The sequence below is a fragment of the Streptomyces sp. col6 genome (assembly GCF_008042035.1).
GTDB lineage: Bacteria > Actinomycetota > Actinomycetes > Streptomycetales > Streptomycetaceae > Streptomyces.
On the sequence record NZ_RDBL01000011.1, the window covers coordinates 1 to 57,671 of the forward strand.

Here is a 57,671-nt window from a genome sequence, read left to right on the forward strand (position 1 = left end):
CGTGCGGGGGCTCGTGGGGTCGGCCCTGTGGCCGTACGCCAGGCCTCGGCGAGTGCGCGTACGGAGGGGTGGCGGTTCCGGGGGTCGGATTCCGTGGCTTGTCGGGTCACGGCCAGTTGGCCGGGGGTGCCTCGCCACTGGATCTCCTCGTCGCCGGCGTCCAGGAGCAGGCGCAGTGTCCTGCCGAGGTTGAAGACGGTCGTCCGGATGTCGATGACCGAACCGCGTACGAACTCCTCCGGGGCCATGTAGCGCCTGGAGCCGGGGAGACGGCCGGCGTGGAGCGTGAAGGGACCGGGCCGGTATTCGTCGAGGTCGCACAGCCTCATCCGGCGCTCGTCGAAGTCGTACAGCATGCAGCCGTCGTAGAGATCGACGGCCACGAACCCCGCGGCCTCCACGGCGAGATGGGCGTCCAGGATGCTGTCCAGGGCGGCGTGGATCTCGGGCAGCGGGAGGGTGCGGAACCGGGCCATCGGGCTGCCGGGATCGGCTCGGCCGCCGCGATGGGACGTGGTGGGGTGGTACAGGACTTCGCCCTCCACCCAGGGGTGGACGACGGCCTGCCCGTCATCCGTCGTGATGCTGTGGAGCAGGGGCGTGACGGCTGGGTGGGCGACGTGCTGGTGCAGGCTGACGGCCCGGCGCAGCGAGGCGACCGCCGGGGGTTTCGATGCGCTCTTGACGAACCACCTCTGCCCGGCCGACAGGACGCCGTACGAGACGCATCCGGAATCCTGGCCGGCGAAGGTGCGGAAGACCGTTCCGATGTCCGCGAGGTAGGTGTCCAGCCCGGCCACGTGGGCGACGTCGAGGAGGGGGTGGGGGTGCGGTTCCATGCCTGTGATTTTGCCAAGTGCCATTGCTCGGCGCAGTGCTGTCGCTCGCCATTCTCATGCTGGACGCGTACGGCTATCGAACCGGGGAGTTCTCCACGCTCCTGAATCCGGGGTGCGACCCCGGCCCCGTGCATGTTCATGGGCTCACGCCGGAACGGCTCGCCGGTGCGCCCACCTTCGAGGAGGTCGCGCCGGAGGTGGGGCGCTCCTGAGCGAGCGCGTCATGGTCGCCCGCAACGCGCAGTTCGACTACGATTTCCTGGCCCATGAGTTCGCCCGGGTCCGGTCCTGGATAGCGGTGCGCAGGCGGTTGTGCACCCTGGCCCTCAACCGGCTGGTCGGGCCCGCGACGCCCGACCTCAGGCTGGGCACCCTCGCCGCGCACTACGGGGTACGTCAGGAGCGGGCCCACGACGCGCAGGACGACGTGCGGGTCCTCTCCGGCATTCTGCGCGGTTCGCTGGGAACCGCCGGGCAACTCGGTCTGGCGTTGCCGCTCCTGGACTGCCCGCCGCGCCAGGACTACAAGCCGTACGTGCCCAAGACACCCTGTGCGTACCGGAATCCGGGGCGGATGGCACCCGGCGGGGCGTTGGTCCAGGGCATGAAGACCGCCGTCACCGGGGACACCCGGGTGTCCCGCGAGGAGCTGATCGCCCGTTCGGTGGCGGCCGGGTTGAACATGATGACCTCGGTAAGCCGGCACACGAGCGCCGTCGTCACCAACGACCCCGCCGCCGGGTCGTCCAAACTGCGGCGCGCCGTGGAGGAGGGCGTGCCTCTCCTGGACGAGTCGGCCTACCTCCGGTTGCTGGAGAGCGTGCGGGACGGGGAGGCGAAGGGCGCCGTCCGGCAGGAGCGGGGGGACGGGACGCCCATGGGGGAGGCCGCCGTACCACACCGGACCGAACCGGGCCTTCCGGCGCAACGTACGGTCGCGCCGGACGACCCGCCCGCGGCCCGCAAGGGCCGTCCGCTCGCCGCGCGGCGGGTGCTGGTTCTCGGCGGCGGCCATGAGGAGGCCGCCGAGGCGCGTGCTCGGGCCCTGTACATGGGGGCCTCCGCGGCGGTCAACCTCTCGGGCAGTGTGTCCGACGTGGTCGTGCTTCCCGGCGGGGAGACGGACCGGCGCATGAGCCGCGTGGCTGCTCTCGGCCTCCCCGTTCACAGCCCGGACTGGCTGCTCGCACCCATGCCCGCGGTGATGGCCGAGCTGGTGCGCGGTGCGGCCGGGGGTGCGCCGGACGCCGCGGTACTGGTGCGGGGTGCCGTCCTCGACCTGGCCGACAGCGGTGAGGCGTGGACCGTCTCGGCCATGTGGAGTCAGCTGACCCCGTGCGACGTGGACGTCGTCGCCTTCGCGCTCGACGCCGGCGAACAGGTCCGCGGTGACGAGGACTTCGTCTTCTACGGTGAGCCGGAGCATCCCGACGGGACCGTACGGCTCGCCACGGACGGTCCGAACGAGCAGGTCGTCACCGTGGACCTGGCGCGTCTGCCGCTGGAGGTCCACCGGGTCGTCGTCGCCGCCGCGATCGACGGGGCCGCGAGCTTCTCCGACGTCGGAGCCGTGGAGATCACCGCCACCTGCGGGATCGGCGCTGCCCCGGCCGCCCGCGCCACCCTCGACGCGGCCACCACGGAACGCACCATGATCCTCGCCGAGCTCTACCGCCGGGGCGAGGGCTGGCGGATGCGTGTCGTCGGCCAGGGGTACGACCACGGTCTGGCGGACCTGGCCCGCGGCTACGGCGTGGACATCGACGGCTGACCGCCGCCGGAAGCGCCCGTCAGCCAAGCCCGTCCAGGAACGCCGACAGCGCCCCGTACAGCGCCTCCGGGCGTTCCAGGTGCAGGTCGTGGCCGGTGTCGGGGATGCTCACCGCCTGTGTGGCGGGGCGGCGCCGCAGCATCTCGTCGACCTCCTCGGCCGGGATGAAGCTCTTGCGGCCCAGGACGAGCAGGGTGGGGCAGGTGACCCGGTCCCACTCCTCGTGGAAGGAGCGCCGGGCGTTCTCCGTGATCGAGCCGACCATGACGTCCCGGTCGAAGCGTGGCCGCCAGCCGTCGTCGCATTCGTCGAGTCCGGCCGCCCAGCCCGCACCGGCCGGGCCCCCGCCGAAGAACGCGGCAGCCGCCTCGCGGGACGGGAACGGGACCGGCCACGAGTCGAGCCAGCCACCGATGTGCTCGTCGAGGCCGGGGGACGGGCCGCCGGAGCCGGCCTCGACCAGGACGAGCGCGGCGGGGAGGTCCGGGTGGGCGGCGGCGGTCAGCAGGGCGGTGTGGCCGCCCAGCGACTGGCCGGCCAGGACGGGGCGGTCCAGGCCGAGCCGGTCCACGACGGCGACGACATCGGCCACGTACGCGGCGCGGGAGACGTCGTCCGGCCGGCGCTCACTCGCGCCGTGCCCGCGCTGGTCGACCGCGACGACCCGGTAGTGGGGCGCGAGCCGCTCCGCCAGGCCCTCCCATTCGCCGGAGTGACCGGCCAGGCCGTGCAGCAGCACGAGCGGCCGGCCGGGGCCGCCCCGGTCCCGGCAGACGAGCCGGACGCCGTCCCGTACGACGGTGTGCTCGGTCCACGGCATGTCGTCCCCCCAAAAGTGCGGCTGCTCCCGGTGATCATGCCGTATCCCCGCCGTGTGACCGTCGCCCGTCTCCGCCAGGCACCGGCGCCTCCGGACGGGTCCGAGCGTGCCGCCCCGCACCCGGACCCGTCCGCGTGTTCGCCCAGGATCAGTGCCAGCGCCTGTTGCTGTTGCCCTGGCGGGTGCGCAAGGGCCGCCCCGGCGGCGAGCGTGCGGGGTCCCGCGCCTGCTAGAGCCGACGCAGAAGCGCCGCCAGAGTTTCCGTCTCCCGTGCGGAGAGCTTGTCCGTGAAGTGGCGGCGCACGGCGGCCTCCAGGCCGGGGTGCACGGCGGCGATCGTCCGGTTTCCCGCTTCGGTGAGGGTGACGGTGACGCCGTCGGTCCGCTCGCGGGCGATCAGGTCGCGCCTGCTCATGCGGGTGAGCTGGTGCGAGATGCGCGTGCGGTCCCAGCCGAGTGTCGCGGCCAGCTCGCTCTGGCGCAGGGAGCCGCCCGCCTTGCTGAGGCTGACCAGGATCGTGAGGTCGGGCTCGGACAGGCCCGCCGCGTCGGCGGTGTCGGCGATCACGCGGGCCCTGACCACCTCATGGGCGCGCTTGAAGGCGGACCAGAGGTCCACCGGACCCGGTCCGGGCGGCGTGGCTCCACCAGCCGATGTTGACATATCAACTCACTCGTTCCTAGTGTTGAGATATCAACGCTAGCAGGGGCTGTGCTCGGCCGCCCCCGCCCGGCCCGTCCTCCCACGCAAGGATCTCCATGCGCACTCGCCCCCTCGGAAACGGCGGCCCCCGGGTCGCCCCCATCGCCCTGGGCTGCGCCGGCATGTCCGACCACACCGGACCCGCCGACGAGGCCGACGCCATCGCCACGATCCATGCCGCCCTCGACGCCGGGGTCACCCTCATCGACACCGCCGACTTCTACGGAATGGGCCACAACGAGGACCTCATCGGCCGGGCGCTGCGCGGCGGCCGGCGCGAGGAGGCGCTCCTGAGCGTCAAGTTCGGCGGACTGCGCGGGCCGGACGGTTCCTTCGTCGGCATCGAGGGCCGTCCCGCCCACGTCAAGAACGCGCTCGCCTACTCGCTGCGCCGCCTGGGCACCGACCATGTCGACATCTACCGTCCCTCGCGACTCGACCCGGGCACCCCGGTCGAGGAGACGGTCGGCGCCGTCGCGGAGATGATCGAGGCCGGTTACGTACGCCATGTCGGGCTCTCCGAGGTCGGGGCGGAGACCATCCGCCGCGCCCACGCCGTCCACCCCGTCCACGACGTGCAGATCGAGTACTCCCTGTTCAGCCGGGGCCTGGAGACCAACGGCATTCTCGACACCTGCCGCGAGCTGGGGATCGGGGTCACCGCCTACGGCGTCCTCGCCCACGGTCTGCTCACCGGCGGCTACCGGCAGCCCGCCGAGGGCGACCGCCGCGCCGGCTGGCTGCCCCGCTTCCACCCGGACAACCTCCCCGTGAACCTCGCCCTGGTCGACCGGCTCCGGCCGCTCGCCGAGGCGCACCGCGTCACCGTCGCGCAGCTCGCCACCGCGTGGGTCATCGCCCGCGACGGCATCGTCGCCGTCCTGGGCGCCCGCCGCCCGCACCGGATCGACGAGGCGCTGGCGGCGGCCGAAGTCGCCCTGACCGAAGCCGACCTGGCGGCGTTCGACGCGGCCGTCCCGGCCGGCGCGGTGGCCGGGACACGGTACGCCGCACCCCTGATGGCCCTGCTGGACAGCGATTCCTGAAGGCGGCCGCCGGTGAGACCTTCACCATCGACTTCACCGGTACCGCGGACACTCCCAGGACCGGCGTCGGGGAGAACTTCTACTCCGGCTCCACCGAACTCGGTTCGCTCGACGCGTTCACCAGCATCCAGTCGTGCACCGGCAATACGGCCCCCTGCGTCGAGGTGGAGGGGTACGGCCCGAGGGTCCCGCTCGGGGATCTGGGCGGCGGTCAGCCGTTCAGCGGCTCGATCACCCTCCGTGTCGACCCGGAGACCCCGGCCGGCACGGTCACCTGCGCCTACGGGAGCATCGCCGAGGGCGCCGGCGCCGCCTCCGCGTTCCGCCTTCCCATCGGGCTCCTCGACATCGGCCCGGTCCATGTCACCGCCGCCCGCACCGCGTCGGCCTCCGACGACCCGAACGCGGCCAACGACATCTCGGGCGTCGGCTGCACCGGCCTCTCGATCGCCCTGGCCAACTGCGCCTGAGAGGACGCCCGCACCCTCCGCCGGGATAATCCGTGCGGTGAAGGAACGTATGGAGTTGCCGGGCGGGCTGGTCCTCCGCCCCTGGGAGACGACCGACGCCCCCGCCGTACGGGAGGCGTTCGCCGAGCCGGTCATGGAACGGCAGGCGGACGCCCCCGTCGGTTCGGAGTCCGACGCCGAGCGGTGGGTGCGGCGGCGTCAGGACCAGTGGAGCCGGCGGACCGCGTTCGCCTTCGCCGTCGTGGACGCGTCGGACTTCGCGCTCGGGGGTGTGGCCGTGAGCAGCCTGGACACCCGGCACGCCACCGGGTGGGTCTCCTACTGGACCGGTTCCGGAGCACGCGGCAGGGGAGTGGCGACCCTCGGCTGCCGGGCCCTCGCCGACTGGTGCTTCACCGAACTGGACCTTTTCCGCCTGGAGTTGGGGCACCGTACCGACAACCCCGCCTCCTGCCGGGTGGCGCTCGCCTCCGGCTTCGCGGCCGAGGGGCTGCAACGGCGGAAGCTGTTGTACGACGGCGTCCGCTACGACGTCGAGACCCACGCCAGGCTCGTGACGGATCCGGTCCCGTAGGGGCACTACTGTCGCCGGCATGGCCGAACACGATGCCCTCTCCGTCACCCGTGCCGCGTACGACGAAGCCGCGGACCTGTACGCCCGGCTGTTCAGCGACTCGTTGCGCGACAGTCCGCTGGACCGCGCGATGCTCGACGCCTTCGCGGAGTCCGTCGGTGCGGGCGGGCGGGTGGCCGACCTCGGCTGCGGGCCCGGTCATGTCACCGGCCACCTCGCGGGCCTGGGGCTCGACGCGTTCGGCGTCGACGCCTCCCCCGCGATGGTCGAACTCGCCCGCCGGGCCTGCCCCGGACTGCGTTTCACGGTGGGGGAGATGGGCTCGCTCGACGTCGCCGACGGCGCGCTGGACGGCGTGCTCTCGCGGTGGTCGGTCATCCATACACCGCCCGCCGAACTCCCTGGAATCCTCGCCGAGTTCAGTCGCGTACTCGCACCCGGTGGCCATCTCCTGATCGGCTTCTCCGCGACCGACGGCCCCGACCGCCCCACGCAGTCCTTCGACCACGCCGTCGCGACGGCCTACCGCTGGTCGCCCGACCACCTCGCCGGACTGCTGAGCGCCGAGGGACTGGCCGAGACGGCCCGGATGGTTCGTGAGCCCCGGCCGGACGACCGGCGCCAGTTCCGGGAAGTGCATCTGCTCGCCCGCAAGGAGTAGAGCGGGGCGGTGCCCGTACCCAGGGGCGCCTACGGCCCGAAAAATACCCCCAGGGGTATCTCTGTTACGGTGGAATCCGGATACCCCCCGGGGTAATGAGCCGAGCGTGATGGAGGGAGCCGACCATGTTCTTCGTGGACACCCTGGAGACCGAGGGCCTGGGCAACCGCAGCTACCTGGCCGGCGGGAGGACGACGGCCGTCGTCGTCGATCCGCCGCGCGACGTCGAGCGGGTCCTCGCGGCGGCGGCCGCACGGGGCGTGCGGATCGGGTACGTGGCGGAGACCCATGTGCACAACGACTACGTCACCGGCGGCCCGGAGCTGGCCCGGCTGACCGGCGCCCGGTACCTGGTGCCCGCGGCGGCCCGGGTCTCCTTCGCGCGGGTCCCCGTCGCGGACGGCGACCGGATCGCCGTGGACGCGGGCCTGGAGCTGAGGGCCCTGGCCACCCCCGGGCACACCCCGCACCACACCTCGTACGTGCTCGCCGAGGACGGGCGGGAGATCGCGGCGTTCACCGGCGGCTCACTGCTCATCGGTACGGTCGGGCGCCCCGACCTCGTCGAGCCCCGGCTGACCGAGCGGCTGGCCCGCGCCCAGCACGCCTCCGCCCACCGGCTCGCCGGGGAGCTCCCCGACGACGTCCGGGTCCTGCCCACCCACGGCTTCGGCAGCTTCTGCTCCTCGGCGCAGAGCGAGGGCGACACCACCACCATCGGCGCCGAGCGGCGGGGGAACGACGCCCTGACCCAGGACGTCGACACCTTCGTGGCCGGGATGCTCGCCGGGCTTGAGGACGTGCCCGCGTACTACGCGCACATGGCGCCCCTCAATGCCGGAGGTCCGGCCCCCGTGGACCTGACCCCGCCGGGGACCGCCGACGCGGAGGAGATCGCGCGGCGCCTGGCCGCCGGTGAGTGGGTCGTCGACCTGCGCAGCCGTACCGCCTTCGCCGAGGGGCATGTGGCCGGCACGTACAACTTCGAGGGCGAGGGCAAGCTCGCCACGTATCTGGCCTGGCTGATCCCGTGGGGCAGGCCGGTGACCCTGCTCGCCGCGTCCGCCGGGCAGCTCGCGGACGCCCAGCGGGAGCTGGTCCGGGTCGGCATCGACCGCCCGGCCGCCGCCGCCACGGGCGGCCCCGACGCCTGGCTGCGCGAGGGCGAGGAGCCCCGCTCCTTCCCCCGCGCCGACTTCGCCGCCCTGAAGCGGGCCCGCGAGCTGGGTGAGAAGGCCGTGGTGCTCGATGTGCGCCGCGCCTCGGAGCGCGCCGAGGGGTACGTACGGGACTCGGTGCACATACCCGTCCACGAACTGCGCGAGCGCTCCGGCGAGGTGCCGGACGGGGTGGTGTGGGTGCACTGCGCCGGCGGGATGCGTGCGGCGATCGCCGCGTCGCTCCTGGACGCGGAGGGCCGCGCGGTCGTCGCCGTCGACGACGGGTTCGAGGGAGCCCGGCGGGCGGGGCTGACGGTGGTGCCCGGCGTCGCCGCGCGTCCGGCCGGGGCGCCGGAGAGCGCCCGGCACGCGGACGCCGGCGCGCCCGCGACCTCCCCGGAGAACGGCCGCCGCGGCGGCCCCTCGGCGTGACCGCGCTGATCCTCGCCCTGGCCGCCGGGGCCGTGGCCGGTCTGGCGCTCGGTGCGCTGGGCGGGGGCGGAAGCGTCCTGGCGATCCCCGCCCTCGTCTACCTGCTCGGCTTCAGCCCGGCCGCCGCGACGACCGCGAGCCTGCTCATCGTCACCGCGACCTCCGCGACCGCCTTGTACGCGCACGCCCGCGCCGGACACGTCCGCTGGAAGGCCGGGGCCGCGTTCGCCGCGGCGGGCGTCGTCCCCGCCGCGCTGGCCGGCGTCGCCGCGACCCGGCTCCCGCAGGCCGTCCTCACCGCGGCCTTCGCCGCGCTCGCCTCCCTCGCCGCGCTACGGATGCTGCGCCCCGGGCCCGAGGGGGCGCGGGGAGAGGTGCGGCCGCTGCGTGCCGGGGGAGCCGGGGCCGGCCTCGGCGCGGTGACCGGGCTGCTGGGCGTGGGCGGCGGTTTCCTGGCCGTCCCCGCCCTGGTGACCGTCCTGGCCTTCGAGATGCGGGCCGCCGTCGGGACGAGCCTGCTGGTCATCACCGTGAACTCGCTGGCCTCCCTGGTCACCCGCTCCGGTGGCGCGGCGGGCATCGACTGGGCGGTGACGGCTCCGTTCGCCGGCGCCGCGATCCTGGGCGCGTGGGACGGGAAGCGCCTCGCGGCACGGGTTTCCGGGAGCGTGCTCCAGCGGCTGTTCGCGTGGGTGCTGCTCGCGGTCGCCGCGTTCATGCTGGTCGACGCGGTGACGTGACGGCGGTGCAGCCCCTCAGGCCAGGGACAGGAACAGCTTCTCCAGGCGGGCCCGCATCTGGTTCCGGTCCACGACCGGCTGCTCGCCGTCGGCCATGCACTGCTGCAGGCCCGTCGCGATGATGGCGAAACCGGCCCGGTCCAGGGCGCGGGAGACCGCCGCGAGCTGTGTGATGACGTCCTCGCAGTCCCGGCCCTCCTCGATCAWCCTGACGATCCCGGCGATCTGGCCCTGAGCCCGCTTCAGCCGGTTGAGCACCGACTTCAGCTCGTCGGCCGCCATGTCCAGCTCCACGGTTCCTCCCTCGTCATACCCCTCGGGGTATATCCTACCGTGTTCGGCTCCGCCGGCCGGTTCGTCCCGTGCGGTGCGCCCGGCCTCCCCGTACGGCGTACACCCGCTTGTGGGGCCCCGTACGCCGGGTGAGGGTGGCGGTGCTCGGGCCCGCGCGCGGGCCGGGCCGTCAGGCCGTCGCCGCGAGGGAGACCGACATGCCGCAGGACACCGACGCCAAGCCCGCCGAGCAGACCGTGGCCCGTGCCAACCAGGCGGTGCGGCGCGACTACCCCTTCGACGACACGCAGGACCTGGAGGACGCGCGGCGCGGCTTCATGGGCACGGCACCCGACCCGCTGATCCGTGACGCGGCGGGAGGCGCCGTCTGGGACCTGGAGGCCTACGGCTTCCTCGACGGGGAGTGCCCGGACACGGCCAACCCGAGCCTGTGGCGGCAGAGCCGGCTGTGCTCGGAGCACGGTCTGTTCGAGGTGACCGAGGGCATCTACCAGGTCCGCGGCTTCGACCTGTCCAACATGACGATCGTCGAGGGCGAACGCGGTGTCCTCGTCATCGACCCCCTGGTGTGCGCCCCGACGGCCGCCGCCGGCCTCGCGCTGTACCGCACCCACCGGGGCGAGCGGCCCGTCACGGGCGTGCTCTACACCCACAGCCACGTCGACCACTTCGGCGGCGTGCGCGGTGTGCTGAGCGACGAGGACGTCGCGGGCGGCGTGCCGGTGCTCGCCCCGCACGGCTTCCTGGAGCACGCCGTCAGCGAGAACGTCTACGCGGGTACGGCGATGAGCCGGCGGGCCGCGTACATGTACGGCGCCGCACTCCCCAAGGGCCCCCGGGGCCAGATCGGCGCGGGCCTCGGGCAGACCGTGTCCACGGGGGTGCCGGGGCTGATCCCGCCCACCCTCGACATCACCCGCACCGGGCAGACGGAGACCGTCGACGGCATCCGCATGGTCTTCCAGCTCACGCCCGGCACCGAGGCGCCGGCCGAGCTGAACATCCACTTCCCCGACCTCTCGGCCCTGTGCATGGCGGAGAACGCCACGCACAACCTGCACAATCTGCTGACCCTGCGCGGCGCCCAGGTCCGCGACCCGCGCGTCTGGTCCCGCTACCTCACCGAGTCGGTCAGCCTCTTCGGCGACCTGACGGACGTCGCCTTCGCCTCCCACCACTGGCCCGTCTGGGGCCGCGAGCGCGTGATCGCCTTCCTCTCCGAGCAGCGCGATCTGTACGGCTACCTCCACGATCAGGTCCTGCGCATGCTCAACCAGGGCCTCACCGGGCCGGAGATCGCCGAGCGGATCGAGATGCCGCCCGTGCTCGACAGGGCCTGGCACACCCACGGCTACTACGGCTCCGTCAGCCACAACGCCAAGGCCGTCTACCAGCGTTACCTCGGCTGGTTCGACGGCAACCCGGCCCATCTGTGGCAGCACCCGCCGACCGAGGCGGCCCGGCGGTACGTGGAGTTCATGGGCGGCGCGGCCGAAGTCCTGCGCAGGGCGGGGCAGTCGTTCGACGACGGCGACTACCGCTGGGTTGTGGAGGTCGTCAACCATGTGGTGTTCGCGGACCCGGACAATACGGAGGCGCGCGCCCTGCAGGCCGACGCGCTGGAACAGCTCGGCTACGGCAGCGAGAACGGGACCTGGCGCAACTTCTACCTGATGGGGGCCCTGGAGCTGCGCCACGGCCCGGTGGGCACCCCCACCTCCACCGTCGCGCCCGACGTCCTGGCGGCCCTGACCCTGGAGCAGCTGGCCGACGCGCTCGCGATCCGGGTCGACGGCCCCCGCGCCTGGGACGCGGACATCACCGTCCGCTGGGACATCCACGGCGGCGAACCGCTCACGATGCGGCTGCGCAACGGCGTCCTCACCCATGTCGTGGGCACCGGACCGGCCGTGGGCGAGCCCGACGTCACCATCGCGCTGGCGGAGTCCGATCTGCGGGACGTCCTGGTCGGAGCGGTGCCGCCCGAGGACCTGGCGTCCCGCCCCGGCGTCGAGGTCACCGGGGAGGCCGGCCGGCTGACCGAACTGCTCGGCCATCTCGACGCCCCGGACCCGGACTTCGCCCTCGTCACCCCCTGAGCGGCCGGCCCGCAGCCACGAGACCTGGAGGACCCATGGCCGTACGACACCGTCTGGTCGAAGCCGCGGTGGCGGACGTCTGGAGGGTCCTCGCGGACCCCTCCCGCTACAGCGACTGGGTGGTCGGCACCTCCGACTCACGTCCCCGGAACGGCAGCTGGCCGGAGGTCGGCTCAAGCCTCACCTACGCCCTGGGAATCGGCCGGTGGTCGGTCCAGGGACGGACCGTCGTCCGGCGCTGCGAGGCGCCGCACGTGCTGGAGCTGGAGGCCGACAGCGGGTGGATCGGCACCGCCCGGATCGCCCTGGAGATCCGGCAGTGGGGCGACGACGCCCTGGTCACGCTGGACGAGCACCCCCTGCGCGGACCGGCCGGAAAGCTCCACAACACGGTCGTCGACGCCCTGATCCAACTGCGCCACCGCAGCGTGCTCGCCCGGCTCGCGCAGACCGTCGAGACGTCCCCGAAGGGCACCCGCGAAGAGGTCTGACCCGCCCGCCGCTCGGCTCCCACCCCCTGGAGGCATTGATGCCGGACGCCGTCGTCATCGGCGCGGGACCCAACGGGCTCGTCGCGGGCAACCTCCTCGCCGCCGCGGGGTGGAGCGTCGAGGTGCTGGAGGCACAGCCGGAGCCCGGCGGCGCCGTACGCAGCGACCGCGGGGTGCACCCCGACTACGTGTCCGACCTGTTCAGCGCGTTCTACCCGCTGGCGGCGGCCTCGCCGGTGCTCGGCGGGCTCGATCTCCGTGCGGAGGGGCTGCGCTGGTCGCGGGCCCCCCGCGTCCTGGCGCACCCGCTGCCGGACGGGCGGTGCGCGGTGCTGGAGAACGACGCGCGGGACACCGCGGCGGGCCTGGACGCGTTCGCCGAGGGCGACGGCGCGGCCTGGCTGGAGCTGTGCTCCACCTGGGACCGGGTACGCCGCGATGTGCTGGGCGCGCTGTTCACCCCCTTCCCGCCGGTACGCCCCGCCGTCCGCCTCGCCGCCCGGCTCCGGGCCGCCGACGGCCTCCGGCTCGCCCGGACCCTGCTGCTGCCCGTACGCCGCCTGGGCGAGGAGCGGTTCGGCGGCGAGGCGGCCGGGCTGCTGCTCGCGGGCAGCGCGCTCCACGCGGACCTCGGCCCCGAGGCGGCGGGCAGCGGCGGCTTCGGCTGGCTCATGTCCATGCTCGGGCAGACCTACGGCTTCCCGGTGCCGGTCGGGGGCGCGGGCGCGCTCACGGCGGCCCTGGCCCGCCGTCTGGAGCGGCACGGCGGCGTCCTGCGCTGCGGGGAGCGGGTCACCGAGGTCGTCGTGCGCGGCGGACGCGCCGTCGGCGTACGCACCGCGAAGGGCGAGGCCGTGCCCGCCTCCCGTGCCGTGCTCGCCGATGTGTCCGCGCCGGCGCTCTACGGCGGCCTGGTCGACGCGCACCACCTGCCCGGCCGCCTCCTCGACGACCTGCGCGGCTTCCAGTGGGACTTCGCGACGTTCAAGGTGGACTGGGCGCTGAACGGGCCGGTGCCGTGGACCGCCCGCGCGGCCACCACGGCGGGCACCGTGCACCTGGCGGAGGGCGTCGACGGTCTCACCCGGTTCGCGGCGCAGCTCGCCATGGGGCAGGTGCCGGACCGCCCGTTCCTCCTCTTCGGCCAGATGAGCACCGCCGACGCCACCCGCTCACCGGCCGGCACCGAGGCCGCGTGGGCGTACACCCACGTCCCGCACCGCATCAAGGGCGACGCGGGCGAGGACGGACTGACCGGGCGGTGGGACCGGGGCGAGCAGGAGGCCATGGCCGACCGCATGGAGCACGAGGTGGAGCGCTGGGCCCCCGGCTTCCGCGCCCGCATCGTCGCCCGCCGCCTCCTGGCACCCCCGACCCTCGAATCCATGGACGCCAATCTGTCCGGCGGTGCGATCAACGGCGGAACGGCGTCGGCGCACCAGCAACTGGTGTTCCGCCCCACCCCGGGCACGGCACGGCCCGAGACGCCGGTGCGGGGCCTGTATCTGGCCTCCGCCTCGGCGCACCCGGGGGGCGGGGTGCACGGCGCTCCGGGCGCGAACGCGGCACGTGCGGCGATGCGGAGGCGGCTGCGGCGCTGACGCGATGGGCGCGGCGGGAGGGCCGGGGCCCCTGCTCATGCCCCGGCCCGCCCCATGCCCGGACCTGCCTGTTCATCTGATGCGACGGTAGGACGGGCTCACGCGCGGGGGATGAGTACACCTACTCAGTGGGCGGCCCGTACGACCACCCATGTCATTGGCATGGACCTGCTAATCGTTTCTCCGCTACAGTCCGGAGCGGCACACTCTGAGAGCGCTCTCAGTCAGGACGCCTCGGACGCCTGCTGTTCCTCCCCCACCCAGCCGGAACAACAGAAGGGCCAAGACCTTGAGACGCACCACAGCCCTGAGAACCGCACTGTCCGCCGTGCTCCTCCTCGGAGCCTGGGCGGGCGCGGGCTTCCCCTCGGCCGTAGCCGCGGACACCCCCGCCACCGCACCCGCCTCCAGCGGCCTGCTCACCGCCATGCAGAAGGACCTCGGCCTGACGGAAAGTCAGGCCAGGGCGCGGCTCGCGGACGAGAAGACCGCCACCGCGCTGCAGCCGAAGGCGCGCCGTGCCGCCGGGGCGGCCTACGGCGGCTCCTGGTTCGACCCGGCGACCGGCGGCCTCACCGTCGCCGTCACCGACACCGAGCAGGCGGCAGCGGTACGGGCCACCGGTGCCGCCGTGAGGATGGTGACCCACACCGAGAAGAGCCTCGATTCGGTCAAGGCGAAGCTCGACAAGCTCGACGCTCCGTCAGGTGTCAGCAGCTGGCACGTCGACCCGCGGGCCAACAAGGTCGTCATCGACGTCGTCGCTTCCCGGCAGTCTGACAACGATGTCCGGGCGTTCGTGCGGAAGGCCCGTGAGACCGGGCCCGTCAGCATCGAGAAGACCACGGAAGCGCCGAAGACCTTCTCGGCCGGGACCGTGGGCGGCGACCCGTACTACACGGGCAACGTGCGGTGCTCCATCGGCTTCTCCGTCTACGGCGGCTTCGTCACCGCGGGGCACTGCGGCCAGGCCGGCGCCGGAGTCAGCGGCTGGGACCGCTCCTACATAGGCAACTTCCAGGGCTCGTCCTTCCCCGGTGACGACTACGCGTGGGTCAACGTCGGCAGCGGCTGGTGGACGGTTCCCGTCGTCCTCGGCTGGGGCACCGTCTCCGACCAGCTTGTCCGCGGCTCCAACGTGGCGCCCATCGGCGCCTCGATCTGCCGCTCCGGCTCCACCTCGCACTGGCACTGCGGCAACGTGCTCGCCACCAACGAGACGGTCAACTACAGCCAGGGCGCGGTCTACCAGATGACGAAGACCAGCGTCTGCGCCGAACCGGGCGACTCCGGCGGCTCCTTCATCAGCGGCGACCAGGCCCAGGGTGTCACCTCCGGCGGGTGGGGCAACTGCAGCTCCGGCGGTGAGACCTGGCACCAGCCGATCAACGAGATCCTGAACCGGTACGGGCTGACGCTCCACACCGCCTGACCGCGTCCGGCGGACACCGGGGCCCGCCGAGCGGGACGGCGGGCCCCGGTGCACGTCGGCGCCGGGACTCAGACGAGCCTGAGGTCGATGAACGGCACGGTGTCACCCGGCAGGACGTACCGCTCGGTCTCGACGAACCCCTGCCGCAACGCGAACCGCAGCCCCTCGGGGTTCGACTCCAGGACGCAGGTCTCGATCACCTCGGCACCGAGGTCCCGGGCCAGCTCCAGACCGTGTGTGTACAGCTGCCCGCCCAGCCCCTGGTTGCGGTGCTCGGGCATGACGCGGGCGATGACGGTCGCCACCGGGGCGTCCGCGCCGGGTGGGCGCACGGTGGAGCAACCCACCAGGGCCTCGCCCAGGTACGCGACGGACAACCGGTTGCGGCCCGCACGCTCCGCCACTTCCGCGAACGACAGAGCGGCCGTGGGGATGATGGCGTTGTGGACGAACTGCCAGTCCAGGAGCGAGGCCTCGCCGGCCACCCGCTCGATACGAAGATCGGTCATCGCGTCAGGAAACCGGTCCGGTGGTCACTCGTCAACCGGCCCGCGACGGCGACTCCCGAGGGCCCGTACGCCGGTCGGGTGCGAGGGAGAGCGGGCCGACCGGATTCGAACCGGCGTGCTCCTACATGCCGTGAAGGCGCGACGACCACTGCGCTACGGCCCGCTCCGCCGGTAAGCGTACCGGCGGTCCTCGACAGCCGGTCCAGCGGCACTTGCTCGCACGGGCTCCAGCGTGCCTCGTGCGGAATTCGACTCTCCGGAGCTGTCACACACCGGCCGCCCGGCACACCTTCATGGGCCGGGAGATGCCCGAGGAGGCCATAGTGACCACAGTGACCGGACCCATATCCGCGCAGCCCGTCGCCGCAGCACCGGCGCCCATCCGACGCGTCCGCGAAGTTCCCGTTTTCCGCAACCGCTTCGGCACGTTGTACAACGACGACGTCGTCGCCCCGTCCGGAGCCGCCGGCCAGTACCTGCGCTGGCAGTGGCACAAGGAGGGGGCCGTCGTCATACCGGTCGGCCCGGCCGGATACGCCTTCGTGACGTCCTACCGCTACCCGATCCAGGCCGCGTCCCTGGAGTTCCCCCGGGGCGCCGGCGAGGACAAGGAGAGCCTCGCGGCGGCCGCCGCCCGTGAACTGCGCGAGGAGACGGGGCTCGTCTGCGAGTCCCTGGAATCCCTCGGCGTCATCCACGCCGACACCGGCATCCTCGCCGCTCCGGTCCACGTGTACGTCGCGGAGGTGGACGTGGCGGCCGCGGAGGAGGCGCGGCCGGAAGCGATGGAGTCCCTCACCGAACCGGTATGGGTGACCCCCGAGGAACTGCCCCAGTGGCTGGCCCACGGGCGGATCACCTGCGGGATCACCCTCGCCGCACTCGCTCTCCTCCAGGCCCGCCGTCCGTACACGGTCTCCTAAGGAGCGCGCAGCACCGGCGCATGTGCCTGGGCATGCCGCTCGCCGGGACGGAAGAGGAGAACGATCAGGCGCGCACCCGGCGCGGCCATGGGCTGCGCCGCGCACATCGTGACCCACCCCGGACCGTCGACGGCGTGCCGAAGGGGCCGTGCGTCGCCGTCGGGATGGATGCGCGCTGCGCCCGACTCCCAGATCGGCGCGCACTGCGGGTCGGCCTGCACGTCCCTCTCGATCCGCCGGAGCACCTCGTCGTCCGGCCGGGCGGCCAGCGCCGCCCTCAACTGGGGTACGACCAGGGGAGCCCAGGAGTTCTCCCAGTCGATGAGCATCGCGCGGCCCTGCGGCTCGAGGAGCATCCACCGCAGTGTGTTGGTGGGAACCCGCCTGCCGGGGAACAGCCTGCTGAACTCGTCGTTGTACGTGACGAGCTCCCATGACGCATCGGTGATGTAGGCGGGATGGGTCATCCCGTCGACGGCCTCCTGCCACACACCCGGCACTTCCTTGCCCGAGCGTGCGGTGAGCGGACCGGGAGGGTCTCCTATCCCGGCGTACCGGCACAGTGACACCCACTCCTGCTCATCCAGGGCGAAGAGCATCGCCACATCACGGAGGAAACCGGTGTCCGGTCTCGGCCAGGCACCGGATTCGAGCCGGCGGTAGGTACCGGGGGTGCGGTGCAGCAGTTGGTCGACCTGGTGCTGGGAGAGTCCGGGCGCGCGACGGCCCCGGCGCGACGAACGGTGAAATCCGTGTCCGGCGGGGTCGATCAGCGCACGACGGACGGTGAGGAGCGTCCGCAGTGCCGACTTGTCGGTGTGGGTCATGCGATCAAATCCCCCGCGTGTGGGCCACGTTGCGCCACCGCGAGCCTAATTGGCGCGACGTGGCTTAGCGCTAAAAAACGGCGGTAGAAAACGGTCTGTTTACCTTCCATGCTGGAGGGCGTGAGGCGGTGGCCTGCGGCTCTTCGGGGCAGTGGGCCCCTCGCCTGACGTGCGGACTTCCCGCTGCCCTCTCCCGGCAGGGGGTCCCAGCCGGAATTCCGCGCCCGTTCAGAACGGTGGCGGGAAGGGCTTGACCAGCTAACCGTATTGCGCCCCCGGCGGGGCGGCCGGGCCCCACGGTCCGCTGATCTGGCTCTTTCCGTCACCCACCTCGGCCTCCGGGCCGGGGCGGGGCGGAACCAGGTGCGGCCGGCAGCCCCGCTGCCGGCCGCACCATTCTCGGACGTCCGGGCCGTGCTCCATCCGGAGACGGCCGCACCCGGGTGGTATGCCACGGCGGGGACCACCGTCCTGCGTAATCGGCTCGCCACCACCCCCTGATTTCGCGGTGTGCATGGCCCCATCAGCGGGTATCCCCGCCCTCCGTCGCGACGCGAACTCGTTGCTCTCTGGTGGAGAGGGGTTTCGCCATGTAGCGTCACTGCCGGAAGTCGTGGTTCGCCGAAACCGCCCGTGCTCCGGCGCGGGCGCCTTGCTGTGCAGGGGCGGACCGGGACACCACTGGGACCGCGAGGTGCGGCTCCCGATATCGACTGAGAGGCACCGGCATGGCCAGCGGAACCGTCAAGTGGTTCAACGCCGAAAAGGGTTTCGGCTTCATCCAGCAGGACGGCGGCGGGCCGGACGTCTTCGCGCACTACTCGAACATCAACGCCACCGGCTTCCGTGAGCTCCAGGAGGGCCAGGCGGTGACCTTCGACATCACGCAGGGCCAGAAGGGCCCGCAGGCGGAGAACATCACGGCCGTCTGACGCCGCAGTATCACCGTCCGGCCCCCTGGGAGCACGCTCCCCGGGGGCCGGACGCGTGAAGCGGGCCCGTCCGCTTCAGCCGGCCGCCGGGGCCGCGCCACCGGTGGGCTCCGCCGGTTCGACCGCCTCGGTCGCGGTGTACATGGCGGTGCCCTTCTGGATGCCCTTGCCGATGACGCCCCGCTTCACGAGAGTCTCCAGGGTGTTGCGCACCACCTGCACCGAGGTCCCGCGCTCCGGGTGCGCCTCGGTCAGGTCCGCGTGCACCTCGCGCACCAGGCGCGGTTCACCCAGGGGCATCAGCGCGCGAAGCGGGCGAGGGGGCGCGGTCGCACCGGGCAGTGCGGCCTGCATACCGTCGAGCCAGGTCTCGTCCGTCCTGAGCTGCTCCAGGCGGGCGCGCAGCCGCTCGATCTGAGCGGTGAGCTCCTGCTGCTCGCAACGGTTGTCGGCGAGATCGGTGGCGAATCGCTCGGCATACACCCTCTGTACGCTCTGCGACGCGCTGTCTGTGTTGTTCATGGTGGGGTTCACGCTCCTTGGCTGGGGGTTTGCTGCCGCACGCCTCCATTCACCACCCGGGACGGCACGGGAGCGGAGTTTGCGGTGAAGGTCCAGCCGAAGGGATGAACGCCCCGCCGGAATCCGGGAAGTCCACATGCTGATCACACGATCGTCGCGCACGGGTGGGACCGGGTGGTGCGGTCGTCCCCGCATCGGTCCTGGTGACGGGCCGGGCCGTCGTGAACCGTGGACACCGGGCGGCGCCTGGACGTCCCAACTCCGTTTGTGTGTACAGATGTTGCATTGACGCATGCCTGCGCTGTTCATAACATCGCAACACCTGAAGCCGTGAATGACCGGATCTCGCCGTTGGCGGGACCGTTCGGCCGCCGCGGCATCCCCGTGCCGCCGCGTTGCTCCGCACCCCCACATGCTCCGCACGTCCCCATTGACCTGAAGCAACCGCACACCACGCCGCTCGGCGTGCGCGCCGAGGGAGCCGGATGAGTACCCAGGCCGTCCAGTCGTACCTGACGCATGGCCAGAAACGTCTGTGGTTTCTGCACCAGATGGACCCGCACGACGCCTCGTACAACATTCCGCTCGTTCTGCGGCTGACCGGGGAGCTGTCCCGGCCCGCGGTGCGGGCCGCCTTCGACGCGGTGGTGGCCCGGCACGAGGCACTGCGGAGCCGGTTCCCCTCGGAGGACGGCAACCCGGCCGCACTGGTCGACGAACCGGGCCCGGTCGACGTGGAGTTCCGCGACCTGCGCGGCGACGGCGACCGCATGGAGACACTGGTCGCCGAGCGCACCAACCGTGCCTTCGACCTCGCGCGGGGGCCGCTGCTGCGCGTGTCCCTCTTCCGTACCGGCGACACCGAGCATGTCCTGTGTGTGGTCCTGCACCACATCGTCGCCGACGGCTGGTCGCTCAACGTCCTGCGCGACGAACTGGCGGCGCACTACACCGCCCACCTCGCCGGCGAGGACGCCGCCCTGCCCGCCCCGCCCGCGCGCACGGCCGAGCGGGACGCCGACGAGGCGGAGGCGCGCGAATCCCTCGCCTACTGGCAAGAACGCCTGGACGGCGCACCCGCCCTGGAACTGCCGCTCGACCGCCCGCGCCCCGAACGCCCCTCGCCCGAAGGCGCCTTCCGCACCCGGATCGTCACCGGCGCAGGGCCCCTGGTCGATGCGCTGGCACGGGCCCGGCGCTGCACCCCGTTCATGGTGCTGCTCGCCGCCTACCAGGCGACCCTGTACCGCCTCACCGGACAGCGGGACTTCTGCGTCGGCGTCCCGACCGCCGGCCGCTCGGGTCCCGACGAGGAGCAGGCCATCGGCTACTTCTCGCGGACCCTGGTCCTGCGTTCCGACCTGTCCGGCGCCCCCACCTTCGCCGACCTGCTGCGCCGCGCCCGCACCACGGTGTTCGGGGCCTTCGCCCACGACCGCATCCCCTTCGAGGAGCTGGCCGATTCCCTGCGGCTGGACCGGGACCCGGGCCGCACGCCCCTGTTCCAGACGATGCTGACCGTCCACACCCACGACGCCGGTCTGCTGCGGGACGCGTCGTTCGCCGGTCTCGGCTGCAGCGAACTGGACCCCGGCATGCGGGCCTGCAAGTTCGACCTCACGCTGGACGTGCGCCGGGACGGCGAGGACGTGGTCGCCGTCTTCGGTTATCGCACGGACCTGCTCGACGGTGACCGGGTCGCCCGGCTGGGGCGCTGGTTCGAGACGCTGCTGCGCGCCGCGACGGCTGCCCCGGACACGCCCGTCCATCTCCTGCCGCTGCTGGATGAACCCGGGCGTGCCGCCCTGGAAGCGGCGGGCCGGGGCCCCGGCCTGCCCGACGGCCCGGCCACCGTGCACGAAGCCCTCGCCCGGACCGTACGCGAACGGCCCGACGCGGAGGCCCTGCGCGGGCGCGATGCCTCGCTCTCGTACGCCGCCCTGTGGGCGAGGGCGGGCGGGCTCGCCGCCCGGCTGAGGGCCGACGGGGTCCGGCGCGGTGACACTGTCGGAGTGCTCCTGCCCCGGGGACCGCACGCCGTCGTGGCCATGCTCGCCGCCTGGCGGGCCGGCGCCGCGTATCTGCCGCTGGACCCCGAGTACCCGGCTGCCCGGATCGCCTACATGGTCGAGGACAGCGGGGCGGGAATCGTCGTGACCTCCCGCCACGAGGCAACCGCCGTGGCGGCCGGGGGTGTTCGCACCGTGTACGTGGAGGACACCGGGGACCGGGGGACGGCGGGGGAGAGCCTGATCGTGCCCCACCCCGACGACCCCGCGTACCTCGTCCACACCTCCGGCTCGACCGGCACGCCGAAGGGCGTCCTCGTCCCGCACCGCGCGCTCGCCGAGCGGGTGCGCTGGATGGGCGAGGGGTACGGCATCACGGCCGGGGACCGCGTCCTGCACTGCGCCTCGCTGAGCTTCGACACCTGCGCGGAGGAACTGTTCCCCGCACTCGCGGCCGGGGCCACCCTGGTCGTGGCCGACCCCGGCGCCGCGCTCCCCGACCAGCTGGCCGAGGACTTCACCGCCGATGTCACGGTCATGGACCTGCCCACCCCCTACTGGCAGCACCTCGTCGGCGACCTCGACGTCGTCGCGTGGCCGGACGGACTGCGGTTGCTGATCCTCGGCGCCGACGAGGTGCAGGCCGCCGCCGTGGGCGCCTGGCGCGAGCGGTTCGGCGACCGGGTACGGCTCGTCAACTCGTACGGTCCCACCGAGACCACCGTCATCGCCACGACCGCCGACCTCGGCGACGCCGACACCCGCACCCGGCCGCCCATCGGCGCACCGGTCGGCGGCGTCACCGCCACGGTGTGCGACGAGCACGGCGGCCCGGTCCCGCCCGGCACGCCCGGAGAACTGCTCATCGGGGGTGCGGGGGTGACCTACGGCTACACCGGGCGGCCCGGCGCCACCGCGCGCGCCTTCGTCCCCGACCCGTACGGTCCTCCGGGCTCCCGCCGCTACCGGACCGGCGACCTCGTCCGTCGCCGGGCCGACGGCGCCCTGGAATTCCTCGGCCGGATGGACGGCCAGGTCAAGGTGCGCGGCTACCGGGTGGAGCCCGGCGAGGTCGAGAACGCGCTGCTCGCCCAGCCGGGGGTCGCCGAGGCGGTGGTCGTCGCCCGCCGCGACACGCTGGTCGGATACGTCGTGCCCGCTGCCGCGGCGCTCGATCCGGCCGGGCTGCGGAGCGCCGTGGGAGCGCTCCTACCCCCGTACCTCGTCCCCGCCGCGATCCTCGTCCTGGACCGGCTGCCGCTCACCCCGAACGGCAAGCTCGACCGCACGGCCCTGCCCGCCCCCGACCGGCGCCCCGAACTCCGCGCGAGCTACCTGGCCCCGCGCACCGAGGCGGAGGAACTGGTCGCCGAGATCTGGCGCGCGGTGCTGGAACTCGACCGGGTCGGCGCCCTGGACGACTTCTTCGACCTGGGCGGTCACTCCCTCCTCGCCACCCGGGTCATCGCCCGCGTCAGGGCCACCGCCGAACTCACCGTCCCCCTGCGCACCCTCTTCACCCACCGCACGGTCGCCGCCTTCGCCGAAGCCGTGGAAGCCGCGCTGAGGGCCGAGATCGACGCCCTGTCGGAGGAGGAGGCCGCCGCCCTCCTCGCCGCGGGCGACGACACCCTGGAAGGAACCCGTACGCCGTCATGAGCGACACCAGCACGTCCTCCGCCGGGCTCTCCGACGCCAAGCGCGCCCTGCTCAGCCGCCGGCTGAAGGGCGGTCGCGCCGCCGCGCCCCGGCCCGCCGTCCCCCGGCGCCCCGAAGGCGTTGTGCCGCCGCTCTCCTTCGCGCAGGAACGGCTCTGGTTCATGGAGCAGTTCGCGCCCGGCACCGCCGCGTACAACATCCCCGTCGCCCGCAGGCTCCGCGGCGAACTCGACCGGGAGGCACTGGCGGACGCCCTGGGCACCGTGGCCGCCCGGCACGAGACGCTGCGCTCCCGGTACCCGGCGACCGGCGACGGCCGCCCGGTCCTGGAGATCGCCGACCCCGCGCCCGTACCGCTGCCCGTCGTCGACGCCACGGACGAGGAGCACGCGGCCCGGCTGGTGGACGAGGCGGGGGCCGAGCCCTTCGACCTCACCACCGGACCCCTGCTGCGCACCCTGCTGGTGCACCTCGGCGACCGGGACCACATCCTGCTGCTCGTCGTCCACCACAGCGTCAGCGACGGCTGGTCGAGCGAGATCCTGATCGCCGAGATCCTGCGCTGCTACACGGCCCGGCTTGCGGGTGAGGGGAACCCCCTGCCCGAACTGCCCGTGCGATACGGCGACTTCGCCCAGTGGCAGCGCGACCGGCTGCGCGGTGACGCACTGACCGCCGAAGTCGCCTACTGGGCCGGGGAACTGGCCGGAGTGGAACCGCTCGTCCTGCCCACCGCCCGGCCACGCCCGGCCCGGCAGACCTTCAACGGGGCCGGCTACGGATTCCAGGTGGACCGCGCGCTTCTCGACCGGCTCGCCGCGCTCGGCAAGACGCACGGGGCCACCGTCCACATGGTGCTGCTCGCCGCCTTCCAGGAACTCCTGGCCCGGTTCGGCGGACAGCGCGACTTCGCCGTCGGATCGCCCGTCGCAGGCCGTCCCGAACCGGAACTGGAGGGCCTGGTCGGCATGTTCGTCAACGTCCTGGCCCTGCGCACCCGGCTCGACGGCGACCCCACCTTCGCCGCCCTGCTGGAACGTACCCGCGAAACCTGCCTGGAGGCGTACGCCCACCAGGAGCTGCCCTTCGCGCAGCTGGTCACCGAACTGAACGTGGAGCGCGACGTATCGCGCTCCCCGGTCTTCCAGGCGGTGCTCGCCGTGCAGAACTACGCCACCGGGCGCCAGGCCGTCACCGGCCCGGAACTGGAAGTGGAGACCTACGGTCTGCACGCCTCCGGCACCCGCTTCGACCTCGAACTCTTCCTGATGGAGTGGCCGGACGGGCTGCGCGGCGCCTTCAACTACAACACCGACCTCTTCGACGAGGCGGACGTCGCCCGGCTCGCCGCCCATCTCGACCGGCTGCTGCACGCCGTGGCCGACCGGCCCGATGTGCCCCTGTCCGCACTCGACCTGCTCTCGGCGGACGAACGCGCGCTGGAGATCGAGGACTTCAACCAGACCGAGGCGCCGACGCCGGCCGACGCCACGCTGGTCTCCCTCATCGGCGAGCAGATCGCGCGCACCCCCGACGCCGTCGCGGTGACAGCGGACGACCACAGCCTCACCTACGCCGAACTGGACGCCGCGGCCGACCGCACCGCCGCCCGGCTCCGCGCGTCGGGCGTCGGACCCGGCGACGTCGTCGCCGTCGGAGCGGACCGGTCCCTCGAACTGGTCGCCGCGCTCCTCGCGGTCCTGCGCACCGGTGCCTGCTACACCCCGCTCGACACCGAATACCCCGCCGACCGGCTCGCCTTCATGCTCGACGACAGCGGCGCGCGGGTGCTCCTGACCCAGCGAGGGATCCCCGTTCCCGAAGGCTGCCGGGCCACCGTGCTGTACCTCGATGACAACGAACCGCCCCACGGGAGCGCTCCCATCCCGTCGCCGTGCGAACCGGAGCCCGGCGACCCCGCGTACCTCATCTACACCTCGGGCTCCACCGGCCGTCCCAAGGGAGTGCCGAACACCCACCGGGCCATCGTCAACCGGCTGCTGTGGATGCAGCGCAGCTACCCCATCGGGCCCGAGGACTCCGTCCTCCAGAAGACACCGGCGGGCTTCGACGTCTCCGTCTGGGAGTTCTTCTGGCCGCTGATGACCGGCGCGCGGCTCGTCCTGGCCCGCCCCGGCGGCCAGAAGGACGCCTCCTACCTGCACGAACTCATCCGATCCGCCCCCGTCACCGTCGCCCACTTCGTGCCCTCGATGCTGCCCCTCTTCCTCGCCGAGGAGGGCGCCGGGCGATGTACGGCCCTGCGCCGCGTCGTGTGCAGCGGCGAGGCACTGCCGCCCGACACGGCACGTGCCTTCCACGAGGTGCTGCCCGGCTGCGCCCTGGCCAACCTGTACGGGCCCACCGAGGCGGCGGTCGACGTCTCGGCATGGGAGTGCGAAGGCATCCCCGAGGTGGTCCCGATCGGCTTCCCGGTCGACAACATCCGCCTCTACGTCCTGGACCGGGCGCTGCGGCCGGTGCCCCCGGGGGCACTCGGTGAGATCCACATCGCCGGCACCGGTGTGGCCCTCGGCTACCACCGGCGCCCGGGGCTGACCGCCCGCCAGTTCGTCCCCGACCCGTACGGCCCGCCGGGCTCACGGCTCTACCGCACCGGCGACCTGGGCAGACGCCGGTCCGACGGCGCCCTGGAACACCTCGGCCGCATCGACCAGCAGATCAAGCTGCGCGGGATGCGGATCGAGCCCGGCGAGATCGAGTCCGCCCTGCGCGCGCTGCCCTCGGTCACCGAGGCGGCCGTCGTCGTACGCGAGGACACGCCGGGCGACCAGCGGCTCGCCGCCTACCTCGTCACCGATGGCCCGCAGCCGGAGCCCGACCCCCAGGAACTGCGCGCCGCACTCAAGCGGGTGCTCCCACCTTCCCTGGTGCCCGTCTCCTTCACCGCGCTGCCCGCCCTTCCGCTGACGCCCAACGGCAAACTCGACCGACGGGGTCTGCCCGCCCCGCAGATCCACCGCACGACCGGTGCGGCCAGTGCGCCCGGGACTCCGGCGGAGCGGGTGCTCGCCGACATCTGGGCGGAGGTGCTGGGGCTCGACGAGGTCGGCGCGGAGGAGGACTTCTTCGACCTCGGCGGCCACTCGCTCCTCGCCACCCAGGTCGTCGCCCGCGCCCGCAGGCTGCTTCCCGAGGCGGGCGCCAGGCCGGTCAGCGTGATGGACCTGTTCACCTGCCGCACGGTCAGGGACCTGGCGGCGCTGGCCGACCTCCCCGAGGACGCCCGGGGACCCCGCCGGCTGCTCCACCGCCTCACCCCGCAGGCACCGGCCGGGCGGCTGCGCGCCACCCTGGTCTGCGTTCCGTACGGTGGGGGCAGCGCGGTCGTCTACCAGCCCGTCGCCGACCTCCTGCCCGAGGGCTACGAGCTGTGGTCCGTGGCCATACCCGGTCACGACGTCGGTGTGACCGAGGAGCACCTGCCCTTCGGGGAACTCGCGGAGAACCTGGCCGCCGAGATACGCGAACGGGTCCGGGGCCCGCTGATCGTGTACGGGCACTGCGGCGTCGGCACCGCGCTGGCCGTGGCGACCGCACGCCTCCTCGAAGCGTCGGGCCGCGACCTCGAAGCCGTGTACGCCGGCGCGCAGTTCCCCTTCGCCAAGCCACGCGGGCGGGTGCTCGGCGCCCTTTCCCGGGTGGCGTCCCTGGAAGCGCTGCTCGGCAACCGGGTGTACGTCAACTGGCTCACCGGGATGGGCGTCGACACCTCCCAGCTCGACCGCGAGCAGACCGCGTTCATCGTGGGCAACATGCGCCGCGACAGCCAGGCCGCCGAGGATTACTTCACCGGTGCCCTCGCCGACGTCGAGGCGGGAGCGCCCCGGCTGCGGGCGCCGCTGGTCTCGCTCGTCGGCGACCGCGACCCGGCCGCCGACTTCTACCAGGAGCGCTACCGGGAGTGGCTGCTGCTCGCGGAGCGCTCGGCAGTGGCGGTCATCGACCGGGGCGGCCACTTCTTCGTGAAGTACCGGGCCGCCGAGGTCGCCGACGTGGTGACGAGCGTCCACGAGGCGATCCGTGCCGACGACACCGGGACGCTGCCCGCGCGGTCCCCGGACGCGGCCTGGTGGTTCCACGCCGAGACCGGGCCGCCCGAACCACGACAGACGGCGGACGGGCCGGGCGATGACCCCGAGGACGGCGGGACCGCGAAGACACCGAGTGCCCCCGCCCCCGGCGCCGCCCGCTTCCTCGCCGTCGTACTCGGGCAGCTGGGCTCGATCCTGGGCTCGGCGCTCACGGAGTTCGCCCTGCCCATCTGGATCCTGCTGGAGACCGGCTCGCTGGCCCGGTTCGCGCTGTACTCGGTCGTGGCGATGCTGCCCGGCATCCTCGTCGGCCCGCTGGCCGGCGCCGTCGTCGACCGGTTCGACCGGCGCAAGGTCATGCTCGCGGGCGACATCACGGCGGGACTCAGCCAGGTGGCCATGCTGTGCCTGCTGCTCGGCGGCGCACTGGACACCTGGTATCTGTACCTGCTCCTGGGCGGCCTCTCGGTGGCGCTCACCTTCCAACGGCTGGCGTACAGCTCGGCCATCCCGCAACTGGTCCCCAAGCGCTACCTCGGCCACGCCAACGGGGTCGTCCAACTCGCCTTCGGCGCAGCACAGTTCGTCGTGCCGCTGGTTGCCGTCGCACTCATGGCGGGTATCGGGCTGCGCGGCATCCTGATCCTCGACATCGCGAGTTACGTGGTCGCCGTGGCCGTGCTGACCTGTGTCAGGTTCCCCCGGACACTGCCCTGGAGCCGCCGCGAACCGGTAGTCGAGGAGATCAAGCAGGGCTTCGCCTACACCTGGCGGCACCGGGGCTTCCGTTCGATGCTCCTGTGGTTCGCCGCGCTCAACCTCTTCCTTTCCCCGCTCTTCCTGCTCGTGACGCCCCTGGTGCTGTCCTTCGACACCCTGGACGGGGCGGCGGCGGTCGCCACGGCGGGCGGTGCGGGTGCCGTCGCGGGCGGCCTGATCATGGGCGTGTGGGGCGGGCCGCGCAGGCACCGCGTGCGCGGCATGCTCGCTCTGGCCGGGGTGTTCGCCCTGGCCGGTGCGGTGACCGGGCTGCGGGCAGACCTCTGGGTGATCGGCGCCGGCGCCTTCGGGATGTCCTGTGCCATCGCCCTGGTGAACGGGGTGTACTCGACGATCGTCCAGGTGAAGGTGCCCCAGCGCTTCCACGGCCGCGTCTTCGCCCTGAACACCATGGTGGCCTGGTCCACCCTGCCCATCGGCCACGGCCTCGTCGCGCCCCTGGGAGCCCGGCTGTTCGACCCGCTCCTGACGGCGGACGGGCCACTGGCGGGCAGCGTGGGACGGCTCATCGGGACGGGGCCCGGACGCGGGATCGGCCTGATGTACCTGCTGTGCTGCCTGGTCATGCTGGCGCTGGTGGCCCTGGCGCTGCGGCTGCCGGTGCTCGCCCGCTTCGACCTCGACGTGCCGGACGCCGAACCGGACGACCTCATCGGACTCCGGGAACGCGCCGCGGCGCTCGCCGCGTCCGCACCGCGCACCGAACCGCTCACCGCGGGAGCGAGCCGATGAGCCCCGCCGCGCCTCCGGGCTCCCTCATCGCCCTCCTGGAGCACCGCGCCGCCCTCCACCCGGACCGCGTCGCCCTCCGCAACGGCCGACGTGCCCTGGACTTCGGCACCTGGTGCCACCGCGCCGCCGCCCTCGCCGACGGCCTGCTCACCCGGGGCCTGCGCCCCGGCGACCCGGTCGGACTGCGCTACGGCAGCACGGAGTGGACCGATTACGCGGTCGCGTACTGCGGGGTGCAGTGGGCGGGCGGCATCGCCGTACCCCTGTCCGACCGGCTGGCCCCGGCCGCCGCCGCGCACATCGTTCAGGACAGCCGGTGCGTGGGCGTCCTGCACGCCAAGGGCTGTCCGCCGCCCCGGCTGCCCGCAGGGGTGTGGCAGGCATCCGGCGAGGACATCGAATCCGGGGACGGCGCCGGCCTGCCCCTGCCCGAACCCGCCGCCCCCGCGCAGTACCTCTACACCTCCGGAACCACGGGCCTGCCCAAGGGCGTCCGGGCCGCGCACGCCAACCTCGCCCACGGCTGCACCCTCGACGAACGCCGCAGACCCCTGCGCCACTCACGCACCTTCCTGCACAGCTTCCCGATCGGCACCAACGCCGGGCAGACCATGCTGGTGAACTGCCTGGACGCGGCGGCCACCGGGATCGCAGCCCCCCAGTTCACACCACTGAGGTTCGCCCGGCTGATCGAGGAGCACGCGGTCGGCAGCGTGTTCCTGGTGCCCGCCACCGCCATCGAACTGCTCACCTCCGCCGCCCTCACCCGCTGCGACCTCGGCACGGTCAAGCTGGTCGGGTCGACCGCGGCGGCGCTCCCGCAGGCCGTCGCGCTTCGGCTGTCACAGGTGTTCACCGGCGCCCAGATCGTCAACTACTACACCTCGACCGAGGCCGCGCCCGCCCAGATCACCCTGCTCTACGACCCCGACCACCCCGACTCACCCGGCCGCCCCGCCTCGCTCGACCAGCTGCGCGTCACCGGTCCCGGCGGGCGCCCGGCGGCCACCGGCGAACCCGGCGAGATCTGGCTGCGGTCACCCGCCGCACCCCGTTCCTACCTGGGCGCCCCCGACGCGAAGGTCTTCCGGGGCCGCTGGGTGCGCATGGGAGACATCGGGCGGCTCGACGAGGACGGCTACCTCCACCTGCTCGACCGGGAGCGCGACGTCATCAAGTCCGGTGCCCACAAGGTCTCCACGATCCAGGTCGAGAACGCGCTGCACGCCCACCCGGACATCGCCGACGCCGCCGCCTTCGGCATTCCGCACCCCGTGCTGGGCAGCGTGGTGGCCGCTGTCGTCGTGCCCCGCCGGGACAAGCCGGACACCACCCGGCTGCGGGCCTTCCTGCTCGACCGGCTCGCCGCGCACGAGCTGCCGGCCCGCATCCTCTTCCGCGCCACCCTGCCCCGCAACGAGGGCGGCAAGGTCCTCAAACGTGAACTGCACCGGCTCCTGGACGACGAGGCGACCCCATGACCCCTTCCGCGATCCCCGCCGCACCGGCCCCGCTCGACCCGGCCCAGCACGGGCTCTGGGTCACCGAACAGACCCTCGACACCGGTTCGGCGTACCACCTCAGCATCGCCCTGCACTTCCGCGGGCCGCTGGACAAGGCAGCTCTCGCCCAGGCCTGGACCCACTGGGTGCGGGACGCCCCGGTGCTGGCGGCCCGGACCGACCCGGCGGGCCCCGCACTGGTCCCGGGCGAGGCGCCACCGCTGCGACTGGTCACCGCCGCCCCCGGCGACCTCGGCAAGCTCCGCGACGAGGAGACCACCGCCCGGTTCGGGCCGGACGGCCCGCTGGTCCGCCCGACGCTGTTCACCACCGCCCCGGACCGGCACCTGCTGCTCGTCGTCGCCCACCACCTCGTGTTCGACGGGGAGTCCAAGGACATCCTGGTCTCCGGACTGGCCCGCGCGTACCGGGCGGCGACGGGGGAGGGCGAGCCGCACGCGACGGCCGATGCGCCGTCACCTCCCGTCGCCGATGCGGACATCGACGCCGCCACCCGCTTCTGGTCCGGCCGCTGGCGCGAGAGCCCCGCCCCCGCCCTGCCCGGGATCACCGCCCACCACACGGACCCCGTCACCCCGGCACCGGGCGGCGCCTGCGGTTTCCGACGCGACGGAGACCGGCACGCCCGCCTGGTGGCCGCCGCCGCGACCCTCGGCGTCACCCGCTTCGAGCTGCTGACGGCCGCCTGGCACGCGCTCATGCTGCGGTACGGGAACACCGGCCCCGCCACCGCGATCGAACTCTCCACCCGCGCACCCGGCGCGCCCCGGCAGGCCGGCCTGCACGTCAACGAACTGCCTCTCTTCACCGATCCCCGACCGGAACGATCCTTCGCGGACTTCGCCCACGATGTCCGGGCGGAACTGCGCGCCCTCTACGCCCACCGCACCGTCCCCCTCAGCCGCGCCGTCCGCGGACTCACCCCGCGTACCGCGCTCTGCCCGCTCTCCCTCAGCTACCGGCGCCGCGACACCTCCCGGCCCGCCGGTTTCAGCCCGGAACTCGACGTGCGCACCGAGTGGATGGGCTTCGCCGGCACCGCCCGCAATATCGCGCACCTCCAGCTCGTCGACACCCCCGACGCCCTCGAAGGCAGCCTCCACTACCGCACCGCCGCCTTCGAGCCCGACGCGCCCGCCCGCGTCCTGGACCACTTCCTCACCCTGCTCGACGGCGCAGTGGCTGCCCCGGACACCCCCCTGGCCCGCCTGCCGGTCCTGCCCCCGCAGGAACGCGACATCCTGCTGGCCGACACCGCACGCGCCCCCGGCAACGCTGACACCAGCCTGCCCGCGCTGTTCGCCTCCCAGGCCGCCGCCACCCCGGACGCCATCGCCGTCGTCGAGGGCGACACGGCCCTCACGTACGCCGAACTCGACGCGGCCGTCCGCCGCCGCGCCCACCGGCTCCGCGCCCAGGGGGCCGGCCCCGGCACCCTAGTCGGTATCTCCCTGCCCCGCTCGGCCGCCCAACTCGTCGCTGTACTAGGGGTTCTCACCGCCGGGGCCGCCTACCTGCCGCTCGACCCCGACCACCCGGCGGAGCGCCTGGCGTTCCTCCGTGCCGACGCCGGTCTCACCCTGGAGACCGCCACCGACCCGGGGCCCGAGGACCTGGAGCGGCTCCCCGACGCCTCGCCTGCTCCCGCTCCGCCGGCGCTCACGGACCCCGCCTATGTGCTGTACACCTCCGGCTCCACCGGTGTGCCCAAGGGCGTCGAGGTTGCGCACGCGGCCCTCGCCAACCTTCTCGCGGCCCTGCGGGACACCACCGGCACCGGGCCCGGCAGCCGCTGGCTCGGGCTCACCTCCCTCTCCTTCGACATCTCCACCGTCGAACTCTTCCTGCCCCTGGTCACGGGCGGCACCGTCGTCCTCGTCCCCGAGGGCCGCCACCGCGACGGCACGGCCCTCGCCGCACTCGTCGAACGCCATCACCTCACCCACGTACAGGCCACACCGAGCGGCTGGCGCACCATGCTGGCCGCCGGGCTCCACGCGCCGGACCTCGTCGCCCTGACCGGGGGAGAGGCGCTGCCCGGAGACCTCGCCGGCGAACTGCGCACCGCCGTCGGCAGGCTGGTCAACGTGTACGGGCCCACCGAGACCACCGTCTGGTCCACCGCCGCCGAGCTGGGCCCCGAGGACACCGTTACCATCGGCCGACCGCTCGCCAACACCCGCACCTATGTCCTGGACGCCCGCCTCCAGCCGCTGCCGCGCGGACTGACCGGCGAACTGTACATCGGGGGTGACGGGCTCGCCCACGGCTACCATGGCCGGCCCGGACTCACCGCCTCCCGCTTCGTCCCCGACCCATTCGGCCCGCCCGGCGCCCGCCTCTACCGCACGGGTGACCTCGTCCGGCTCACCGCCGACGGCCGGATCGCCTTCGCCGGCCGGTCCGACACCCAGGTGAAGGTGCGCGGCCACCGCATCGAACTCGGCGAGATCGACGCGGCCCTCGCCGGCCACCCGCTGGTCGGGCAGGCGGTGACGATGCTCAGGGAGGCTCCGGACCGACTGGTGGCCTACGTGGTTCCCGCCCCCGGCCACGTGCCGCCCACGCCCGACGCACTCCGCGACCACCTGGCCCACACCCTGCCCGCAGCGGCGGTACCCGACACGTATGTGACGCTCGACGCGATGCCGCTGACCCCCAACGGCAAACTCGACCGGGCCGCCCTGCCCGAGCCCCCGCGCGTCCGGCCCGCGCCCGCCGGACCGGCCCCGGCGGAAGGCGAGGACGTCGCGGGCATCACCGCCACCGTCCTGGCCATCTGGCGCGATGTGCTGGACCTCGACGACCTCGGCCCCGACGAGGACCTGTTCGACCTCGGCGGCCACTCCCTGACGATCACCGCCATCGCGGGCCGCATCCGCAAGGAGTACGGGGTCTCCGTCCCCTTCGACGTCTTCTTCGACAGCCCCACCGTCCACGGCATCGCCGCCTGCGTCGCCGAACTCATCGAGGAGAACCAGTGAACGCACCCGCCCTCCGCTACCTGGTGGCGGTCAACGACGAGGAACAGCACGCCCTGTGGCCGGCGGACACTCCCTTGCCCGCCGGCTGGTGGCCCGAGGGCTGCAGCGGTACGGAGGACGAGTGCATGGCCCATGTCGACCAGGTGTGGCCCGACATCAGGCCGCTCAGCCTGCGCCGCCGGCTGGCCGGGAAGGAAGACAGTTGAGCACCGCACAGGACCCGGCCGTCGAGGCGCGCGCACGGCTGGCCGTACTGATCAGTGACGCCATGGACGGGCAGATCGCCGCAGCCGAGATCCTCACCGCCCGGGGCACCCTCACCGAACTGGGGGTCACCTCCCTGGCCCTGCTCCGGCTCGCCGACACCCTGGAGGAGCAGTACGCCATCGAACTCGACCTCGCCGACCCGTCGTTCTACCAGGAGAGCGTCGACAGCCTGGCGTCGCGGCTGAGCGGCGGCCGGCAATCCCATGAGTGACCTGGCCACCGTCCGTACCGTGTGCGTCCCCTTCACCGGGGACCGGGCGGGCACGGCACCCCTCACCTGGGGCCAGCGAGCGATCTGGAACGCCATCCTGCGCACCGCTCCGAACGACACCTACTTCAACATCGGGCGCCTGCTCCCGCTCGGGGAGCGCGGACGGGTGACGGACTTCTCGCAGCTGGCCATCGCGCTTGCCGCACTGATGGCACGTCATGAAGCGCTGCGTACAAGGCTGTACGGGATCGAGGACGGCGACCCCGGTCAGTCGCTCGCGGACTCCGGCGCGCTCCCGGTCACCGTGGTGGAGGAGGCCGACCCCCAACAGGCCGAGGCCACCGCCCGCACCCTGCTCGACGAACTGTCCGCCACCCGCATCGACTACGCGGGGGAGTGGCCGCTGCGCGTCGGGGTCGTCTGCCACGAGGGGCGGGTGACACACGCCGCGCTGGTGCTCTGCCACCTCGCGGCCGACGGACACGCAGCGGAGCAGGTGGTGCGCGACCTGCGGCTGCTGGTGCGACGGGGCTCGGCCGGCCGGGCCCCGCGCACCACACCGCTGGACCTCGCCCGGGACCAGCACGGACCGGCCGGTGTACGCCGCAGCGAGCGGGCCCTCGCCCATTGGGAGGGCTTCTACCGGACCATGCCGCCCACGATGTTCCCCCGGGAGACCGCCGCACCCCGCACACCCCGCTTCTGGAGCGGCCGGCTGGTGTCCGAGGCACTGATGAAGGCGGCCGACGCCCTGGCAGTCGCGCACCGGATCAGTGGGTCGACGGTCCTGATGACCGGCCTGGCCGCCCTGGTCGCGGCCGAGGGCGGGCACATGACGGCGGCGATGATGCCCATCGTGGCCAACCGTGCGTCCGAGGACCGGCGGGACCTGGTGGCGATGCTCTCGCAGGACGCGCCGTTCCTCCTCGACACGACCGGCGCCGAACGCTTCACGGACCTGCTTCCCGTGGCGTGGCGCGCGGCCATGGCGGGCTACCGGGCGGCGTCCTACGACCCGGTCGCCTGGGAGGCCTTGCGCGAGCGCATCGGCGGGGAGCGCGGTACACCTGTGCACCCGTACTGCTGCTACAACGACCAGAGGTTCTTCGTACGCCAACCGGACGAGGGACCTCCGCCGGACGCGGCGGAACTGCGCGCGGCGCAGGCGCGTTCGGAGTTCGGCTTCCCCGCCACCGAGGAGAAGCTGGGCTGCCGGTACTGCGTCCATGTCACCGAGGAGCGGGGCGTCCTCGCCGTCATGCTCACCGCCGACACCGCCTATCTGCCGCCGCCCAGGATCGCGGCGCATCTGTGGGCGCTGGAGGAGATGGTCGTCGCCTCGGCGTGCGGGGAGGCCCCGGTGCTGTCCGGCCTGCCCGCGCTGCTGGAGCGCCAGGAGGCGGCGGCGTGACGGGCCGGACCCGGTCGACCTCGCCGGGTGCCGGCAGGCAGACTGTTCCCCGTGACGACACTGAGCAAGGGCGCCAACATGCCGGTGACGGCATCCGCCGTCAGAGCCGTACTGGGCTGGTCGGCCGGGCCGGGTGTGCCCGACGTTGATGCGTCCGCGCTGGTGCTGGGCACCGACGGGCGGGTCCGCTCGGATGGTGACTTCGTCTTCTACAATCAGCCCCGGCACGCCTCCGGGGCCGTGCGCCACCTCGGCAAGCGGACGGGCTCCGACACGGTGGAGGCCGATCTCGCGGCGCTGGGACCGGATGTGGAACGCGTCGCCCTGTGCGCCTCGGCGGACGGGGGCACCTTCGGCCAGGTGCCCGGCCTCCACCTGCGCCTGCTCGACGCCGTGTCCGGCGCGGAGCTGGCCCGCTTCGACATGGCGGCGGGAGCGGAGACCGCGTTCGTGTGCGGGGAGGTCTACCGGCGGGCCGGCGGATGGAAGTTCCGGGCCGTGGGCCAGGGGTACGCGAGCGGGCTCGCCGGTCTGGCGACGGACTTCGGTATCAGCGTCGACGAACCCCGTACGACACCGGCGCCGCCGGCTCCGTCGCAGCCGCCGCCGGTCCCGCCCACCGCACCGCCGGGCGGGCCGTCGCCACGGCTCACCAAGGGCGAGGAGCACCTGCCGGTCGACATGCGCAAGCGCCTGTCCCTGCGCAAGCAGCAGGTGGCCGTCAGCCTCGGCAAGCACGGCCTGGATCGGCTGACCGCCCGGGTGATCCTCGTCCTGGACGCCTCCGGATCGATGAGCGCCCTCTACTCGCGCGGCACGGTGGCGGGTGTCACCGAGCGCATGGCGGCCGTCGCCGCGCAGGTCGACGACGACGGCGAGATGCAGGCGTGGACCTTCGCGTCGAACCCCGCCCGGCTGCCGGACCTCGTCATCGGTGACCTGCCCGAGTGGCTGCACCTGCACGTGCGGGTGGGGCAGGTCGGCCTCTTCGGGCGGAGGAAGCCCCCGAAGGGACTGGTCCCCGGCCAGGTCGACATGCGCGCGGTCGGCATCCAGAACGAGGAACAGAAGGTCATCGCCGAAGTGCGGGAGTACGTACGCGCCAACCCGGTGCCCGCCCCGACGCTCGTCCTGTTCTTCTCCGACGGCGGTGTGTACCGCAACGACGAGATCGAGCGCGAGCTGCGCGCGGCGGTGGAGGAGCCCGTCTTCTGGCAGTTCATCGGGCTCGGCCGGTCGCAGTACGGCGTGCTGGAGCGGTTCGACACCATGCCCGGCCGCCGCGTCGACAACGTCGGCTTCTTCGCCGTGGACGACATCGAGAAGGTCTCCGACCAAGAGCTGTACGACCGCCTGCTGTCGGAGTTCCCGTCCTGGCTGCAGGCCGCCCGGCAGGCCGGGATCCTGCGCTGAACCGTCGGGGCAGACGGAAGGGCGGCCGCCCGGGTCACCGGGTGGCCGCCCTCTGTGCCGGCAGGCGGTTCAGCCGTCCGTCACGGTGTGTTGTTGGCCAGGGCCAGCAGCCGGCTGGCGTCACCGCTGAACCGGTCGCGGTCCACGGCTCCCGAAATGCCGCCCACCGAACCGGAGTCGGTGTACTGCCAGAACGTCCAGTACGGGAAGCCCTTCGGGATGGTGGGGCTGGCCGCGCTCGTCCAGTGCGCGGTGAACAGCGGGCTGCGCGCGGACATGCCGCTCCAGCCCCCCGTGCACGAGTTCCACCAGCTCGCGCTGGTGTAGATGACGACGTCACGGCCCGTCTTGGCCTTGTACGTGTTGTAGAAGTCCAGGATCCACGACTGCATGGAGGCGGCCGACTTGCCGTAGCAGCCGCCCTCCAGGTCGAGCATTCCGGGAAGCGTCAGGTTGTCCCGCGACCAGGCGCCACCGTGGCTCGCGAAATAGGTGGCCTGCGCCGCTCCGGTGGACAGATTGGGGCGTGCGAAGTGGTACGCGCCCCGGATCACCTTCGCGTTGTAGGCGTTGAGGTAGTTGGCGTTGAAGTTGGGGTCCTTGTAGGTGGTGGACTCGGTGGCCTTGATGTAGGCGAACTTGATGCCCGCCGACTTCACCGACGACCAGTTGATCGAGCCCTGGTAGTGCGAGACGTCGATCCCGGGGAGCGTCGTGGCCTGGATGGCGGACGGGCGCTCCGGGGTGAGGTCGAGATGCCGGCTGTCCGGCGCGAACGTGTCGCCGTCGGTGAGGTAGCCGGCACCCATGTATCCGTCACCGAGGGGGATGGTGACGCCGGACGACGGGGACGGGTCGGCCGAGGCGGGCGTCGCCGAGACGGTGGGCACGAGCACCATGCCGAGGCCGGCGGCTCCGAGAGCCACCAGCTTGCGGAGTGCGGGTCTGCGGCTGCGAATGGTTAACAACGGAGCCTCCGGGGGGTGAGCGGAAGTGGTCTACTCGCGTAGCACGTGGGGCGGTTCCGAGCGTAGCTTTGTGTTCCGGGAGCGGCCCGTCACGCAGTGCGGCGAGAACATCGCCTTGACGGGTGCACGTCACGAGTGACGCATGAACTCCACTGTGGCGTAAAGGGTTTTGGGATGGCCTCTGTGGTCCAGTCCAGTGAAGAAGAGGCCGAGCTGCGGTGATTCCGCCACCCGGGTGAGAACTTTCATCCCCGTGAAACCCCGGCCCGCGCCCAGGAGGCGGCAAGACGCGCGCCGTCCCCCTCCGCCGCGAGCAGTGCGACGGCGATGTAGACCGCCTGCTCGGGAATCCGGAACCACAACGGGGTCGCCGGATCGGCGCCCAGCGGAATGTCCTCGACGGCGGCGTACACATTGGCGGGCAGCATCAGCACCAGGAGAGCCGCGAGACACACCCCGGCCGCAGGGCGGGTCGCCGTCCGTACGAGCCCGGCGGCGCCGAGCAGTTCCAGCACCCCGGTCCCGTACACCACGAGATGGGGGAGCGGGACGAACGGCGGCACCATCGCCGTCAGATCGTCGTGGCTCGGCATCACACCGCCGCCGTCCGGGACGAAGTGCGCCGCCCCGCTCGCCACGAACAGCACCGCCAGACCGTGGACGGCGGCGGCCCGCCAGGTCGCGAACCGGCGCACGCCCAGCGCACCCAGAAGGCGGAACACCAGCGTCGGCACGGCGAGCAGCATGAGGGATTCGAACATCAGGTCCTCCGATAGCGGCGGTCGGCGCGGGCACCGCCCACCACCGGGCAGACCCGTCGCACGGGCCGTGCCGGCGGACACCCCGTCACGGCCCCGAACACGACCGCCATGCTTCCCGGAACGCCCCGCCCAGGGCCCCAACCGGCCCCGTCCGGACGGCATTCGACACCGGCCTACACTGCCCGGATGGAATCGGTCACGCTGGACGCACTCGACCTGCGGCTCCTGCACGCCCTCCAACTCGACGGCCGGGCCCCCTTCAGCAAGATCGCCGGAGTACTCGACGTCTCCGACCGCACCGTGGCCCGTCGCTTCGGCAAGCTCCGGTCCGCCGGCGTCGCCCGTGTCGCCGGCGTGACCAACAGCCACCGCCTCGGCCACGCCGAATGGCTCGTCCGGCTGCGCGTACCGCCCGCTCGGAGCACCGCGCTCGCCCGCGCGCTCGCCCACCGCCCCGACACGGCGTGGGTGGCCGTCCTGTCGAGCGGCACGGAGATCGGCTGTGTCTTCCGCGTCGCCGGGGAGGGGCCGGCCCCGCTGGCCGCGCTGGGCCGGCTGTCGTACGTCACCCATGTCGACGCGCACCGCGTGCTGCGGCCGGTCATGGAACGGCGCTGGGCCGGCCGGAATCTGGCGCTGAGCGACGAGCAGATCGCCGCGCTCACGCCCGAGGCCGCCACGGACCCCCGGCAGGTGGAGCTGACCGACCTCGACCGCCGGCTGCTGCCCGCCCTCGCCGCCGACGGCCGCGCCGCCTACCCGGACCTGGCCCGGCGGATCGGCTGGTCGGAGTCCGCGGTACGCCGCCGACTGCATGAACTGCGCCGCTCGGGCGTCCTCCAGCTCGACGTCGAAGTCGACTCGGGTCTCTTCGGGTTCTCGGTGCAGTGCATGCTGCGGCTCTCCGTCGCGCCCGGCAGCCTCGCCCGCGTGGCCCGGGTTCTGGCGCAGGACGCCGAAGCGGCCTTCGTCGGCACCATGACGGGCTCCCACAACCTCATCACCGTCGCCGTCTGCCGGGACGCCGCGGCTCTCGACACCTACCTCACCGAGCGCGTCGGTACCCTCGACGGCGTCGACCACGTGGAATCCGCCCTGGTCACCGCGTACGTCAAACGCGCCGCCCCGGAGAGCTGAGACACCACCGTCAGCGTTCCGGGGCCGCGCTCGTCAGCTCCGGCTCCAGGCCCTCCGTCACCTCGCTGCGTCCGCGTCCCGAGTCCGCGCGCCAGGCCTCGAAGGCCCAGGCGGTCGACGCCACCACGGCGAGCCCGAGCAGCCAGCCACCGACCACATCGCTGAACCAGTGGACACCCAGCGCGACCCGGGTGAAACCCACCCCCAGCACCGACAGCACCGCCACGGCCCAGCACAGCACCCGCGCACGGCGCGGCACCAGCGGCAGCAGGACCAGCAGCAGCACCGCGAACGTCGTCGTGGCCGTCATCGCGTGCCCCGACGGGAACGAGAAACCGGGCGCCCGCGCCACCGGGTCCTCCAGCGACGGCCTGGCCCGCTCGACCACCAGCTTGACCAGCAGCCCCGACAAACCCCCGGCCACCGCCGTGACCGCGCTCCAGGCGGCCAGCCGCCAGGCACGCCGGTACAGCAGCCAGCCGGTCAGGAGGGCGACCACGCAACGCAGCGTCAGCGGGTCCCAGACCCAGTCGGACAGGAAGCGCAGCGTGCTCGTCCAGGCCGGGTGGCCGAGCGCGGTGCGGTGCAGGTGCCCCGCAGCGCCCGAGTCCACCGCGCGCAGCGGCCGCCAGTGCCCCTCGACGAGGACCAGCACCAGCGCGAACGGCACCGCGGACAGCGCCGCGACGGCGGCGGCGCCCAGCAGACGCACGCCGAACGCGCGGTCCGCCGCCCGGCGCCGCCGCTCACGCAGCAGGCGAGTGGTGGCTCGTACAACCATTCATGCTCCCGGATCGTCTTGGATCGGACCGGGCCGGCGGGCGCGGGCAGCCTCCAGCTGCGCCGCGAAGGACAGCCCGAGGAACAGGGCTATGGAGGTCAGATACGCCCACAGCAGCAGCGACATGAAGGCGCTCAGCGGGCCGTAGACCGTGTCGAAGGAGCCGCTGAGGGAGAGGTACTGGCTCAGCAGATAGGTCAGTGCCGTCCACAGCACCAGGTAGAGGGCCGCGCCGAACGCCAGCCACGTGTAGCCCGGCTGGTTGCGGCGCGGTGAGCGGCGGAAGATCGCACTCGCCGACATCAGGGCCAGCAGCAGACCGCACGGCCAGCGCAGCAGGTCCCAGGCGGTCCTCGCCGTGTCGCTGAGGTGGTACACCGTGGCGGCGGCCGTGACGAGATCGCCGCCGACGACCATCAGGATGAACCCGAGCCCCAGCGGGATGCCCGCCGTCAGCGACATCACCAGGCCCCGGAAGTACTTCTGATGGAAGGGGCGGTCGCGCTCGACCCCGTATATCCGGTTGGCCCCGCGCTCTATCTGGCACATCGCCGTCGTCACGTTGACCAGCGAGAAGAGCAGCCCGAACCAGAGCGTGAGCTGAGAGCCCTCGCCGGCACGGCGACGGCTGCGGTCGAGCGCGTCGTCCACCACATCGGCGCTCGGCCCCGCCGCGATCCGATGGATCGTCAACTCCGCGAGCCTGCCCACGTTCTCGGTGTGCAGCGAGGCCGAGAGGCCGACGAACGCGATCACCAGCGGGATGACCGCGAGGACCGTCTGGAGCGCCAGCGCGCGCGAATGGCTGAAGCCGTCGGCGTAACGGAAGCGTACGAACGAGTCACGCACCAGCGGCCAGCCCCCGTAGCGGCGCAGCGATGCCAGCGCCTCGTCCGCGGTCAGTTCGTCGCCCGTCATGTGCCGGGTCTGCGGCACCCGGGTGGCGGTACCCACTACTTGCCCCTCGACGGCAGGAGCACGGTGAGCGCCCCGGGCCGCACCTCGGCGACGAACCGGCGGCCCGGCTCCACCGGGTCGCCGTCGAGCTCCCTCGACTGCGCTGTGGCGAAGCGGACTTCGGCGTGGCGGAAGGTGAAGTACTCCACGGGCGTGTCGCCGGAGTGCTCCGGCTTGCGGCCTCCGCGCAGCACCGCCCCCACGGCCCGCAGCCAGCCACCCGGGCCGTGCGGATCGAACAGGGCCAGGTCGAGCAGCCCGTCGTCGGGCCGGGCGGACGGGACGAGCGTCGCCCCGCCCTGGACGTCCCCGATGTTGGCGAGCAGCACCATCCGCGCCGTACGACGCAGCACCGGCCCGCCGTCCAGCCGGACGGACACCGACATGCGCGGCGCCCGCAGACCGCGCAGCCCGGCGACCACGTACGCGGGCCAGCCGATCGCGGCCTTCGCCGCACTGCCGGTGTTCTCCAGCATCGCGGCGTCCAGGCCCGCCCCGGACATCGCGGTGAAGTGGGTGGCCGGAAGGCCGTCGCCCTCGATGCGGCCGAGGTCGATCCGCCGCTCGGTCCCGCCCAGCGCGGCGGCCAGCGCCTCGGTCGGCGCGACCGGCAGACCCAGGTTCCGCGCCAGCAGGTTGCCCGTGCCGCAGGGGACCACGGCCAGCGGGACCCCGGTGCCGGCCAGCCGGTCGGCCGCCGCGCGGATCGTTCCGTCGCCCCCGCACACCACAACCAGCGACGCACCGTCGCGCACGGCTGCCGCGGCCTGGCCGCCGCCCGGGTCGTCGGCCGTCGTGTCGACGAACTCGGCGCCGTGACGCCCGTACTGTTCCAGGACGAGCCGCAACGTCTCGCGCTGCTCCTCGTCGGCGACCGTCGGATTGACCACGACGACGGTGCGGCCCGTGACCTGCTCCGCGTGCTCGGCCGCCGCCTCCTGCGCGATCTCCATGGCGTTCTTGGGGACCGGGGCGGGGCTCCTGCCCTCGGTCAGCAGTGCACGCCCCGCGATCAGGAGCGACAGGGCGCCGTTCAGCATCCCGCCGAGGACATCGGTGGGGTGGTGCATCCCCCGGTAGAGCCGGGCCAGTGCCACGAGCACCGGAATGAGCAGCAGCAGCCCGGCGAGCACCTTGTGGCGCCGGCTGCGCCCGCCGGGAAGGAGGGCCAGCACGGCGAGACCGGCGTACAGCGCCGTCGCCGCCCCGGTGTGCCCGGAGGTGTAACTGGCCGTCGGCGGCGACGCGTCGAGCCGGTCCACATCGGGCCGGTCGCGGTCCACGCAGATGGTGATCACCAGGAACACCAGGGACTGCAGCGAGACACCGACGGCGAGGAAGACGGCCTGCCGCCACTTCGGCAGCCGGGGGATCACGACCAGGCCCAGGCACACCAGGACGGTGATGGCGATGATGGTGAGGGTGTTGCCGGCCTCCGACGCGACGAACGACACATCGGTCAGGGGGCCGGTCCGCAGGTGCTCGAACCCCTCGTTGACCTTGTCCTCGACGCTCAGCGGCCAGACCGCCTGGGCGGGCCCGGTGATCAGGAGTCCGAGACCCACCATGAGCGCCGCTTGCCCGACGGTCAGCGCGCCGAGGCGCAGTGCGGCCGTCCCGGTCCCGGTCCTCAGGGCCGGGGAGCGGCCGGGCTCCGACGGGGCGCGGGACTCGGTCGTCCGCTGGACGGGTCTATCCGGCTGGGTGGCAGACATGGGGTTCCCCCTCTTCGACGGCGGGGACGCTTCGGTCCTTCCGGTGACCCGCCGTCTGCCCCGTAATCCGTTGGTCAGGCATGCCGTCGCCGGACCTGCCTGATGAGGGGGTGTGCCCGGCGGCGGCGCGGGTACGCGGACGGCGTCCGGACGAACGAGCCCCGCGAACAGGAGGACGGTCATGGCGGTACCGAAAACGGGTCTGCTGGTGCTGGACTGCGCCGAGCCGCAGGAACTGGCCGACTTCTACGCCGCGTTGCTCGGCGCCGAGGTCCGCCCCGGGCACGATCTCGACACCATCGAGGTCGTGGGCGCGGCCGGTATCCACCTCGCGATATGCAGGGACCACGGGTACGCCCCGCCGAGCTGGCCCAGGCCCGACGACTCGCAACAGGCCCATCTGCGCATCCTGGTCGCCCGCGAGGACATCGACGAGGCGGAACGCGAGGCGGTCGGCCTCGGCGCGCGTCCCCTGGACACGAAGAACAACGGCGGCGCCCGTGACGCCCGCCTCTACTCCGACCCCGCCGGACACCCCTTCACGCTGGCCACACCGGCGGCGTAACAGGCGTAGCAACCCTGCCGCCTCGCGCGGCAGCCACGCACACACATCCGCGAGCACGCATACCTACGACTAGGAGTCCCCATGTCTTCCTCGCTCGTCGAGACCGTCGATATCAAGGCCCCGGTCGCCGTCAGCTGGGCCCTGTGGAGCGATGTCGCCCGCTGGCCCGCCTTTCTGAGCCACGTCCGGCACGTCGAGCCGCTGGACGCCCGCCGCTTCGCCTGGCAGCTCTCCCTCCCCGGCGCCGACAAGAGCTTCGTGGCCGAACTCACCGAGGTCGTCCCGGAGAACCGCATCGCCTGGAAGACCACGGAAGGCGTCCATCACGCCGGGGTCGTCACCTTCCACCGGCTGGACGACGAGTCGAGCCGGGTGGCCCTGCAGATCGAGTACGACCCTCAGGGTTTCGTGGAGTACCTGGGCGCCCTCACGCACTTGGACTCGGTCCTGGCCAACTACGACCTCGGTGAGTTCCAGAAGCTGGCCGAACGGACCGCGCGGGGCGACTTCTGACCCTCCTCAGTCCACCGGGTGGCCCGGCGGAATGTCGATCGCACCGGTGACCGACAGGAACGGGAAACCCTTGTCCGCCGGGTGCCGCACCTCCTGCGGCGCGAGCAGGAACCCGACGTGGTCCCCGCCGTCGACGCGCTGCTCGACGCGGCCGACGAACCACGCGGGGGCCTCGTCCAGCACCGGCACCCCGCCCGGCCCGGGATGCCAGGCGACCCGCGCGAACTTGTCCGTACGGTCTCCGGTCTCGCCGCCGAAGAGGCGCGCCAGTGCCCTCTGGTCCCGGCGGAGCAGATGGACGGCGAGGTGGTCGGCCCGCGCGGCGACACGGCAGGTGCGGTTCAGCTCCGACACCCACACCATGAACCGGGCCGGACGCATCGAGCACTGCGAACCGAAGCCGACGAGACAGCCGGCCCGCTCACCGTCCGCCTCGGCGGTCACCACATACATCGGATAGTCGAGCGCGTCGGTGAAGCGGTCGAATGCGATCACGGTGTGGCTCCTTGTCCGGGGTCTCCCTACGGGCCTGTTACGGCACCACCCCGCCGGTGAAGAAACCGGCGGGGTGGTGCGGGCCAACGTTACCCAGGTACGCGGGCGGGGTTCAGGCCATCTCGGGCTGTGGTTCCAGCTTCGGCGCGGGCGCCGCCTTCGGCTCCCACCGCCGGTTGAGCCGTACGTAACCGTAGATCACCGATCCCATGGCCAGCAGGAGCAGCGGTCCGAACAGCCACGGGTAGTGGGCCATCTCCAGCGACAGATAGCGGTACGCCACCAGGAGCGCGGCGAACACCACCGTGCCGTAGGCGACCAGCTGAACGGCCGACCGGTCCCAGCCGCGTTCGAGCGCGCGCATGCCCGTCTCGATCGTGAGCGTGAACACCACACCGGCGACAAGGTCCGCGCCGTAGTGGTAGCCGAAGCCCAGGGTCGCGGCGAGCGTGGCGACCAGCCAGAAGGCGCCGGCGTACTGGAGGAACTTCGGGCCCTTGCGGGAGTGGATGAAGATCGCGGTGGCCCACGCGGTGTGCAGGCTGGGCATGCAGTTGCGCGGGGTGATCTCGTCGAACGGCATGTGGTGGGGGGTGCCGATCGGAACGGCGGTCCCGGGCCACAGGTCGGCCACCGCCCAGTGCCCGCCGTCGGCGCCGTACGCGAAGACCGGGCCGACCACCGGGAAGATCATGTAGATGGCCGGGCCGAGGAGACCGATCACCAGAAAGGTGCGCACCAGGTGGTGGCCGGGGAAGACGCGGTCGGTCGCCACGTTGCGCAGCTGGTACAGCGCGACACAGACCGCGGCGACCGCCAGCTGCGCGTAGACGGCGTTGAGGAAGTGGGCGCCGGCCGAGCCGGTCGCTTCGACGAGCCGCCCCACCAGCCAGGACGGGTTGCCGAGCGCGTGGTCGGCGTTGGCCATGTACTGGTCGAGCACATCGGGGCGCGTCTTCGAGGTGATGAGCAGCCAGGTGTCACCGGTCTTCCGCCCGGTCACCAGGAGCAGACCCAGACCGACGCCCTTCAGGAGCAGCATGCGTTCCTGGCCCGTGCGACGGGTGAGGGCGATGACCGTGACCCCGATGATCACCCACAGCGCGCCGTTCCCGAAGGGGTGTCCCTCGGTGACGGGAGCGTCGGCCACCCACCGGATCAGCGCGATGACGAGGTCGATGCCGGCCGCTACACCGAGCGCGATGAAACGCTGCCGCCAGGTGAGGACCACCATCATCAGACCCATGCTGGCGTACAGCAGGAAGCCCGACTTGGGTGCGACCACCACTTCCTGGACCTGCGTGGTCATCGGCCCCGGCAGCCCGTAGTGGCGTGCGGCGAACTCCAGCGCGACAAGGAACGCGAGCGTCACCACCGCCGCCGCCGTCCAGAGGATCGCCCGCGGCCGGCGCCACGCGGCGAAGGGTATTCGTCGGCTTATTCGCGAAAACGCCCGCGATGCTATAGGTATCAATTCTCTGGCCGATGTCCTGGGTTTTGGTCAAATAGGTCGCTTTTCATGCCTTATGGCATGGTGTGCGGGCGATGAGGGTGGTCGCCGGGGTGGGATCATGCTAACCGAGCGGTTTCGACGGGTATTCGCCGGTCATGGACGCGCGAAAAGTCCTGTCCCGAAAGAGGTGTAGCCCGCCACGGGGGCGGGCTACGGTGCTCCTCCCTGCGGAGCGGTGGGTGCGGGACGGTCAGGAGAGCGTGCAGCTCACGGTCGGCACGGCGCCGGCGGCCGGTGTGCCCTGGAAACCGAAGCCGGTGTGCGCCCCTGCCGCGAGGCCGCCGTTGTAGTCGGTGCTGGTGACGGTGACGGAAGCGCCGGTCTGGGTGTAGGACGCGTTCCACATGTTCGTGATCTTCTGGCTGCCGCCGTAGGTCCAGGTCAGCTTCCACGAGGTGGCGGGCGCCGTACCCGTGTTGGTCACGGTGACGTCCACCCCGAACCCGCTGCCCCAGTCCCCGTTCACGGTGTAGACGGCCTTGCAGCCGGTGTTGCCGCCGGCGCCGGTCGTGGTGGCCGCGGCGGACGCGGAGGGTGTCGAGGTGTTGCCCGCGGCATCGCGGGCCCGGACGGTGTACGTGTACGAGGTGCCGGCCGTCACGCCGGTGTCCGTGAACGTGGTGCCGGTGGCGGTGCCGGCCTTGGTGGAGCCGCGGTACACGTCGTAGCCGGTGACTCCGGTGTCGTCGGACGCGGCCTTCCAGGACAGGGAGACGGACGTCGCGGTGGTCCCGGTGACGGTGAGGCCCGTCGGGGCCGTGGGCGCCTGGGTGTCGCCCCCGCCGCTGCCGGTGCCGTTGCCGAAGTCGGGCGCCTTGATGCTCGCCAGGTAGCCGTCCTTCACGGTGTCGACCGAGGTCCAGTCGTCCTTGAGGATGCCGCCGGTGTCCCCGGAGTTCGGGTTCCAGGACCAGAAGGTCCACGAGAAGCTGTCGGCCCCGTACTGGCTCGTCGGCCGCAGATAGCCGGCCAGGGCCTTGAGCCACTTCTGGTCGGTCGTGGACTGGAGCGTGGTGCCGAACTCACCCACCCACACCGGGGCGATGTTCTGCTTGAAGATGTAGCCCCAGTACTTGTCCCAGACGCCGGGCATGTTGTCGGGGAACGAGGCGTCGGTGAACCACGGCTGCTGGGCGACGCTGGTGGCGTAGTCGTGCGCCGAGTACACCACCCGGTGCGGCATGCTCAGCTCCACCGGGTACTGGCCGACGCCCATGAGGTTGCCGCCCCACCAGCCGGACACCCCGTCGACGGTCTGCACCCCTTCCACGAAGATCAGCAGGTTCGGGTTGGCCGACAGGACGGCGTCGCCGCCGCGCTCCGCCGCCAGTCGCCAGTCCTTCGTGGTGTCACCGCAGCCCCAGCAGGCGGGGTCGTGCGGTTCGTTGTGCAGGTCGATGCCGACCACCGCGTCGTTGCCCGCGTACCGGGCGGCCAGCGACGTGAGGTTGGCCAGCCAGGTGGACTCGGGGACGGCCGAGGTGTACCAGAGCGCCGACTGGCCTGCCGAGTCCGGGCGGTGCCGGTCCAGGATGACCTTCATGCCGACGCTGCCCGCGTGGTCCACGATGCGGTCCATCACCTGGAGCGAGTCGAGTCCCTGCAGGTCGGTGTTCATCCCGCCCGAATAGTTGATGCTCGCCGGGTCGGTGCCGGCGAAGATGTCGTCGCTGTAGGGCAGCCGGATGGTGTTGTAGCCCAGCGACCGCATCTGGTCGATCATGCTCTTGTAGTCGCGTGACCACAGGCCGTGAGGCACGTAGTTGGCGGTCTCGAAGCCGAACCAGTTGATGCCGGCGATGCGCACCGGCCGGTCGGCGGCGTCCAGGATCTGCCGCCCGCTGGTGTGCCAGTAGCCCGACCCGGCAGCCGTCGCGGCCGGCTGGGCGGCCGAGGCCGTGGCGGCGCCGACAAGGGGCAGGAGCAGGGCGGCCGCGCCGAAGGCGGCGGCTCTGGCGGCTCTGCGGAGGGTGCGGAGAGGGTGAAGCACGGTGCTGGTTCCTCTCTCGGGGGCGCGGTGTCGGCGCGAGAAGGGTGGGAGCGCTCCCATCTCGCGCCGCGCGCCGCGCCGCCTGTGATGTGGGGACGGGGGTGCGGGAGTCGCCGGCCACCTCCCCGCTGCCGGGGTGGAGTCCCGTTGCCCGGGGGTGGGGTGGGTGGCGGTGACCCGGCGCCATAAAAGCGATAGAGCCATGGGCATGTCAATGGGGCGTGCGGCGTTCATGTGTTGAAGGCAGTGAGGCGGGTGTGGCAGGCGCCCGCGGCGCGCGCCGTTCGGGATGGGTTCCGGAATGAGGTGGACGCCCACGCCTCGCGATGTAAAGATATGTCACATGACGCATGATCATGCATTGCCGTATATGAGCGACACCCTGACCTGGCCGACGGGCTTTCTCGCGTACACCGGTCACGGTGGGCTGCGCGAGGAGGGCGACGACATCTCGATCGTCGCATCGGACCGGCCGGCGGTAAGTGCCGCCGTGTTCACGCAGAGCCTCTTCGCGGGACCGGCCGTGGTGCTCAGCCGCAGGCACGCCGCCGGGCGCAGCCTGAGCGCCGTGACCACGCTGGCGCAGAACGCCAATGTCGCCACCGGGCGCCAGGGCGAGGAGAACGCCGCCGAGGTCGTCCGCCGCGTCGCCGGGATCCTCGGGGTCCCCGAAGGCGATGTGCTCATCGGTTCCACGGGTGTCATCGGCCGCCCGCTGCCGATGACCACCATCCTCCCGCACTTCGACAGGACCGCCGAGCGGGGCATCGCGGCGTTCACGGCCGGCCCCCGGGACGTGGCCCGCGCGATGATGACCACCGACACCCGCCCCAAGACCGCCGTCCGCACCGTCGGGCGGGCCCGCATCGTGGGTGTCGCCAAGGGGGTCGGCATGCTGGAGCCCAACATGGCCACGATGCTCGCCTATGTATTCACCGATGCCGAGCTGGCGCCGGCCGACCTGGACGCCGCGTTGCGCGGGGCGGTGGACCGCACGTTCAACTGTCTGAGCGTCGACACCGACACCTCCACCTCCGACACCGTGGCCGTCATCGCCAACGGGGCGGCCGGAGCGGTCGATCCGGTGCTGTTCGCCGAGGCGCTCGCGGACCTGTGCCTGGAGCTCACCCTGCAACTGGCGAGCGACGGCGAAGGGGCCACCAAGCTGCTGCGTGTCACCGTGGGCGGCGCCCGCGACCACGCGCAGGCCAAACGCGTCGCCAAGAGCGTGGTGAACTCCCCGCTGGTGAAGACCGCCGTCCATGGCGCCGACCCCAACTGGGGGCGGGTTCTCATGGCGATCGGCAAGAACACCGACGACACCGACATCCACCCGGACGCCGTCACCGTGAAGTTCGGGGACATCGAGGTGTATCCGGAGGAGCCCGAGGCGGACACCCTCGGAAAACTCGTGGACCTCATGCGGCGCGACGAGGTGGACATCGCGATCACGCTCGGCCTCGGTGGTGGTGAAGCGACCGTGTACGGCTGCGACCTGTCGGCCGGCTACATCCGCGTCAACGCCGACTACACGACCTGACGAGCCGGTCCGCCGCCCCGGCGACGGACCGCGCTACACCCGTACGAAGGACCCCACCAGCACCGCCAGGGAAACCACGAGCATGCCGAGGCAGTTCACCCAGAACGTGGTGTTGAGGGCCCGTGCGCGGATGTGTGCCACGGCGGCGGCGATGAAGTAGACCACGATCGCCGCCGTCGTTGTCATCGCGACACCGGAGACCCAGAAGCCGACGACCAGGCCCACCACCGACGCGGTCTTGGCGGTGGTCAGCACCCACCACCAGTCGCGCGGCAGCCGCACGCCCTCCAGGCAGTCGACGATGAACCGGGGCGGGCGCAGCATCATCGCCGCGTCGCCGGCCTGGATGACGAGCAGAACCACCACCGGCCATACGGGGGAGGGGAGTTCGGAGAGTGTCATCGGTCAGTTCCCTTCCTGGGCGGCGACGAACGCGGCGATGGTCCGGAGCCTCACCGCCGTCTGCTGGTGGTCGGTCGTTCCGGCGGCGAGCAGCATCAGTTCCCCCAGGTAGCCGGCGAACATCACCTGCGCGCCGAGCCGGGCCCGCTCCTCGGGCATGCCCGCGTTGACCATCGCGGCCGTGAGGTTGTTCTCGGTGAGCGTGCGCAGTGCGCCCAGGGCGGCGTTCTCGGGCCGGCCCCGGGCCAGCGTCCGGAAGTACGCGCGGGCGAGGTCGTCGTTCTCGGCGAACAGCCCCAGGAACGGGTCGAAGTAGTGGGCCAGATACTCCACGGCGGGCTGTGCGGCCCCTGCCGTCGCCGGTTCGGGCGGGGCGGGGATGCGGTCGGCGATGGCCTGGTCGTACACCAGGCTCAGCAGCGACTCCTTGTCCCCGACGGCCATGACCGCGCCCACCGAAACCCCGGCCTCGGCGGCGATCTGACGCACCGTCGTGTTCTGGAAGCCGTGCTCCGTGAAGAGCCGGGCGGCCGCCTCGACGATGCGGGCGGCGGTCCGCCGCTTCTGCGCCGCGCGCGTTGACTGAACCTGTTCATCGAACACGTTCACAATGTACGGGCGTGAGCGCGCCCATGCAAGAGCCCCGGCCCGCGCAGTGGCGGACCGGGGCTCCGGAAGAGCTCTACAGTTCGTCGCCGAACGCGTCGGCCAGCTCGCGGTACTCGGCCAGCGGCAGCCCGGTCTTCCCCCGGTCGGCGGTGACCACCTGGAGTGCCACGTGGTTCGCCCCGGCGTCGAAGTACTCGTTCGCCCGCGCCTTCACCCGCTCGGCGTCGCCGAGGGCGAACAGGGCGTCCAGCAGACGCGCACTGCCCCCGTCCTCGAAGTCGCTCTCCGTGAAGCCGAGGCGCAGCAGGTTGCCCGTGTAGTTGGGCAGCTTGAGGTACATCGCCAGCATGGCGCGGGCCGTGTCGCATGCCCGGTCGAGATCGGTGTCGAGCACGACGGACAGCTCGGGGGCGAGCAGCGCGTCCGGTCCGAGCGCCTCGCGCGCCTCCGCCGTGTGCGCGGCCGTGACGAGGTAGGGGTGTGCGCCCAGCGCCCGGTCCGACGCGAGCTTCAGCATCCTCGGGCCGAGCGCCGCCAGCACCCGGTGCCCGGAGCCCACGGACGGGTCGGCGGCGTCCAGGGCGTCGAGGTAGGCCACCATCGCGCTGTACGGCTTCGCGTACTGGGGGGCCAGCGCGTCGTGGCTGACGCCCAGGCCGAGGACGAAACGGCCCCGGGCGTGCGCGTCGATCGCGGAGATCCGGGCCGCCACCTCCTCGGCGGTGTGGTTCCAGATGCTCAGGATGCCGGTGGCGACGGTGATGGCCGAGGTGGCGTCGACGATCGCGGCGGCGTCGTCGGGCGAGGGGCTGCTGCCGAGCCACAGCGTCCCGTATCCGAGCGCCTCGATCTCCGCGACCGCCTCCTCGATCGCCTTCTTTCCGTCGGCGTCCACCCGCGACGCGTGCAGCGCCCCGTTCCAGATGCCGACCCGGCCGAACGTCTCACGTGTCTCAGAAGTCATGCCGGGGGCAACAGCGCCGGGCTCCCGCTATTCCCGGGCCGCTGCGACCGGGCCGGTTCCCGCCCGACACGCCGTCACCGCGCCGTGAGCGCGACCCGTGTGGACGAGTCGCCGCGTGTGCGGCGGCGGCGCCGGGGCAACTGGCGGATATTGGATGCTCTGCGCCCCGCAGGACATACCCGCCCGGACGAGGAGGCAGCTGCCGTGACGACCCCCGCCGCATCGGAGGGACCTGGAGACAGGAAACAACGCCCGGGTGGGGGAGGGGACCCGGACCGCGATCCGCGCGACGAGGCGGCGGCGCCCGGTGACTCCGGGCTCGGCACCGTCACCACCGCCGTACCCGCCCGGCTGGACCGGCTGCCCTGGTCGCGCTGGCACTGGATGATCGTCATCGGCCTCGGCACGGTGTGGATTCTGGACGGCCTCGAAGTCACGACGGTCGGCAACATCGCGAGCCGGCTCTCCGAGGACGGGTCGGGCCTGGACATCACGTCCGCCCAGGTCACCGGACTTGCCGCCGCCCTCTATGTGGCGGGTGCCTGTACGGGGGCGCTGTTCTTCGGCTGGCTCACCGACCGCTACGGCCGCAAGAAGCTCTTCATGGTGACGCTCGCGGTCTACCTCGCGGCGACCGCCATGACCGCGCTGTCCTTCAGCGCGTGGTGGTTCTTCCTCTTCCGCTTCCTGACCGGCTTCGGCATCGGCGGCGAGTACGCGGCGATCAACTCCGCGATCGACGAACTGATCCCCTCGAAGTACCGGGGCCGGGTCGACCTCATCATCAACGGCAGCTACTGGCTGGGCGCGGTCGGCGGTGCGCTGCTCTCGATCGTCATGCTGAACACGGACTACTTCCCCAAGGACCTGGGCTGGCGACTCACCTTCGCCCTGGGCGTCGTCCTGGGCCTCGTGATCCTGCTCGTACGCCGGCACGTGCCGGAAAGCCCGCGCTGGCAGTTCATCCACGGCCACGGAGAGGAGGCCGACAAGCTGGTGGACTCCGTCGAGCGGGAGATCGAGGAGGAGAAGCACGAGCCGCTGCCGCCGCCGGCCGGGGAGATCACGATCCACGAGCGCAAGAGCATCGGCTTCGGACTCATCGCCAAGACCGTCTTCCACAGCTACCCCAAGCGTGCGGTGCTCGGCCTCTCCCTCTTCATCGGGCAGGCGTTCCTCTACAACGCGATCACCTTCGGTTTCGGTGCGATCCTCACGACGTTCTACGACGTGGAGAGCGGTCACACCGGCTACTACTTCGCGGTGATCGCGGCGGGCAACTTCATCGGCCCGCTGGTGCTGGGCAAGCTGTTCGACACGATCGGACGGCGCGTCATGATCGCCGGCACCTACATCCTGCCGGGCATCCTGCTGTTCATCACGGCCTGGCTGTTCGACCGGGGCTCGCTGACCGCCAACACCCTCACCGCCTGCTGGTGCGTGGTGCTGTTCTTCGCCTCGGCCGGCGCGAGCAGCGCGTATCTCACGGTCTCCGAGGTGTTCCCCATGGAGACCCGGGCCATGGCCATCGCCTTCTTCTACGCGATCGGTACCGCGGCCGGCGGGATCAGCGGCCCCCTGATCTTCGCCGACCTCACCGAGTCCGGCGTCCCGGGCGACACCGCCCTCGCCTTCTCCATCGGCGCCGGCCTGATGTGCGCGGCGGGCCTCGTCGCGGCTTTCCTCGCGGTCGACGCCGAGCAGCGCTCCCTTGAGGACATCGCGAAGCCGCTGTCCCAGACGACGTAACGCGGCCGGGCGCGGCCCTCAGGCCGGACCCGTCGTCGCGGACGCGGGTCCGGCCAGTCCGTGCAGCAGCAGCCGGGTGAGCGTGTCCACGATCTCGTCGTCGGAGATCCCGGGCCGGCCGGGCCCCGCCGTCGTCACCGCGAACGCGAGCTGCGAGACCATCGCCCCCATCGCCGCCGCCACCACGGCGGGGTCGCCCGGCAGCCGGTGGCCCCGGTCGCGCAGCCAGGCCAGGTGCTCGCGGAAGATGCCCGTGTCCCCGGCCAGGCTCGCCCAGGCGCGGCCCTCGCTCGGCGGCCCCGCGAACGTGGTCTGCATCAGCGCCACGATCACCGGAAGATGGTCACGGACGACCCCCCAGGTGGCCGCCAGATGCGCGCGCAGCTGCGCGGGGTCGGTCAGGTCGTGGTCGGCCGGGTGCTCCTGCGCGCCCATCTCCGCGGCCAGTTGTGCGTGAAGATCGCCCACCAGGGCCTTGAGCAGCGCTTCCTTGTCCGCGAAGTGCGCGTAGAAGGAGCCGGTGGCGCGCCCGGCCTCGCGGGTGATGTCGGTGATCTTCGTATCGAGGTAGCCGCGCTCGGCGAACAGCCTGCGTGCCGCGTCCTTCAGTGCCGCCTCGGTCTCGGCGGCCTTTTCCTTGCGAACGCCCATCGGGCGGGGCTCCTTGTCGCTTGACGCGTGGTCGTGCGCTCCATCATAGTGAACGCGAGTTCGGTGAATATTGATTCAATGAATACTGATTCAGGGGGCTGATGTGAACGTCATCGTCGTCGGCGGGGGAGTGGCCGGAGTGGCGAGCGCCATCGCGCTGCGGCGGCTCGGCGTGGAGGTCGCGGTCTACGAGGCGTACGCCGAACCGGCAGGCCGGGTGGGCTCGTTCCTGAGCATCGCGTCCAACGGGCAGCGGGTGCTGCGGGCCCTCGGCGTCCTGGACCGGGTGCGCGGCGCGGGCATCGACGTGCCGCGCCAGCGCATGTGGTCCGGCTCCGGAAAGCTCCTCGGGGACGTACCGCGCGGACGGCTCGGCGGCGACGACCTGCACAGCGTGACCCTGATGCGGGGCGCGCTGGTCGAGACGCTGCGTGCCGAGGCGGTGGCCGCCGGCGCCCATGTCGTCACCGGTGAAAGGCTGGTGGACGCGGTCGCCACGGACACGGGTGTACGCGCGGTCTTCGCGAGCGGCCGCACGGCGGAGGCCTCCCTGCTCGTCGGCGCGGACGGTATCCACTCGGTGACCCGGACCCTGCTCGACCCGCGCGCACCCGTCCCCGCCTACGCCGGCCTGTACAGCGTCTCCGGCGTCTCCGAGGGCGTGCCTGCCGAAGCCGGCGTCTTCCACATGACGTTCGCCCGCAACGGCGCCTTCCTCCACCTCGCGGCCCCCGACGGCAGGGTCTGGTGGTCGGCCCAGGTCGCGAGCCCCGGACAACCGGACCTCGACCGCGCGGACGACGCGTGGCTCGCCCACCTCGCCGGCCTGTACCGGAATGAACGCGTGCCGTCCGAGGTCCTCGCCGCCACCGTCGAACTGCACCGGCCCACGCTGACGCACACTCTGGACGCGGTGACGGTCCGGCACAACGACCGCGTCGTACTGCTCGGCGACGCCGACCACCCCGTGGGCGCCGGGCAGGGTGCTTCGATGGCCCTGGAGGACGCCCTCGTCCTTGCCCGGTCACTGGGCACGCAGACCTCCGTCGCGGCCGCACTCTCCGCCTACGACGCCGCCCGCTCGGACCGGCTCGCAAGGATGGCCAGGGCGGCGGCGGGCAACCGCGACTCCAAGACGGCGGGCCCGCTCGGCCGGTGGGCGCGTGACCTGATGATGCCGCTGGGCATCCGGTTCTTCTACGAGAAGGCCACGGCCTGGCTCTACACGTACGACTGCGGCGAACTCCCGGGTGCCGCCCAGCGAGGCTGACGTCGCATCCCGGGGCTTCGCACCGGTGCCCCGGAAACCAGGTGCGGGCCGTCGTCCCGGTGGTGTGGGATCGGCGGCATGACGATCGCACTCGACACGCCGGACATCGACCGACTGGTCACCGCGGGGGACGCGCTGCGGGACTGGCAGGAGGAAGGCGCACCGATGCAGCTGCATCCGGGGGACCTGGGCTGGTTCTGGCGGGCCGGCCCGCGGGCCACCGCCGAGGCCGTCAGGACCTGGAGCCGGGGCGGGCGGATCCTCGCCGTCGGGCTGCTCGACGGCCCCGGCCTGGTGCGGCTCACCACCGCGCCGGACGCCCGCCGGGACGAGGAACTGGCGCGCCACCTGGTCGCCGACCTGACCGCCCCCGCGCGTGGCGTGCTGCCCAGGGGCAGGGCGGCCGTCGAGGCGCCGGAGGACGCCCTGGTGCGGGAGTTGCTGGCCGACGCGGGCTGGGGCACCGACGAGCCGTGGTCGCCGCTGCGCCGGGACCTGAGCGCGCCCGTGGCCGAGCCGGGGCTGCGGATCGAGGTCGCCGGTCCCGACCGGGCACACCTGGTGGCGGAGGTCGTCCGGGGAGCCTTCGAGGGCTCACGGTTCACGTACGAGCGGTGGCAAGCCATGGCGTCCGGCCCGCTGTTCGGCGATGCCCGCTGCCTGCTCGCGTACGACGACCGGGGCGACGCGGTCGCGACGGTGACGGTGTGGTCGGCCGGGCCGGGGCGGCCGGGGGTCCTCGAACCCATGGGTGTGCACCGGGACCACCGCGGCCGGGGCCACGGCCGGGCGATCACCCTCGCCGCCGCGGGCGCCCTCCGGGAGCTGGGCTCGTCCAGCGCCCTTGTCTGCACCCCGAGCTCCAACACCGGCGGCGTGATCACGTACGTGGCGGGCGGCTTCGAGCGCCGCCCCGAGATCCACGACTGTTTCCGGAGCGCCTGAACGGCGGACGTCGCGGGCCGGGCGGCGCCTCACGCGAACCGCCCGACACCGTCGCTGATCATGGACGGGGCGGATCGGGGCACATGGCGGTCGATGACATTCGCGACCTGATGAGGGAGACGCCGTGCCGATACGCAGAACCAGAAGCGTCACGCCCCGCACCCCCACCACTCACTCGCTGCGCAGCCCGCTGCTCACCCTCGCCCTGGCCGGCGCCGTGATCTGCGGAGGAGTCCTGCTCTTCGTGCGCTTCGCCCACTGGGCCGGCGACCACCCGGTCACCGCCGTGCTGTTGGCGCTGCTCGCCCTGCCGGTGCTCCACACCCTGTTCCGGGCGATGCCTCGCGCCCGCGAGCTGCGCCGGGCGGCCCGCGCGGGCATGACGCCTCCGGCGGAGGAGACCATCACCGAACCGGACCCCGGCCCGCTGCTTCTTCTGCAGGCCCCCACCGACGCGCGGGACGGGCTGACCGCCGTACTCCCGCCCCGGGTGCCCGACTTCACCGCTCTCGACCCGGACGGCTTCGAGGCGGCCGTGGCCGAGCTGTGCGAACGGGACGGCTGCCAGGAGGTCGAGGTGGTCGGCGGCGCCGGCGACCTGGGAGCCGATGTCCTCGCGACCGCGCCGGACGGCCGGCGCGTCGTCGTGCAGTGCAAGCAGTACGGACCCGCGCACAAGGTGGGCTCCCAGGACCTCCAGCGCTTCGGCGGCACCTGCTGGACGGTCCACGGCGCGCAGCTGGCCGCCGTCGTGACGACCAGTGAGTTCACCGCGCCGGCCCTGGAGTACGCGGAGGCGTGCGGCATCCAGTGCGTCGACGGCGCCACGCTCAACGCCTGGGCCGAGGGCGCCGGACCGGCCCCCTGGGGCCCGGCGATGGTGGATTCGGCGTGAGCGCCTGGACGACGGGAGCGCGCGGGATGGCCCAGAGAGTGGTGTGGATCCATCAACTGCCTTTTACCAGTGCTTAGTTGTGTGTGATGCCGGTGTGAACTTTGATCACGGGGACAAGGCCCCTCCGTGACCCGGGAGTACACAGCCATGCATAGTGGAGTCGAGGCGACCGCCTACCTCGTCAATGAGTCCCGGGCCCGGCGGCCCGATCTCTCGCAGGACCCGTTCGCAGGCGCCTGGATCCCCGATCAGGAGCGGCCCGCCGTACGCGGGCTGTGGGACAAGTACGCCGAAGTGACCTACGAACACGACGACCTGGTCGTCTCCTTGCGTGGCAGATACATAGCCGACACCCTCGCCGCCCAGCTGGCCAAGGACCCCGACACGGTCCTCGTGAGCTGTGGCGCCGGGTTCTCCTCGTACCCCTGGCTCCTGCCCTTCGCCGGGGCGCTGGAAGTCGATCTGCCCGGCATGGCCGAGGCCAAGCGGGAGCGTGCGGCGGAGCTGATGGCGGCGGGCGTGCTGCCGCGGCGCGACGTACGGCACCTGCCGATGGACCTCAGGGACGAGGCGGCGCGCGCGGAACTCACCTCGCTGGTACGTGAATGGGCCGACGGGCGGCCCGTGGCCTATGTGGCCGAGGGGGTGGTCTTCTATCTGCCCGCGCGCACCGCGCGCGCGGTGACCGGCCTCGGGGCGAGCTTCGGTACGTGTGCCGTCAGCGCGGTCAGCTACTGGCCCGCCGCGTCCGCCGGCAGTCAGGTGCTGGCCGACCAGCGCGACTGGTTCCGCAGCCGGTCGGTCCCCGAGGAGGCGTCCTTCCTGACCCACGACGAGCTGGTCACGCTGTTCGGCACGGAGATCGAGGACCGCGGGCCCGAGGACCTGCAACGCCACTACCTCGACCGCGTGATCGTGTCCGAGGCCGGGCTGATCCCCGAGTACGTCGCCGTCGCCTGGACGTGACGGCGGCTGTCGCCGGGCCGTACGGGCCCGCTCAGCCCTGACGTACGACCGGAACTGCCGCACAGCCCCGGCGCTCCGCGTCACGACGGGCGAGGCCCGGCGACGGGCCGGCGCCCACGACCCGGCCGTCCAGGACCGCGAGCCAGCCGCCCTCGGGCAGCCCGGTACGCAGCCCCTCCGTATCGGCCGGGTCGATCGCCCGCAGCAGCATGGGGTCCGGGTCCGCCGGTGCGAGGGCCGCCGCCGCGTTCGGGGTGCCCGCACGCCACTCGGCGACCGTACGCTCGGCGCCCCGCACCCGTATCCACAGCACGTGCTGGAGAACGATCAGCGGACCGAGCGCGGTCAGCAGCGGGAACGCACCGGTCAGCACCCCGAGGCCGAACAGCAGGCTG

49 protein-coding genes, 1 tRNA gene and 1 pseudogene (1 of these 51 running past the window's edge) are annotated in these 57,671 nt (G+C 72.6%); 30 read left to right on the top strand and 21 right to left on the bottom strand.

What is annotated here, in order from left to right:
- Positions 1-839, bottom strand: an 839-nt coding sequence (locus EAO73_RS15470) for a serine/threonine-protein kinase (RefSeq protein WP_147972132.1), incomplete at its 3' end; no start/stop codon positions are given.
- A 35-nt stretch (positions 840-874) separates the two neighbouring features.
- On the opposite strand from EAO73_RS15470, the pseudogene EAO73_RS15475 reads away from it, so the two are divergent.
- A pseudogene (locus EAO73_RS15475) lies at positions 875-2,610 on the top strand (TerD family protein); the annotation flags it as partial.
- Positions 2,611-2,629: 19 nt separating this feature from the next.
- On the opposite strand, the gene EAO73_RS15480 reads toward EAO73_RS15475, so the two are convergent.
- Together EAO73_RS15480 and EAO73_RS15485 are read right to left on the bottom strand one after the other, a co-directional pair.
- A complete protein-coding gene (locus EAO73_RS15480; protein WP_147972133.1) occupies positions 2,630-3,430 on the bottom strand; it encodes an alpha/beta fold hydrolase in 801 nt (266 codons plus the stop codon).
- A gap of 229 nt (positions 3,431-3,659) precedes the next feature.
- The gene (locus EAO73_RS15485; RefSeq protein ID WP_191134091.1) at positions 3,660-4,049 is read right to left on the bottom strand and encodes a MarR family winged helix-turn-helix transcriptional regulator; all 390 of its coding nucleotides are present in this window, start codon (positions 4,047-4,049) and stop codon (positions 3,660-3,662) included.
- A gap of 140 nt (positions 4,050-4,189) precedes the next feature.
- On the opposite strand from EAO73_RS15485, the gene EAO73_RS15490 reads away from it, so the two are divergent.
- The 6 genes from EAO73_RS15490 to EAO73_RS15515 all read left to right on the top strand — a co-directional run bounded on the left by EAO73_RS15490 (position 4,190) and on the right by EAO73_RS15515 (position 9,216).
- Positions 4,190-5,179 carry an aldo/keto reductase gene (locus EAO73_RS15490; protein ID WP_147972135.1) on the top strand — a complete coding sequence of 330 codons (990 nt, stop codon included), beginning with the start codon at positions 4,190-4,192 and terminating at the stop codon, positions 5,177-5,179.
- Positions 5,180-5,343: 164 nt separating this feature from the next.
- Positions 5,344-5,649, top strand: a complete 306-nt coding sequence (locus EAO73_RS15495) for a hypothetical protein (protein WP_224756330.1) — start codon at positions 5,344-5,346, stop codon at positions 5,647-5,649.
- Positions 5,650-5,686: 37 nt separating this feature from the next.
- Complete coding sequence (locus EAO73_RS15500; protein ID WP_412074598.1) at positions 5,687-6,223, top strand: GNAT family N-acetyltransferase; 537 nt, start codon at positions 5,687-5,689, stop codon at positions 6,221-6,223.
- Positions 6,224-6,242: 19 nt separating this feature from the next.
- Positions 6,243-6,884 carry a class I SAM-dependent DNA methyltransferase gene (locus EAO73_RS15505; protein WP_147972136.1) on the top strand — a complete coding sequence of 214 codons (642 nt, stop codon included), beginning with the start codon at positions 6,243-6,245 and terminating at the stop codon, positions 6,882-6,884.
- 125 nt (positions 6,885-7,009) lie between these two features.
- On the top strand, positions 7,010-8,476 hold the full coding sequence (locus tag EAO73_RS15510; RefSeq protein WP_224756331.1) for an MBL fold metallo-hydrolase: 1,467 nt from the start codon (positions 7,010-7,012) through the stop codon (positions 8,474-8,476).
- Positions 8,473-9,216, top strand: a complete 744-nt coding sequence (locus tag EAO73_RS15515; RefSeq protein ID WP_147972137.1) for a sulfite exporter TauE/SafE family protein — start codon at positions 8,473-8,475, stop codon at positions 9,214-9,216. Before EAO73_RS15510 ends, EAO73_RS15515 begins: the two co-directional genes overlap by 4 nt.
- A 15-nt stretch (positions 9,217-9,231) precedes the next feature.
- Here EAO73_RS15515 and EAO73_RS15520 read toward each other — a convergent pair whose 3' ends face one another.
- Positions 9,232-9,510, bottom strand: coding sequence for a metal-sensitive transcriptional regulator (locus tag EAO73_RS15520; protein WP_147972138.1), 279 nt, complete (start codon positions 9,508-9,510; stop codon positions 9,232-9,234).
- Between the two features lie 197 nt (positions 9,511-9,707).
- On the opposite strand from EAO73_RS15520, the gene EAO73_RS15525 reads away from it, so the two are divergent.
- The 4 genes from EAO73_RS15525 (at position 9,708) to EAO73_RS15540 (ending at position 15,133) form a co-directional block, all read left to right on the top strand.
- Positions 9,708-11,609, top strand: a complete 1,902-nt coding sequence (locus EAO73_RS15525) for an alkyl/aryl-sulfatase (protein WP_147972139.1) — start codon at positions 9,708-9,710, stop codon at positions 11,607-11,609.
- 35 nt (positions 11,610-11,644) lie between these two features.
- Positions 11,645-12,100, top strand: a complete 456-nt coding sequence (locus EAO73_RS15530; RefSeq protein ID WP_147972140.1) for an SRPBCC family protein — start codon at positions 11,645-11,647, stop codon at positions 12,098-12,100.
- 38 nt (positions 12,101-12,138) lie between these two features.
- Positions 12,139-13,701: a phytoene desaturase family protein gene (locus tag EAO73_RS15535; protein WP_147972141.1), complete on the top strand. Its 1,563-nt coding sequence runs from the start codon at positions 12,139-12,141 to the stop codon at positions 13,699-13,701.
- A 289-nt stretch (positions 13,702-13,990) separates the two neighbouring features.
- Complete coding sequence (locus EAO73_RS15540) at positions 13,991-15,133, top strand: S1 family peptidase (RefSeq protein WP_191134092.1); 1,143 nt, start codon at positions 13,991-13,993, stop codon at positions 15,131-15,133.
- A 68-nt stretch (positions 15,134-15,201) separates the two neighbouring features.
- On the opposite strand, the gene EAO73_RS15545 is transcribed toward EAO73_RS15540, so the two are convergent.
- The gene (locus tag EAO73_RS15545) at positions 15,202-15,642 is read right to left on the bottom strand and encodes a GNAT family N-acetyltransferase (RefSeq protein WP_191134093.1); all 441 of its coding nucleotides are present in this window, start codon (positions 15,640-15,642) and stop codon (positions 15,202-15,204) included.
- A 90-nt stretch (positions 15,643-15,732) separates the two neighbouring features.
- Positions 15,733-15,805 (bottom strand) — tRNA-Ala (locus tag EAO73_RS15550).
- A 160-nt stretch (positions 15,806-15,965) separates the two neighbouring features.
- Here EAO73_RS15550 and EAO73_RS15555 point away from each other — a divergent pair.
- Positions 15,966-16,565 carry an NUDIX hydrolase gene (locus EAO73_RS15555; protein ID WP_224756332.1) on the top strand — a complete coding sequence of 200 codons (600 nt, stop codon included), beginning with the start codon at positions 15,966-15,968 and terminating at the stop codon, positions 16,563-16,565.
- On the opposite strand, the gene EAO73_RS15560 is transcribed toward EAO73_RS15555, so the two are convergent.
- Positions 16,562-17,392, bottom strand: a complete 831-nt coding sequence (locus EAO73_RS15560; RefSeq protein ID WP_147972142.1) for a helix-turn-helix domain-containing protein — start codon at positions 17,390-17,392, stop codon at positions 16,562-16,564. The genes EAO73_RS15555 and EAO73_RS15560 overlap by 4 nt on opposite strands.
- 728 nt (positions 17,393-18,120) lie before the next feature.
- On the opposite strand from EAO73_RS15560, the gene EAO73_RS15565 reads away from it, so the two are divergent.
- Positions 18,121-18,324 (top strand): cold-shock protein, encoded by a 204-nt coding sequence (locus EAO73_RS15565; protein ID WP_018523299.1) that lies wholly within the window; start codon positions 18,121-18,123, stop codon positions 18,322-18,324.
- A 75-nt stretch (positions 18,325-18,399) separates the two neighbouring features.
- Here the strand turns inward: EAO73_RS15565 and EAO73_RS15570 are convergent, their stop codons facing one another.
- Positions 18,400-18,846: a hypothetical protein gene (locus EAO73_RS15570; RefSeq protein WP_147972143.1), complete on the bottom strand. Its 447-nt coding sequence runs from the start codon at positions 18,844-18,846 to the stop codon at positions 18,400-18,402.
- Positions 18,847-19,331: 485 nt separating this feature from the next.
- Here EAO73_RS15570 and EAO73_RS15575 point away from each other — a divergent pair, with 485 nt between their 5' ends.
- From EAO73_RS15575 to EAO73_RS15610, 8 genes are all read left to right on the top strand, one after another.
- Complete coding sequence (locus EAO73_RS15575; RefSeq protein WP_147972144.1) at positions 19,332-22,514, top strand: non-ribosomal peptide synthetase; 3,183 nt, start codon at positions 19,332-19,334, stop codon at positions 22,512-22,514.
- Positions 22,511-28,081, top strand: coding sequence for a non-ribosomal peptide synthetase/MFS transporter (locus tag EAO73_RS15580; RefSeq protein WP_147972145.1), 5,571 nt, complete (start codon positions 22,511-22,513; stop codon positions 28,079-28,081). Before EAO73_RS15575 ends, EAO73_RS15580 begins: the two co-directional genes overlap by 4 nt.
- Positions 28,078-29,562 carry a class I adenylate-forming enzyme family protein gene (locus EAO73_RS15585; protein WP_147972146.1) on the top strand — a complete coding sequence of 495 codons (1,485 nt, stop codon included), beginning with the start codon at positions 28,078-28,080 and terminating at the stop codon, positions 29,560-29,562. Before EAO73_RS15580 ends, EAO73_RS15585 begins: the two co-directional genes overlap by 4 nt.
- Positions 29,559-32,588 carry a non-ribosomal peptide synthetase gene (locus tag EAO73_RS15590; RefSeq protein ID WP_147972147.1) on the top strand — a complete coding sequence of 1,010 codons (3,030 nt, stop codon included), beginning with the start codon at positions 29,559-29,561 and terminating at the stop codon, positions 32,586-32,588. The genes EAO73_RS15585 and EAO73_RS15590 overlap by 4 nt, the downstream gene beginning before the upstream one ends.
- On the top strand, positions 32,585-32,794 hold the full coding sequence (locus EAO73_RS15595; protein WP_147972148.1) for an MbtH family protein: 210 nt from the start codon (positions 32,585-32,587) through the stop codon (positions 32,792-32,794). The genes EAO73_RS15590 and EAO73_RS15595 overlap by 4 nt, the downstream gene beginning before the upstream one ends.
- Positions 32,791-33,066 (top strand): acyl carrier protein, encoded by a 276-nt coding sequence (locus EAO73_RS15600; protein WP_147972149.1) that lies wholly within the window; start codon positions 32,791-32,793, stop codon positions 33,064-33,066. The genes EAO73_RS15595 and EAO73_RS15600 overlap by 4 nt, the downstream gene beginning before the upstream one ends.
- Entirely contained in the window at positions 33,059-34,477 is a 1,419-nt protein-coding gene (locus tag EAO73_RS15605; protein ID WP_147972150.1) for a condensation domain-containing protein, read from the top strand. The genes EAO73_RS15600 and EAO73_RS15605 overlap by 8 nt, the downstream gene beginning before the upstream one ends.
- A gap of 78 nt (positions 34,478-34,555) precedes the next feature.
- Entirely contained in the window at positions 34,556-35,890 is a 1,335-nt protein-coding gene (locus EAO73_RS15610) for a VWA domain-containing protein (protein WP_412074599.1), read from the top strand.
- A gap of 80 nt (positions 35,891-35,970) precedes the next feature.
- Here the strand turns inward: EAO73_RS15610 and EAO73_RS15615 are convergent, their stop codons facing one another.
- Both EAO73_RS15615 and EAO73_RS15620 read right to left on the bottom strand, forming a co-directional pair.
- On the bottom strand, positions 35,971-36,816 hold the full coding sequence (locus EAO73_RS15615) for a GH25 family lysozyme (protein WP_147972152.1): 846 nt from the start codon (positions 36,814-36,816) through the stop codon (positions 35,971-35,973).
- 287 nt (positions 36,817-37,103) lie between these two features.
- Positions 37,104-37,619, bottom strand: a complete 516-nt coding sequence (locus EAO73_RS15620; protein WP_147972153.1) for a hypothetical protein — start codon at positions 37,617-37,619, stop codon at positions 37,104-37,106.
- A gap of 186 nt (positions 37,620-37,805) precedes the next feature.
- Between EAO73_RS15620 and EAO73_RS15625 the strand changes: the two genes are divergently transcribed.
- Positions 37,806-38,756 (top strand): Lrp/AsnC family transcriptional regulator, encoded by a 951-nt coding sequence (locus tag EAO73_RS15625; RefSeq protein ID WP_147972154.1) that lies wholly within the window; start codon positions 37,806-37,808, stop codon positions 38,754-38,756.
- A 10-nt stretch (positions 38,757-38,766) separates the two neighbouring features.
- On the opposite strand, the gene EAO73_RS15630 is transcribed toward EAO73_RS15625, so the two are convergent.
- From EAO73_RS15630 to EAO73_RS15640, 3 genes are read right to left on the bottom strand one after another with little or no spacing between them, the layout of a single operon-like run.
- Positions 38,767-39,537, bottom strand: a complete 771-nt coding sequence (locus EAO73_RS15630) for a phosphatase PAP2 family protein (protein ID WP_147972155.1) — start codon at positions 39,535-39,537, stop codon at positions 38,767-38,769.
- Positions 39,538-40,491, bottom strand: a complete 954-nt coding sequence (locus EAO73_RS15635; RefSeq protein ID WP_147972156.1) for a YihY/virulence factor BrkB family protein — start codon at positions 40,489-40,491, stop codon at positions 39,538-39,540.
- Positions 40,491-42,209 (bottom strand): diacylglycerol kinase family protein, encoded by a 1,719-nt coding sequence (locus EAO73_RS15640; protein WP_147972157.1) that lies wholly within the window; start codon positions 42,207-42,209, stop codon positions 40,491-40,493. The genes EAO73_RS15635 and EAO73_RS15640 overlap by 1 nt, the downstream gene beginning before the upstream one ends.
- Before the next feature lie 181 nt (positions 42,210-42,390).
- Between EAO73_RS15640 and EAO73_RS15645 the strand changes: the two genes are divergently transcribed.
- Both EAO73_RS15645 and EAO73_RS15650 read left to right on the top strand, forming a co-directional pair.
- Positions 42,391-42,774: a VOC family protein gene (locus EAO73_RS15645; RefSeq protein ID WP_147972158.1), complete on the top strand. Its 384-nt coding sequence runs from the start codon at positions 42,391-42,393 to the stop codon at positions 42,772-42,774.
- Between the two features lie 81 nt (positions 42,775-42,855).
- Positions 42,856-43,287: an SRPBCC family protein gene (locus tag EAO73_RS15650; protein WP_147972159.1), complete on the top strand. Its 432-nt coding sequence runs from the start codon at positions 42,856-42,858 to the stop codon at positions 43,285-43,287.
- A 6-nt stretch (positions 43,288-43,293) separates the two neighbouring features.
- On the opposite strand, the gene EAO73_RS15655 is transcribed toward EAO73_RS15650, so the two are convergent.
- From EAO73_RS15655 to EAO73_RS15665, 3 genes are all read right to left on the bottom strand, one after another.
- Entirely contained in the window at positions 43,294-43,782 is a 489-nt protein-coding gene (locus EAO73_RS15655; protein ID WP_147972160.1) for a flavin reductase family protein, read from the bottom strand.
- A 112-nt stretch (positions 43,783-43,894) separates the two neighbouring features.
- Complete coding sequence (locus EAO73_RS15660) at positions 43,895-45,211, bottom strand: phosphatase PAP2 family protein (protein ID WP_412074600.1); 1,317 nt, start codon at positions 45,209-45,211, stop codon at positions 43,895-43,897.
- A gap of 274 nt (positions 45,212-45,485) precedes the next feature.
- Positions 45,486-47,285: a cellulase family glycosylhydrolase gene (locus EAO73_RS15665; RefSeq protein ID WP_147972162.1), complete on the bottom strand. Its 1,800-nt coding sequence runs from the start codon at positions 47,283-47,285 to the stop codon at positions 45,486-45,488.
- A gap of 370 nt (positions 47,286-47,655) precedes the next feature.
- On the opposite strand from EAO73_RS15665, the gene argJ reads away from it, so the two are divergent.
- Positions 47,656-48,825 (top strand): bifunctional glutamate N-acetyltransferase/amino-acid acetyltransferase ArgJ, encoded by a 1,170-nt coding sequence (gene argJ / locus EAO73_RS15670; RefSeq protein WP_147972163.1) that lies wholly within the window; start codon positions 47,656-47,658, stop codon positions 48,823-48,825.
- Between the two features lie 33 nt (positions 48,826-48,858).
- Here the strand turns inward: argJ and EAO73_RS15675 are convergent, their stop codons facing one another.
- The 3 genes from EAO73_RS15675 to EAO73_RS15685 form a co-directional block, all read right to left on the bottom strand.
- Positions 48,859-49,227: a DoxX family protein gene (locus EAO73_RS15675; RefSeq protein ID WP_147972164.1), complete on the bottom strand. Its 369-nt coding sequence runs from the start codon at positions 49,225-49,227 to the stop codon at positions 48,859-48,861.
- 3 nt (positions 49,228-49,230) lie between these two features.
- On the bottom strand, positions 49,231-49,830 hold the full coding sequence (locus EAO73_RS15680) for a TetR/AcrR family transcriptional regulator (RefSeq protein WP_147972165.1): 600 nt from the start codon (positions 49,828-49,830) through the stop codon (positions 49,231-49,233).
- Positions 49,831-49,909: 79 nt separating this feature from the next.
- Positions 49,910-50,800 (bottom strand): LLM class F420-dependent oxidoreductase, encoded by an 891-nt coding sequence (locus EAO73_RS15685; protein WP_147972166.1) that lies wholly within the window; start codon positions 50,798-50,800, stop codon positions 49,910-49,912.
- 204 nt (positions 50,801-51,004) lie between these two features.
- Between EAO73_RS15685 and EAO73_RS15690 the strand changes: the two genes are divergently transcribed.
- Positions 51,005-52,549, top strand: coding sequence for an MFS transporter (locus tag EAO73_RS15690; RefSeq protein WP_147972167.1), 1,545 nt, complete (start codon positions 51,005-51,007; stop codon positions 52,547-52,549).
- Between the two features lie 18 nt (positions 52,550-52,567).
- Here EAO73_RS15690 and EAO73_RS15695 read toward each other — a convergent pair whose 3' ends face one another.
- Positions 52,568-53,200 (bottom strand): TetR/AcrR family transcriptional regulator, encoded by a 633-nt coding sequence (locus EAO73_RS15695; protein ID WP_147972168.1) that lies wholly within the window; start codon positions 53,198-53,200, stop codon positions 52,568-52,570.
- A gap of 103 nt (positions 53,201-53,303) precedes the next feature.
- On the opposite strand from EAO73_RS15695, the gene EAO73_RS15700 reads away from it, so the two are divergent.
- The 4 genes from EAO73_RS15700 to EAO73_RS15715 all read left to right on the top strand — a co-directional run bounded on the left by EAO73_RS15700 (position 53,304) and on the right by EAO73_RS15715 (position 57,276).
- The gene (locus tag EAO73_RS15700; protein WP_147972169.1) at positions 53,304-54,470 is read left to right on the top strand and encodes an FAD-dependent monooxygenase; all 1,167 of its coding nucleotides are present in this window, start codon (positions 53,304-53,306) and stop codon (positions 54,468-54,470) included.
- A 78-nt stretch (positions 54,471-54,548) separates the two neighbouring features.
- Positions 54,549-55,415, top strand: coding sequence for a GNAT family N-acetyltransferase (locus tag EAO73_RS15705; protein ID WP_147972170.1), 867 nt, complete (start codon positions 54,549-54,551; stop codon positions 55,413-55,415).
- Between the two features lie 124 nt (positions 55,416-55,539).
- Positions 55,540-56,310 carry a restriction endonuclease gene (locus EAO73_RS15710; RefSeq protein WP_147972171.1) on the top strand — a complete coding sequence of 257 codons (771 nt, stop codon included), beginning with the start codon at positions 55,540-55,542 and terminating at the stop codon, positions 56,308-56,310.
- A gap of 147 nt (positions 56,311-56,457) precedes the next feature.
- A complete protein-coding gene (locus tag EAO73_RS15715; RefSeq protein WP_147972172.1) occupies positions 56,458-57,276 on the top strand; it encodes a class I SAM-dependent methyltransferase in 819 nt (272 codons plus the stop codon).
- A 31-nt stretch (positions 57,277-57,307) separates the two neighbouring features.
- On the opposite strand, the gene EAO73_RS15720 is transcribed toward EAO73_RS15715, so the two are convergent.
- On the bottom strand, positions 57,308-57,671 hold the end of the coding sequence (locus EAO73_RS15720) for a hypothetical protein (protein ID WP_147972173.1). 680 nt of this gene lie beyond the right edge of the window; the window shows 364 of its 1,044 coding nt (coding positions 681-1,044); its start codon lies beyond the right edge, outside the window — the gene reads right to left on this strand; its stop codon occupies positions 57,308-57,310.

Excerpts from the sequence above, each read along its gene's own strand:
- EAO73_RS15650 (WP_147972159.1), top strand. The coding sequence starts at position 42,856 with ATGTCTTCCTCGCTCGTCGAGACCGTCGATATCAAGGCCCCGGTCGCC.
- EAO73_RS15695 (WP_147972168.1), bottom strand. The coding sequence starts at position 53,200 with ATGGGCGTTCGCAAGGAAAAGGCCGCCGAGACCGAGGCGGCACTGAAG.
- EAO73_RS15530 (WP_147972140.1), top strand. The coding sequence starts at position 11,645 with ATGGCCGTACGACACCGTCTGGTCGAAGCCGCGGTGGCGGACGTCTGG.
- EAO73_RS15640 (WP_147972157.1), bottom strand. The coding sequence starts at position 42,209 with ATGTCTGCCACCCAGCCGGATAGACCCGTCCAGCGGACGACCGAGTCC.
- EAO73_RS15625 (WP_147972154.1), top strand. The coding sequence starts at position 37,806 with ATGGAATCGGTCACGCTGGACGCACTCGACCTGCGGCTCCTGCACGCC.
- EAO73_RS15675 (WP_147972164.1), bottom strand. The coding sequence starts at position 49,227 with ATGACACTCTCCGAACTCCCCTCCCCCGTATGGCCGGTGGTGGTTCTG.
- EAO73_RS15570 (WP_147972143.1), bottom strand. The coding sequence starts at position 18,846 with ATGAACAACACAGACAGCGCGTCGCAGAGCGTACAGAGGGTGTATGCC.
- EAO73_RS15535 (WP_147972141.1), top strand. The coding sequence starts at position 12,139 with ATGCCGGACGCCGTCGTCATCGGCGCGGGACCCAACGGGCTCGTCGCG.
- EAO73_RS15620 (WP_147972153.1), bottom strand. The coding sequence starts at position 37,619 with ATGTTCGAATCCCTCATGCTGCTCGCCGTGCCGACGCTGGTGTTCCGC.
- EAO73_RS15505 (WP_147972136.1), top strand. The coding sequence starts at position 6,243 with ATGGCCGAACACGATGCCCTCTCCGTCACCCGTGCCGCGTACGACGAA.
- EAO73_RS15705 (WP_147972170.1), top strand. The coding sequence starts at position 54,549 with ATGACGATCGCACTCGACACGCCGGACATCGACCGACTGGTCACCGCG.
- EAO73_RS15715 (WP_147972172.1), top strand. The coding sequence starts at position 56,458 with ATGCATAGTGGAGTCGAGGCGACCGCCTACCTCGTCAATGAGTCCCGG.
- EAO73_RS15685 (WP_147972166.1), bottom strand. The coding sequence starts at position 50,800 with ATGACTTCTGAGACACGTGAGACGTTCGGCCGGGTCGGCATCTGGAAC.
- EAO73_RS15585 (WP_147972146.1), top strand. The coding sequence starts at position 28,078 with ATGAGCCCCGCCGCGCCTCCGGGCTCCCTCATCGCCCTCCTGGAGCAC.
- EAO73_RS15480 (WP_147972133.1), bottom strand. The coding sequence starts at position 3,430 with ATGCCGTGGACCGAGCACACCGTCGTACGGGACGGCGTCCGGCTCGTC.
- EAO73_RS15590 (WP_147972147.1), top strand. The coding sequence starts at position 29,559 with ATGACCCCTTCCGCGATCCCCGCCGCACCGGCCCCGCTCGACCCGGCC.
- EAO73_RS15565 (WP_018523299.1), top strand. The coding sequence starts at position 18,121 with ATGGCCAGCGGAACCGTCAAGTGGTTCAACGCCGAAAAGGGTTTCGGC.
- EAO73_RS15605 (WP_147972150.1), top strand. The coding sequence starts at position 33,059 with ATGAGTGACCTGGCCACCGTCCGTACCGTGTGCGTCCCCTTCACCGGG.
- EAO73_RS15630 (WP_147972155.1), bottom strand. The coding sequence starts at position 39,537 with ATGGTTGTACGAGCCACCACTCGCCTGCTGCGTGAGCGGCGGCGCCGG.
- EAO73_RS15575 (WP_147972144.1), top strand. The coding sequence starts at position 19,332 with ATGAGTACCCAGGCCGTCCAGTCGTACCTGACGCATGGCCAGAAACGT.
- EAO73_RS15510 (WP_224756331.1), top strand. The coding sequence starts at position 7,010 with ATGTTCTTCGTGGACACCCTGGAGACCGAGGGCCTGGGCAACCGCAGC.
- EAO73_RS15545 (WP_191134093.1), bottom strand. The coding sequence starts at position 15,642 with ATGACCGATCTTCGTATCGAGCGGGTGGCCGGCGAGGCCTCGCTCCTG.
- EAO73_RS15610 (WP_412074599.1), top strand. The coding sequence starts at position 34,556 with ATGCCGGTGACGGCATCCGCCGTCAGAGCCGTACTGGGCTGGTCGGCC.
- EAO73_RS15490 (WP_147972135.1), top strand. The coding sequence starts at position 4,190 with ATGCGCACTCGCCCCCTCGGAAACGGCGGCCCCCGGGTCGCCCCCATC.
- EAO73_RS15580 (WP_147972145.1), top strand. The coding sequence starts at position 22,511 with ATGAGCGACACCAGCACGTCCTCCGCCGGGCTCTCCGACGCCAAGCGC.
- EAO73_RS15525 (WP_147972139.1), top strand. The coding sequence starts at position 9,708 with ATGCCGCAGGACACCGACGCCAAGCCCGCCGAGCAGACCGTGGCCCGT.
- argJ (WP_147972163.1), top strand. The coding sequence starts at position 47,656 with ATGAGCGACACCCTGACCTGGCCGACGGGCTTTCTCGCGTACACCGGT.
- EAO73_RS15560 (WP_147972142.1), bottom strand. The coding sequence starts at position 17,392 with ATGACCCACACCGACAAGTCGGCACTGCGGACGCTCCTCACCGTCCGT.
- EAO73_RS15645 (WP_147972158.1), top strand. The coding sequence starts at position 42,391 with ATGGCGGTACCGAAAACGGGTCTGCTGGTGCTGGACTGCGCCGAGCCG.